This is a genomic window from Pseudomonas sp. B21128, assembly GCF_044218865.1.
Taxonomy (GTDB): Bacteria; Pseudomonadota; Gammaproteobacteria; order Pseudomonadales; family Pseudomonadaceae; genus Aquipseudomonas; species Aquipseudomonas iridis.
This window is the reverse complement of the sequence record NZ_CP162590.1, coordinates 3,222,927-3,280,597: the sequence shown is the minus strand read 5'-3', so window position 1 is coordinate 3,280,597 and position 57,671 is coordinate 3,222,927. Positions and strand designations below refer to the sequence as shown.

The following is a 57,671-nucleotide window of genomic DNA, read 5'->3' as shown; positions in this document are numbered from 1 at the left end:
ATTCGTGCAGGTCGGAACTTACCCGACAAGGAATTTCGCTACCTTAGGACCGTTATAGTTACGGCCGCCGTTTACCGGGGCTTCGATCAAGAGCTTCGCGTTAGCTAACCCCATCAATTAACCTTCCGGCACCGGGCAGGCGTCACACCCTATACGTCCACTTTCGTGTTTGCAGAGTGCTGTGTTTTTAATAAACAGTCGCAGCGGCCTGGTATCTTCGACCGGCATGAGCTTACGGAGCAAGTCCTTCACCCTCACCGGCGCACCTTCTCCCGAAGTTACGGTGCCATTTTGCCTAGTTCCTTCACCCGAGTTCTCTCAAGCGCCTTGGTATTCTCTACCCAACCACCTGTGTCGGTTTGGGGTACGGTTCCTGGTTACCTGAAGCTTAGAAGCTTTTCTTGGAAGCATGGCATCAACCACTTCGTCATCTAAAAGATAACTCGTCATCAGCTCTCGGCCTTAGAATCCCGGATTTACCTAAGATTCCAGCCTACCACCTTAAACTTGGACAACCAACGCCAAGCTGGCCTAGCCTTCTCCGTCCCTCCATCGCAATAACCAGAAGTACAGGAATATTAACCTGTTTTCCATCGACTACGCTTTTCAGCCTCGCCTTAGGGACCGACTAACCCTGCGTCGATTAACGTTGCGCAGGAAACCTTGGTCTTTCGGCGTGGGTGTTTTTCACACCCATTGTCGTTACTCATGTCAGCATTCGCACTTCTGATACCTCCAGCAAGCTTCTCAACTCACCTTCACAGGCTTACAGAACGCTCCTCTACCGCATCATCCTAAGATGATACCCGTAGCTTCGGTGTATGGTTTGAGCCCCGTTACATCTTCCGCGCAGGCCGACTCGACTAGTGAGCTATTACGCTTTCTTTAAAGGGTGGCTGCTTCTAAGCCAACCTCCTAGCTGTCTAAGCCTTCCCACATCGTTTCCCACTTAACCATAACTTTGGGACCTTAGCTGACGGTCTGGGTTGTTTCCCTTTTCACGACGGACGTTAGCACCCGCCGTGTGTCTCCCATGCTCGGCACTTGTAGGTATTCGGAGTTTGCATCGGTTTGGTAAGTCGGGATGACCCCCTAGCCGAAACAGTGCTCTACCCCCTACAGTGATACATGAGGCGCTACCTAAATAGCTTTCGAGGAGAACCAGCTATCTCCGAGCTTGATTAGCCTTTCACTCCGATCCACAGGTCATCCGCTAACTTTTCAACGGTAGTCGGTTCGGTCCTCCAGTTAGTGTTACCCAACCTTCAACCTGCCCATGGATAGATCGCCCGGTTTCGGGTCTATTCCCAGCGACTAGACGCCCTATTAAGACTCGCTTTCGCTACGCCTCCCCTATTCGGTTAAGCTCGCCACTGAAAATAAGTCGCTGACCCATTATACAAAAGGTACGCAGTCACAGAACAAAGTCTGCTCCCACTGCTTGTACGCATACGGTTTCAGGATCTATTTCACTCCCCTCTCCGGGGTTCTTTTCGCCTTTCCCTCACGGTACTAGTTCACTATCGGTCAGTCAGTAGTATTTAGCCTTGGAGGATGGTCCCCCCATATTCAGACAAAGTTTCTCGTGCTCCGTCCTACTCGATTTCATGACTAAGAGATTTTCGCGTACAGGGCTATCACCCACTATGGCCGCACTTTCCAGAGCGTTCCGCTAATCTCAAAGCCACTTAAGGGCTAGTCCCCGTTCGCTCGCCACTACTAAGGGAATCTCGGTTGATTTCTTTTCCTCAGGGTACTTAGATGTTTCAGTTCCCCTGGTTCGCCTCTTGCACCTATGTATTCAGTACAAGATAACCATCTTATGATGGCTGGGTTCCCCCATTCAGACATCTCCGGATCAAAGTCTGTTTGCCGACTCCCCGAAGCTTTTCGCAGGCTACCACGTCTTTCATCGCCTCTGACTGCCAAGGCATCCACCGTATGCGCTTCTTCACTTGACCATATAACCCCAAGCAATCTGGTTATACTGTGAAGACGACATTCGCCGAAAATTCGATAATACTCAATTCAGAGTAACTCACAAATTTTACCTTAGCCTGATCCGTTACCAGTGAAAGTAACGTTCAGTCTATCTTTCTATCACATACCCAAATTTTTAAAGAACGATCTAATCAAAGACTAGAAATCAACATTCACCATCTTTCAATGGAATGCTCATTTCTAAGCTTTCATACGTCAGAAGCAGTAGTGGTGGTGGTGGAGCCAAGCGGGATCGAACCGCTGACCTCCTGCGTGCAAGGCAGGCGCTCTCCCAGCTGAGCTATGGCCCCGTATTTCTACAGGCGTTTCCCACACAAAATTGGTGGGTCTGGGCAGATTCGAACTGCCGACCTCACCCTTATCAGGGGTGCGCTCTAACCAACTGAGCTACAGACCCAATTTCGGGCTGCTTCTTATCGTCTTCTTCAATGAATCAAGCAATTCGTGTGGGAGCTCATGGAGCAGCTGATGTCGTCGATTAAGGAGGTGATCCAGCCGCAGGTTCCCCTACGGCTACCTTGTTACGACTTCACCCCAGTCATGAATCACACCGTGGTAACCGTCCTCCCGAAGGTTAGACTAGCTACTTCTGGTGCAACCCACTCCCATGGTGTGACGGGCGGTGTGTACAAGGCCCGGGAACGTATTCACCGTGACATTCTGATTCACGATTACTAGCGATTCCGACTTCACGCAGTCGAGTTGCAGACTGCGATCCGGACTACGATCGGTTTTATGGGATTAGCTCCACCTCGCGGCTTGGCAACCCTTTGTACCGACCATTGTAGCACGTGTGTAGCCCAGGCCGTAAGGGCCATGATGACTTGACGTCATCCCCACCTTCCTCCGGTTTGTCACCGGCAGTCTCCTTAGAGTGCCCACCATTACGTGCTGGTAACTAAGGACAAGGGTTGCGCTCGTTACGGGACTTAACCCAACATCTCACGACACGAGCTGACGACAGCCATGCAGCACCTGTCTCAATGTTCCCGAAGGCACCAATCCATCTCTGGAAAGTTCATTGGATGTCAAGGCCTGGTAAGGTTCTTCGCGTTGCTTCGAATTAAACCACATGCTCCACCGCTTGTGCGGGCCCCCGTCAATTCATTTGAGTTTTAACCTTGCGGCCGTACTCCCCAGGCGGTCAACTTAATGCGTTAGCTGCGCCACTAAGAGCTCAAGGCTCCCAACGGCTAGTTGACATCGTTTACGGCGTGGACTACCAGGGTATCTAATCCTGTTTGCTCCCCACGCTTTCGCACCTCAGTGTCAGTATCAGTCCAGGTGGTCGCCTTCGCCACTGGTGTTCCTTCCTATATCTACGCATTTCACCGCTACACAGGAAATTCCACCACCCTCTACCATACTCTAGCTTGTCAGTTTTGAATGCAGTTCCCAGGTTGAGCCCGGGGATTTCACATCCAACTTAACAAACCACCTACGCGCGCTTTACGCCCAGTAATTCCGATTAACGCTTGCACCCTCTGTATTACCGCGGCTGCTGGCACAGAGTTAGCCGGTGCTTATTCTGTCGGTAACGTCAAAACACTAACGTATTAGGTTAATGCCCTTCCTCCCAACTTAAAGTGCTTTACAATCCGAAGACCTTCTTCACACACGCGGCATGGCTGGATCAGGCTTTCGCCCATTGTCCAATATTCCCCACTGCTGCCTCCCGTAGGAGTCTGGACCGTGTCTCAGTTCCAGTGTGACTGATCATCCTCTCAGACCAGTTACGGATCGTCGCCTTGGTGAGCCATTACCTCACCAACTAGCTAATCCGACCTAGGCTCATCTGATAGCGCAAGGCCCGAAGGTCCCCTGCTTTCTCCCGTAGGACGTATGCGGTATTAGCGTTCCTTTCGAAACGTTGTCCCCCACTACCAGGCAGATTCCTAGGCATTACTCACCCGTCCGCCGCTGAATTCAGGAGCAAGCTCCTGTCATCCGCTCGACTTGCATGTGTTAGGCCTGCCGCCAGCGTTCAATCTGAGCCATGATCAAACTCTTCAGTTCAAACATCTTTGGGTTTTTAAGAAACCCTAAACTTGGCTCAGCAATCGTTGGTTACATCTTTGATTTCTCGCGGAGTAACTTGTGATGCTGATAATCTTGTTGACTATCAGTCTGACTCCACAAGCACCCACACGAATTGCTTGATTCAGTTGTTAAAGAGCGGTTGGTTAAGATCTTTCGTCTCAACCGAGGCGCGCATTCTACAGCAGCCTCATTTGCTGTCAAGTGATTATTTTCAGAAGTTTTCGAAGAATTCTTCAACAACTTCAACCACTTGCGCTTCCGATCTCTCGTTAGCGGGAGGCGAATTCTACAGCGTTAATCGCTGCTGTCAACACCTCTTTTTCTCCGCTTTCGACCGAGAAGATCGAACCGTTAAAAGAGCCAAACATCACCGCTCTTTCAACTCCTTCCAGGCTTCGATGAACTGAAGCGACCCGCTCTCGAAACCTACTTAACTCATTGAATCTCAAGGAGTTTTCCGTTTCGACTGCGCCGGAAGTGGGGCGAATTATAGACGTCTGGAATCTGCCGTCAACCGCTATTTTCGATTTTATCGAAACTTCCGAAAAACCTGCTTATATATAGACGTCAGAGGCATGAATGCGCAATATATTGCCCACTACCTACAACAATACCCGCTCTTACCTTGGACGATGCCGCGCAATGAATGACCAACCCCGCTCTCTTGCCTCAACGCTGTTCCCGGTTGGCCTGCTATTGATAGCCATGGCATCCATCCAGTCCGGTGCATCGCTGGCCAAAAGCATGTTTCCAGTGGTCGGCGCTCAGGGGACGACAACCCTGCGCCTGATTTTCGCAAGTGTGATCATGCTTTTATTGCTGCGTCCCTGGCGAGCAAAGCTGACGGCCAAGTCGCTGCGTACGGTGATCGTCTACGGTATGGCGTTAGGAGGCATGAATTTCCTCTTCTATATGTCATTGCGCACAGTGCCGCTGGGCATCGCCGTCGCTCTCGAATTTACCGGCCCATTGGCCGTAGCTATATATGCATCCCGACGCGCCATTGATTTTCTGTGGATCGGCCTGGCCATAGCCGGCCTGGTGCTATTGATACCGACGGGGGCGACAACCGCGGGAATCGACCTGGTTGGGGCGGGGTATGCATTGGGTGCCGGGATCTGCTGGGCGCTATACATTCTGTTTGGTCAGAGGGCCGGTGCTGATAACGGCGTCACGACCGCCGCGTTAGGTGTGATGATCGCGGCACTGTTCGTGGCTCCCATCGGTATCGTGCATGCCGGCGCAGCGCTACTCACACCCTCGCTGATCCCGATTGCCATCGGCGTCGCCATCCTGTCCACCGCCCTGCCCTACACCCTGGAAATGGTTGCTCTTACCCGAATGCCCGCGCGAACCTTCGGCACATTGATGAGTATCGAACCTGCATTTGGCGCGCTGTCGGGCCTGCTGTTTTTGCAGGAATACCTTACGTTGTCACAATGGATGGCGATCATGTGCATTATCCTGGCTTCCGTTGGCGCGACCATGACCATGGGCAGCGCCGCCAAGCCTGCCATTGCGGCAGATTGAAACAGGATTTGACGAAGGTCTGGCAATTGGCGTTCATTTAGGCCATGTTTAGGCTCGCAACCCAATGCCAGATATGGATTTTTTCCGACAGGGATTTCGAAACGCTTAGAGCACAAGCGAATACAGGCAGACCGGAGCATCAGACTCGCGGCCGCTATAAGGACGGTAATGAAACGAATTTTGATATTGATCGCCGTACTCGCAGTTGCGGGCTGTGCGGCGACCTCGAAAACCCAGGTGAAGCACGGCAAGAAAGGGCTGCACATCAACTGTTCGGGACTCTCGTCCTCTTGGGACAAGTGCTATACCAGCGCAGCCAACTCCTGTGCCCCGAAAGGCTACAAGGTCATCGCCAAGTCAGGGGATTCCGTAGAGGAGCCCGGCGACTACCCGTTCGGTCTCAATCCCGCTGGCTACACCAGCCGCAGCATGATCGTCATCTGTAAATAGATCACGGCTGCCGGGAGATCTGACGCCCAATTTCGTCGCGGCTGGACTCCAGCACCTTGCGCTGAACGTCCGGCGTGGCCAGCATTCGCGCCACTACCAACGCGCCAACGCACTGCGACAGAATCGACCACGCCAGGCTGTCGCTCCCAAGTATCTGCGCCCAACTGTCCTGAAGCCTGCAGATCCACATCTGGGCCTGCTCACGAACCTGAATATCCGAGCGGGCGATTTCCGCACCTAGCGCCGGCAAAGCACAGCCCGATTCAGGCTGCTCCACGTGAGCCATGCTCAAATAGTGTTTGAGGCAACGCTCCAGCCGCTCACGATCCTGCCCCCCCTGTCCGCCCAGTCGCTCAAGGCTTTGCCCCAGCTCCCGCTCGACGATCGCAGTGAACAACGCATCTTTGGAAGAGAAGTGACTATAGAACGCTGCACCGCTCAACCCTATAGCCTTCATCAAACCATCGACGCCGACCGTGGAAAACCCGGATCGCTTGGCCGACAGCGCACTGCTCTGCAATAGCTTTTCCTGGGTTTCCAGCTTGTGATTGGCGGAGTAACGCATGTTGTTTGCCCTCGAGTTGACCACCTTGACGCTGGCCGAATCCTAGCATAACGTTCGTTCACTTAACGATCGTTTACCAAAGGGGTTCCACCCATGAATAACAAGAAGGTCGTATTGGTTGTCGGTGCGGGTGATGCCACGGGTGGCGCGATTGCCAAGCGCTTTGCCAAGGAAGGATTCGTTGCGTGCGTCACGCGGCGCAGTGCCGATAAGTTGCAGCCGCTGGTGGACGCCATTCAGGCCGAGGGCGGCGAAGCTCACGGCTTTGCTTGCGATGCGCGCAAGGAAGAAGAAGTCATCGCGCTGATCGAAGACATCGAAGCCCGCCTCGGCCCGATTGAAGCTTTTGTCTTCAACATCGGTGCCAACGTGCCGTGCAGCATCCTTGAAGAAACCGCTCGCAAATACTTCAAGATCTGGGAGATGGCCTGTTTCTCAGGTTTCCTCAATGCCCGTGAAGTGGCCAAACGCATGGTCACGCGTAAACGTGGAACCATTCTGTTTACCGGCGCAACTGCCGGACTGCGCGGTTCATCGGGTTTCGCCGCATTCGCCGGCGCCAAGCATGGCATCCGCGCGCTCGCACAAAGCATGGCCCGCGAACTAGGCCCGATGAACATTCATGTTGCGCACATCGTGGTCGATGGTGCCATTGATACCGATTTCATCCGCAACAGCTTCCCCGAGAAATACGCCACCAAGGATCAGGACGGCATCCTCAATCCCGAGCACATCGCCGAAAATTACTGGTATCTGCACAGTCAGCCACGCGATGCATGGACGTTCGAGCTGGATCTGCGCCCCTGGAACGAACGCTGGTAAACCCACCGCCCATAACAATAAATAGAGAGCAGCGAAAATGACCAAAACCGTGGAGTTCTATTTCGACCTCGGCAGCCCTGCCACTTATCTGGCCTACACCCAACTGCCCAGGATCTGCGCAGAAACCCATAGTCAGCTGATCTACATTCCGATGCTGCTGGGCGGTGTCTTCAAAGCTACCGGCAACGCCTCACCGGCAATGATCCCGGCCAAGGGTCGCTACATGTTTCAGGATCTGAACCGCTACGCCAAACGCTATGGTGTAGCTCTCAATTTCAATCCGCACTTTCCGATCAACACGCTGCTGTTGATGCGCGCCGTCACCGGCATACAACTGCGCCAACCGGAACGCTTTCAGGCGTTCGTCGATTGCTTGTTCACGGCGTTGTGGGTGGAGGGCAAAAACCTGAGCGACCCGGCGACTGTGGCTGCCGTGTTAAGCGAACACGGGTTTGCGCCCGATGACGTCCTGGCCCTAACCAACGACGAAACAGTCAAGGCTGCGCTGAAGGACAACACCGAAACCGCCGTTAAGCGAGGCGTCTTCGGTGCTCCAACTCTGTTTATCGGCAATCAGATGTTCTTCGGCCAGGATCGTCTCGACTTCGTCGAGGAAGCATTGCGTCAAGTCTAGATCGAAAGAGACACGCGGGCGCTGAAATCAGCGCCCGCACATGACGATCAGATTGCAACAGTACGCGTATTCAGCCACTCCAGCGCCGCACCGTCGAGCAACGGGCTCAAGCGCTCACGCACCTCAGCGTGGTAGGCGTTGAACCACTGTTTTTCTTCCTGACTCAGCAAGTCTGGCAGCAGACAACGCGTGTCGATCGGGCACAGGGTCAAGGTTTCAAACTTGAGGAAGTCGCCGAACTCGCTGCTGCCTGCCTCACGGTTCATCGCCAGGTTTTCGATGCGCACGCCCCAACGGCCCGGACGATAAGTGCCCGGTTCGATCGAAGTAATCATCCCCGGTTGCATCGCGGTCTGTGGTGCCGGCGCTGCCTGATAGGCAATCACTTGCGGGCCTTCGTGCACATTGAGGAAGTAACCCACACCGTGACCGGTGCCGTGGCCGTAATCCACACTCTCAGCCCAGATCGGCGCCCGCGCGATGGCATCGAGCAATGGAGACAGAATGCCTTTCGGAAACTGTGCCCGCGACAGCGCAATCACGCCTTTCAACACGCGTGTGCAATCGCGCTTCTGTTCTTCAGTCGGCGTACCGACCGGCACCATGCGCGTGATGTCGGTCGTGCCGCCGAGATATTGACCACCGGAGTCGATCAGCAACAGACCGTCCCCCTCGATCACCGCGTGCTCTTCTTCGGTAGCGTGGTAATGCGGCATGGCGCCATTGGCATTGAAGGCAGCGATGGTATTGAAACTCAGCGACACGTAATCCGGACGACTCTCCCGGGCAGCGGTAAGTTTCTCGTCGATGGTCAGCTCGGTAATGCGTTCACGACCCCAGGCCGATTCCAGCCAGGCGAAGAACTCGCAGAGTGCCGCGCCGTCCTGCTCCATCGCTTTACGAATGTGCGCGGCGTCGGCTTCACTTTTTTGCGACTTGGCCAACGTGGTCGGGTTCAATCCTTCGACCAGTGTTACGCCACTGTCGAGGTTATCCAACAGACCGCTGGTGACACGCGCCGGGTCCACCAGAAGGCTCGCGCCGCTCGGCACGGCGCGCAAGGCCTCGGACACTTCGCTGTAGTCGCGCAGTGTCACGCCGTCCTGTTCCAGCACTGCACGCAACGACGCATCCACTTTGCTCAACGCAACGAACAGCGTCGCTTGTTGCTGATTGATCAGGGCGAAAGAGACGAACACCGGGTTGAACGACACATCGCCGCCGCGCAGGTTGAACAGCCATGCGATGTCGTCGAGGGTGGCGATGAAGTGCCAGTCGGCACCGCGCTCCTGCAAGGTTTCACGCAGTTTGGCGAGTTTGTCGCCACGGCTTACGGTCGCTTGCGGTGGCAGATGCTGATAGATCGGCGCGTTTGGCAGAGTTGGCCGGTCGCTCCAGACTTCCTTAAGCAGATCGATATCGGTACGCAGGCTCGCGCCACGCGCTTCGAGCTTGCCGCTCAACGTACGCGCCGAAGCCACGGCCATGACTGCGCCGTCTACTGCAACCACGCCACCTTCCGGGGTCTGTTCAGCCAGCCAGTCCAGCGGACTCGGCTGCCCTGGTTGCAGCTTGACCAGTTCGATGCCGCTGCCATTGAGTTCCTTGGTCGCCTGTTCCCAGTAACGACTGTCGGCCCAGACACCGGCGAAATCGAGGGTGACAATCAGTGTGCCGACCGAACCATGAAAGCCCGACAGCCACTGCCGTCCCTGCCAGTAACCCGGCAAATATTCCGACAGATGCGGGTCGGCAGAAGGCACCAACAACGCATGAATGCCTTCACGGCGCATCAGTTCACGGGTGCGCGCCAGGCGCTGGGGCACCGATCCTTCGGTCAAGGTCTGGGTACTCATCATGTCTCCTGCTAATCACTTATTCGTTATTGTTCGTAGCCATGGATCGGCTGGTTAAAGCCCTGTCGCCCAGAATGCCGGAGCACTGGCGCAGGCGGTCTTGATCAATTCGCAAGCCTTGTCGACATCGTCTGCGGTGGTGAAACGGCCGAGGCTCAGGCGAATGGTACGCCCCGCCAGCCGTGCGTCATGCCCCAGCGCCACCAGCACGTGGGATGGCGCGTTGCTTGCGGAGTTACAGGCTGAGGTTGCGGAAAACGCGATCGAATGGCTCAGCGCCGCGCTGTTGAATTCGCCCTCGCTGAACGTCAGGCTCAAGGTGTGCGCAATGCGCTGACTGGCACTGCCATTGAGACGCACGCCGGGCAGACTCAGCAATTGTTCGAGCAAGCGTTCGCGTAACGCGACGATGGATTTTTTCTCTTCATCAAAAGCGCCTGCGGCCAAAGCAAATGCAGCGCCCATTCCGGCAATCTGATGAGTCGCCAGCGTCCCGGAGCGTAAGCCGCTTTCGTGTCCGCCACCATGAATCTGTGCCTGCACCCGTTGCTGCGCCCGCGGGCCGACGTACAACGCGCCAATGCCTTTGGGGCCATAGAGTTTATGTGCCGAGAACGACATCAGGTCCACTGGCCACTGCGCCAGATCGATCGCCACTTTGCCGGCGCCCTGAGCCGCATCGACATGGAAAAGCGCTTCGCGACCGCGCACGATTTGACCGATGGCCGGGATGTCGTTGACAGTACCGAGCTCGTTGTTGACCAGCATCAGCGAGACCAGACAGGTGTCATCGCGCATCGCTTCGCTGACCGCCTGCGGTGTGATCAATCCATCGGCGTCCGGGACCAGATAGGTCACGGCAACGTCGGCGTCCTGCAACTGGCGGGCGGTATCGAGGATGGCTTTGTGTTCGATCTGGCTGGTAATGATGTGGCCGCCGCCGACACCGCGCGCCTGGGCCACGCCTTTGAGCGCGAGGTTATTGGACTCGGTGGCACCGGAAGTCCAGACGATCTGTTCGGCGTGCGCCCCGACCAGTTCGGCGACTTGCCGGCGGGCCTGCTCGACCGCCTGCCGGGCCTGCTGGCCAAACGCATGGGAGCTGGAGGCCGGGTTGCCGAAGTTGCCGTGAAACCCCAGACATTCGATCATCACCTGGATGACCCGCTCGTCCACCGGGGTCGTGGCGGCGTAATCGAAATACAACGGACGTGTGTTCATAAAAGACTCGCAGAGCGTGTTCCGGGATCAGGAGGCTCGTGTCTGCAAACGGCACAGCGCAGCCTTGTGAGCTGCGCGTCGGTTCGAGAGCGTCATCAATACCTGATCGGATGCCGTTAAAGAAGGACAACTTCATTTAAAAGTGCGTAGGAACGCTCCTGAAGCCGAGCTTAACAGGCATCGGGCCGGCGGTTGAAGCAACGCGTCAGCTAAAGCTTTCAAGAAGTAACGGATACAACGAAATCACCAGCAATGCCGCCATGCCCCAGTTGAATACGCGCAACCAGCGCGGTTCCTTCAGCACATTGCGCAGTAGCGTGCCACACGCTGCCCAGACGCCGACGCTCGGCAAGTTGATGATGGCGAACACCGCGGCGATCACCACGACGTTAGTGAAGTATCCCTGCATCGGCGTGTACGTGCTGATAGCACCAATGGCCATGATCCACGCCTTGGGATTGACCCACTGGAACGCCGCGGCGCCCAGATAGCTGATCGGTTTGGCTTCGCCCTGGACGTTGTCACCGACCGGCCCCGAATGGGCGATCTTCCATGCCAGATACAACAGATACGCCGCGCCGACGTAGCGCAGAACCGTATAGAGAATCGGATAGGACTGAAACACCGCGCCCAGGCCAAATCCCACGGCAACCACAAGGACGAAGAATCCACAGGTGATGCCGAGCATATGCGGGATGGTGCGGTTGAATCCGAAGTTGACGCCCGATGCCAGCAACATGGTGTTGTTCGGCCCCGGCGTAATCGAGGTGACAAGGGCAAACAGGGCAAAGCCCAACAGTAAATCAAGCGAGAGGTTCATGGTGCAGTCCGTCAGGGTCATTCAGGTGTAGACCCTACCCCACGCGGCCCGGCAAACCCACGGACAGTTGGCTAAAACTTCAACCAGTACAGTTTGTTTTCAGCTGGGGCGTCCATGCAGCTGTACGGCACGTTCAGCGCTCATCTCGCCCTGCTTGTCAAACCTGAAGGCCTTCTGTGGCTGGCCAAGTAATCGGGCTTTTTTGGCATGGTATTCGTCAAACGACAAACCGCTGCGGTTCAGTGCCTCCATGGCCAGTTCCCGAGATTCTTCTGCCGAGTAGGGCCGCAGTTCGGGAGAAACATGGCTGGCACATCCGGCGAGTACGGAGACGGCGAACAACAGCGAAACAGTCAGTAAATGATTCATGGGAGCGTCCTGGCGAGCAATGTGGGGTCGATGGAGAAAGGCTACGCCTCGACACGCCTGCGCAGAAATCAACGCTTTCAATAGTGGCTATCAGCAAATCGTCACTAACCCGCCTGTCTCTTGACCGTGAGCGGCTGACAAGGCTGTCGATCTAACTGATCAGGTTGCAGTGCAATGCGTCGTCGTGGCTGCGAGCGATGCTGCTCAGTACCTGAAACGAATTGAAGGTCACTGTTTTCGCCTGATGGGCGCGGATCAACGCCCAGAAATCCTGTTCACCGCTTTCGAAACTGCGGAACGCCGCCTCCCCCGCCTCGCGGGTTTGCCATTGCAGCAAGCTCAATACCCGCCGGCCATCATCGCTGGCCTGCACGCTCGCGCTGATGAAACCTTGATAGCGCTGAGCCAGGCGTTCGGTCTGCATCGACAGCGCCGAGACCAGGCCCGACTGCTGGCGAGGCTCGATCTCGAACTCGATCAATTGGGTGAAGCTGCGGTTTTTCGCTGATGCTTGCATGAAATTCCCCACTTGGTTGTCAGGCGAATCTTGCGACTCGAAGAAGCGCAGGGTAAAACCTCTAGTTAAGTCAAGGTCAAGAGCAATTTCAGCATGATCACCAAGGAAAACCTGCACAAGCCCCTCACCGTCGGCGAAGTCGCGGCGCGCAGCGGTGTTGCGGTCACTGCCCTGCATTTTTACGAGACCAAGGGTTTGATCAAGAGCCAGCGCAACGCCGGCAATCAGCGACGCTATGCGCGCGCCGTGCTGCGCCGAGTGGCGTTGATCAAAGTCGCGCAGCGTTTGGGGATTCCGCTGGCGGAGATTGGCGAAGCACTGAAAGTCCTCCCCGACGATCGCGCACCGACGGCGGCGGACTGGAAGGTTCTATCTCAGCAGTGGCAACGGGAACTGGATGAACGGATCAATCAACTGACGTTACTGCGTGACCGGCTCAATGGCTGCATCGGTTGTGGTTGCCTGTCGATGGAGGCGTGTCCGTTACGCAATCAGGGCGATGTGTTGGGTGAACAGGGGCCGGGGGCGCACTTTTTGGATACGTAATGTGGGCTGCTGCTCGTCGGGCGAAATTCCTGGCCGGGAAGACAGTTCTATATTGATTCTTCCGGGAATCCGGTGAACCAACATTTCGAAAAATAAAAACAGGGAGAACGTCATGAGCGTCAAACCCATCCCCGAGGGGTATCACAGCATTACCCCGTATCTCGGCATCCAAAAGGCCGTCGAGGCCATCGACTTCTACAAGCAAGCGTTCGGCGCCACCGAGGTCATGCGCCTGGCCATGCCCGACGGCAGCATCGGCCACGCGGAGCTGCGTATTGGTGACAGCGCAATCATGCTCGGCTCGCCGTGCGATCAAGGGCCATTGAGCAGTCCGGAGCAAACCGTCTCTGTCGGTTTGCATCTGTATGTGACGGATGTCGACAAGTCATTCCAAAGGGCGCTGGATGCCGGGGCAACCGTGGTGTCTGAGGTCAAGGATCAGTTTTACGGTGATCGCAGTGGAACGTTGAAGGACCCCTATGGGCATCTGTGGTTTCTCGCGACCCACAAGGAAGATCTGACTGAAGAGCAGATCAAGCAGCGTGCGATGGAGATGTTTAGCCAAGGCTGAATACATCAGCGTCCCAACTGACTCTTTCGCGAGCAGGCTCGCTCCCACCTTGGAATGCATTTCAAATGTGGGAGCGAGCCTGCTCGCGAAAACTCTGACAAATCCGGCATTGACGCGGACTGCACACTCCAGCAGCCCGACGCTCCCACAATACGTGGCGATGTCGAACAGAACGCGAAACATTTACTTTCACATTCCTTATCGGGATTTATCTCGCTCATCCGTCCTATAGAGATGCAGGCCGTTCGCGTAGGCAAAAGCCACGAGCGCCTTTCGGGGATACCCGTGCTGTGAAGCCCGCAGCCACGCGCCCTTTCACCGTTCTCTAGACGCCCAATCATGTCAAAAAAATCCCGCTCCAAACTGTGGTTCCTGGTACATAGCTGGCTCGCATTACCGATCTGGTTTTTCGTCCTGATCGTTTGCGTAACCGGGACGCTGGCGGTGGTCAGCCAGGAAATCGTCTGGCTGGCCAATCCACAGATGCACGCCAATCAACCGTCTGACGACGCACCGCTGCTGGGTTATGACGAGATCATGGCCGCCATCAAGAAGGCCGAGCCGGAGTTGCTGGTCAAGCGCATCAATCGTCCGGACGAATCGCATTTCGCCCTGGATGTCAGCGTCAGCAAACCGGATGGTCTTTCGCAAATACTTTACGTAAACCCGTACAACGGGGTGATCCAGGGCAAGGCACCTGATTTCAACTTTCGCGGCTTCACCCGCGCGCTGCACGGCTGGTGGCTGGTGCCGTTCACCAATGGCTACAGTTGGGGCTGGTATCTGGTGTCGTTCCTGGCCTTGCCAATGCTGGCGTCACTGGTTACGGGGCTGGTGGTCTATAAACGCTTCTGGAAAGGCTTTTTCAGTCCGACCTTGCGTTTTCGCCACGGCGCACGGATCTTCTGGGGCGACTTTCATCGTCTGAGCGGCATCTGGTCGATCTGGTTCATCGCGGTCATTTCCATCACGGCTGTCTGGTTCCTGATCGAGGCATTCCTGTCCGACTACCAGATTTCGATCTCCAGCGAGCCGGTCATCGCGTCCATGTCCCGTGAGAGCGTGCCGCTGTCGGCCAACGGTTTGCCACCACCACAAGTGAGCCTGGATCAGGCCGTCGAAATCGCCCGGCAAAAGATTCCCGGGCTGGAAGCCAGCAGTATTTTTCTCCCGGGCAACGCCTACAGCCATCTCGATATCCAGGGGCGTGGCTGGTATCCATTGATGTTCCAGAGCGCCACTCTCAATCCGTACAGCGGTGAGGTCGCGGCCTCGCGGTTGCTGTCCGACCGAACGGCCCTGGAATTCGTCACCGAATCAATGCGACCGCTGCACACCGGTGATTTCGGCGGGCTGTGGATCAAGCTCATCTGGTTCTTCTTCGGCCTCGTGTTGAGCATGATGGTCCTGAGCGGCTTGTTGATCTGGACCAAGCGCACGGCGCTGGCGACCGTCAATGCACTCAAGCGCGAAGACAAAAAAAATCGCGTGAATGCGCAAGCCGTCGTCAGCCGTGAACCGTCGGAGGTCAACTCGTGAGCAAGATCACCACTGCCCCGCAACCGTCGCGACTGAGTCTGTTCTGGCATAAATGGCGCTTTCACATAAACATCTTGTTGCTGCTGATCCCGTTGGGTTTCATGCCCAACTACTTCGCCGAACAAGCACTTTTCCGTGGTGACGCAGGCCTCGGCGAGCGCGAGATAGGTGAAATCCCGGTTGGGCCGTGGAGCCTGCGACTGGCCGAGTTTCGCAATGAGGCGCCACGTTCCGACGGTACAGCCGGTTATCTCAAAGGCTTCACCGCTGCGCTGTGCACCACCTGTGTCGAAGGGGTCAAGGCCACCTACCTGCGCATCGGCAAACCCCGCAGCCTGCGTGCCGCCGGTTCAATCTTCTTCGGCACGCCCTACAACATGGGCACACAAGTGCCAATTCCGGACAAGACCAAACCCGACGCCGAACTGTGGATCACCATGGAAGGCTGGGACGGCAGCATGCATCAGGCCTCGATTCCCCTGAGCCAGGCCTCCCCCGCCACCATCGCCTGGCTGAACAAACAAGGAGCCAAACCATGACCTGCTCGCAACGTCCTTTCCGTCTGCGGTTCAGCGCCGCACTGTTGGTGCTGTGCGCCGGCTTCAGTGCAAGCGCCTTGGCGCACAACCCGATGTGCGAATGCAAAGCCGTCGATGACGAACAGATCAAATGTACCGGTGGCTTCTCCGATGGCAGCGGCGCACCCGGTGTGACCCTGGATGTGATCGGTTACGACGAAACGATTCTGGTGCCGGGCAAGCTCGGCCCCGACTCGACGGTGACCTTCAAGAAACCCGGCGCCGAGTTCTACGTGCTGTTCGACGCGGGCCCTGGCCATGTGGTGGAAATCGATCAAGCGGATATCGAAGCGCCATGAGCACGCCCACCACACAAATCGTGCGCCCGGCCGGTGCCGGCCATGAAACCCTTAACGTGTTGCTGCTGTGCCTGCTGATTCTGGCGCTGGCAGGTTCCGTGGTGGCATGGCGTGGGGTGTCCCATGAACCGGAACCTGTCGCCAGCAATCAACTGGACGCGCGCCGCGACCTCAGCGCCGCCGAGCAAGGCATCTATGCCGACCTGCGCGTGACGCTGGACGAAATCCGCTTGCTGCGCGAAGAGCAGAAAACCCTGCCGACGCCGCAAAATCTCGCGGACGAAGGTTTTGCCCCGTTCGCCCAGGACGCAAGTTCCGTCGCCCGAGGCAGTCATGCATGGCAGATGCCGAGCGACGCCGCTTACTTCGGTCATAGCCAGACACCCTCCATCGCCGGTTCGTTTCTGATGCGTGTCAGCGCTGATGATCAGGCAGCGCCGGATATCTGGCTCAACCGTGACGCCGCACTCACGGCGCCTCGGGAGCTGACTGACGCCGCCCTGGCCGCCGCCGGCTGGAAACAGATCGTCGCGCAATACGATGCCGGGGTTACCCGCGAACATCGCCATTGATTCCTCGCCTTCACCCGAGAGAAGACCGCTTGCCCATGTCTATTTCATCTACACGCCGTCCCTTGTTGCGTCTGTTTCTGTTGAGCATTTGCGCCTGCCTGTTGAGCCCGCTGGTCAGCGCCGATCCGGCCAAACGCCTGCGCATCGGCATCACCCTGCACCCTTATTACAGTTATGTGGCGAACATCGTCGGCGATAACGCCGAGGTGGTCCCGTTGATTCCGGCCGGCTTCAATCCGCACGCCTACGAACCACGGGCCGAGGACATCAAGCGCATCAGCGGCCTCGACGTGATTGTGCTCAATGGCGTCGGCCATGATGACTTCGCCGACCGCATGATCGCCGCCAGCGAAACGCCGGACATCAAGACCATCGAGGCCAACGAAAACGTGCCGCTGCTGGCCGCCACCGGTGTGGCTGCGCGCGGTGCCGGCAAAGTGGTGAACCCGCATACCTTCCTGTCGATCAGCGCCTCCATCGCGCAGGTCAACAACATCGCTCGGGAATTGGGCAAGCTCGACCCGGACAATGCCAAGACCTACACCCAGAACGCCCGCGCCTACGGCAAACGCTTGCGGCAGATGCGCGCCGACGCATTAGCCAAGCTGACCCAGGCGCCGAACGCCGAGTTGCGTGTGGCCACTGTTCACGCGGCTTACGACTATCTGCTGCGTGAGTTCGGGCTGGAAGTGACGGCAGTGGTCGAGCCGGCCCACGGTATCGAGCCGAGCCCGAGCCAGTTGAAGAAGACCATCGACCAACTGCGCGAACTGGATGTGAAGGTGATCTTCTCGGAAATGGACTTTCCGTCGACTTACGTCGAAACCATTCAGCGTGAATCGGGCGTGAAGCTGTACCCGCTGTCACACATTTCCTACGGCGAATACACCGCCGACAAGTACGAAAAAGAAATGACCGGCAACCTCAACACCGTGGTTCGGGCGATTCAGGAGTCTGGCGCATGACATCCAGAGAAACCCTGATCGCTGAAAACGCCGAGCAACTGGTGGGAGCGTGCTTGCGCCCACAGGTCTCAGGGCCGACCTTGGCATTTGCAGAGGTCTGCCTGACATTGGGCCGCACGACGATTCTCGACAACGTTTCCTTCCAGGTGCAGCCCGGCACCGTGCATGCACTGGTCGGTCCCAACGGCGGTGGCAAGAGTTCGCTGATCAAGACGTTGCTGGGGCAGATGCCGCATCAGGGTCAGTTGAGTCTGCAATGGCCCGGCGAGCCCGGCACCATCGGTTATGTGCCACAGGCGCTTGAGTTCGATCGGGGCTTGCCGATGACGGTCGATGATTTCATGGCTGCGATGTGCCAGCGCCGCCCGGCCTTTCTCGGTTTGAGCAAGCACTACGCCGGCGCCATCGGTGAAGCGCTGGAACGGGTCGGTATGCAGGACAAACGCAAACGCCGCATGGGCGCGCTGTCCGGAGGTGAACGTCAGCGGGTGTTGCTCGCCCAGGGCTTGATCCCGGCGCCACAACTGCTGGTGCTGGATGAGCCCATGTCTGCTCTCGATGAGGCAGGGATCCGGGTCTTCGAACGCCTGCTCGGCGACTGGCGCGCGGCGGGCATCACCGTGCTGTGGATCGAACACGACCTGGAAGCGGTCGGCCGCCTGGCTGATCGGGTCACCGGCCTCAACCGTCGCGTGCTGTTCGACGCCACACCACAACAGGCGCTAACACCGGAACGACTGCTGACCCTGTTCTCGACCCATCCACGGAGCGCTGCCTGATGAGTTACGAAGCCTTTCGGTTGATGGTCCAGGGTTGGGCCTCTTCCGGTTATCTGCCGGAGGCGCTGGCCTACGGTTTTGTGGTCAACGCGCTGCTCGCCGGCCTGCTGATCGGCCCGGTGCTGGGTGGGCTCGGCACCCTGGTGGTGGTCAAGCGCTTTGCGTTTTTCTCCGAAGCGGTCGGCCACGCAGCGCTGACCGGTGTGGCCATTGGCATCCTGCTGGGCGAACCCTACACCGGGCCTTATGGCAGCCTGTTCGGCTACTGCCTGCTGTTCGGCATTTTGCTCAACTACCTGCGCAACCGCACCGGTCTGGCGCCGGACACATTGATCGGTGTTTTCCTCTCGGTGTCCCTGGCCCTGGGCGCGAGCCTGCTGCTGATTCTCGCGGGCAAGATCAACGTGCACATTCTGGAAAACGTACTGTTCGGCTCGGTACTGACGGTCAACGGCAATGATCTGGCGGTATTGGCCATCGTCGGTTCGCTGGTCATGGCCCTGGCGCTGCCGCTGTACAACCGCATCATGCTGGCCAGTTTCAATCCGCAACTGGCGGCCGTTCGCGGCGTGGCGGTGAAGACTCTGGATTACCTCTTCGTGATTCTGGTGACCCTGATCACCGTGGCCGCCGTGAAAGTCATTGGCGCGATTCTGGTGGGTGCCCTGCTGGTGATTCCGGCGGCAGCGGCGCGCTTGCTCAGCCAATCGCTCAAGGGCTTTTTCTGGTGTTCGGTGCTGATTGCCACAGTCAGCACGTTGTGCGGGATTCTCGCGCCGATTGTTTTCGATCTGCCGATCCCGTCCGGCGCCGCGATCATTCTGGTCGCCGGTATTGCCTTCGCCCTCGCCGCCATCGCGCGCGGGGTTGTCCCGAGTCTGAAAGGGAATCTTGGATAAATGCTTTTTTCATTGCGCAACCTGACGTTGGCCATGGCCCTGTGCGGCGTGGTCTCCACACCTTTAATGGCCGCCGAAAGCGCCAAGCCCTTGCGAGTGCTGGCCTCTCTTCCGATCACCTACGGCCTGGGCGAGGTGCTGCTCAAAGGCACCGACGTCAGCCTCGAACGCGCGGCACCGGCGAACCTGCCGGGCAGCCGCCAGACCGCGTACTTCACCGGGCGCGGCGCTCCGGCACTGAATAAACTGGCCACCGGCGCCGATGCGGTGATCGGCGTGCGCTCGCTGTGGGCCGATGACCCGCTGTACCCCTTCGCCCGTCGCAGCAACATTCGCATCGTTGAAGTCGATGCCGCCCGCCCGGTCGACGGCGCGTTGCCCGGCATCGCCGTGCAAGCGGATTTGAAAGTCGATGGTTTGAACAGCCAGCCGTGGCTGGCGAGCAACAACATGGGGCGCATGGCAGACGTGATGGCGGCAGATCTGGTGCGTCTGGCACCCAGCGCCAAGCCGAAGATCGAAGCGAATCTGGCGCTGCTGAAACAACGTCTGCTCAAACTCAGCGCCGCCAGTGAGGCGCGTCTGGCCAATGCCGATAACCTGAGTGTGATGAGCTTGAGCGATCACTTCGGCTATCTGATCGGCAGCCTGAACCTTGAGCTGATCGGGCAGGATCCACGTCCTGATGCAGACTGGACGCCCGAGGATCTGAAAAAACTCACGGCGACACTCAAGGAAAATGATGTGGCGGTGGTGTTGCATCACCGTCAGCCATCGGAAACGGTGAAAGCGGCGATTGCCGAGTCGGGTAGCCGATTGCTGGTGCTGAGTATTGATGCCGAAGATCCGGTGGCGGAGCTTGAGGGCAATGTGGATTTACTGCTCAAGGGGCTGAGCGGGGCGTAACTTCAACTGTACCGCGTTATCGTTCATCGCTGGCAAGCCAGCTCCCACAATGATCCGAGGTGTGCACAGCATTTGTGGAGCACATCAAAAACCTGTGGGAGCTGGCTTGCCAGCGATGAGGCCCTGACAGAAACCCCGTATCCCGGACATGAAAAAACCCGCTGACTATTACCAGTCCAGCGGGTTTCTTTTTGCCCGTCTGCTTATTGAGCCGCCGCCAGCCCTTCCATCTTCTGGCGCAGGCTGAGTGGGCGCATGTCGGTCCAGACTTCTTCGATGTAGGCCAGGCATTCCTTTTTCAGGCCGCTCTTGCCCACGGTGCGCCAGCCTTCTGGCACGGCCTTGTAATCCGGCCAGATCGAGTACTGCTCTTCGTGGTTGACCACGACCTGAAAGAGGATGTCCTCACGGTCGAATACTGACGTCATGCTGGTTCTCCATCGTTGTAAGGGTGGGCTGCACGTCGGGTGCAGCCGGGTATGTAGAAAGAACGTTCGGCGCGCTGAAAAATTTACACAGCGGCAGTAGCGGCGGCCAATGCACGACCGAAGATCTCGGCAACGCGGTCGATTTCGACGGCCGTGATCACCAGTGGTGGCAGGAAACGCACGACGGCGCCATGCCGACCGCCCAGTTCCAGAATCAAGCCGCGCTTGAGGCATTCGCGCTGCACCAATGGCGCCAGACGCGCAAACGCCGGCGGATGGCCGAGCGCATCCGGGGTGCCCGTCGGGTCCACCAGCTCAACGCCCATCATCAGGCCACGACCACGGATATCGCCCATCTGCGGGAAGTCACGCTGCAGGATGTGCAGGTGCTCGCTCAGGCGCTCGCCCATGGCGGCTGCGTGTTCGCACACTTTGTGTTCAAGCAGATAACGCATCACTGCAGAACCGGCAGCCATCGCCATCTGATTGCCACGGAACGTGCCAGCGTGTGCGCCCGGCTGCCAGGTGTCGAGCCAGTCGCGGTAGACCACGACCGCCAGCGGCAGGCTGCCACCGATAGCTTTGGACAGCACGACCACGTCCGGGGTGATACCGGCATGTTCGAAGGCGAACATCTTGCCGGTGCGGGCAAATCCGCTCTGAATCTCGTCGACAATCAGCGCCACGCCGGCCTTCTCGGTGATCCGACGCAAGCCGCGCAGCCATTCGATGTCGGCCGGAATCACTCCACCCTCACCCTGCACCGCTTCGACGATCACGGCCGCTGGCAATTGCACGCCGGCCTCGGGATCGTTGAGCAAATTATCCAGATAGCTCAGATTGGCCTTCACCCCGTCAGCGCCGCCGATGCCGAACGGGCAGCGGTAGTCATACGGAAATGGCATGAACTGCACGCCGTTGCTGAGCAACGCACCCAGCGGCTTTTTCGGCCCAAGGTTACCCATCAGGCTCAAAGCGCCCTGGCTCATCCCGTGATAACCACCGGAGAACGACAACACGGTGCTGCGACCGGTGGCCGTGCGTACCAGTTTCAATGCCGCTTCCACGGCGTCAGTACCGGTCGGGCCGCAGAACTGGATTTTCGCTTGCGACGCCAGTTGTGCCGGCAGCAAGCCAAACAGATCCTGGACAAACTGGTCCTTGACCGGGGTGGTCAGGTCCAGCGTGTGCAGCGGCAGCTCATCGGCCAGCACCTGCTGAATTGCTGCGATCACCACCGGATGGTTATGCCCCAATGCCAGCGTGCCGGCACCGGCCAGGCAGTCGATGAACGTTCGCCCTTCAACATCTTCGACATAAAGGCCCTTGGCGCGTTTGAGTGCCAGTGGAATACGTCGCGGATAGCTGCGGGCATTGGACTCCTGCTGTGCCTGACGAGCCAGCAATGGCGATTCGTTGAACTCATACAACGTTTCCGCTGGCGCCGAGGTGACCCGGGCCGATGACTCTCTGATAAGGCTGGTGGCAACTGACATCTGTCGACCCCTCGATTCGCTATGGATAGTGACCAAAACAGCACACCGGACAGGTGCGCGTTCCAGTCACGGGGCGCACTTGCAGGTTTTCCTGTTCTGGAAACGCTTAAGCGAGGCAAGGATTTAGCCCCTGGAGTGACTGTTCATCCGGACATTGCCAGCGGCTTGGCCATAGGCAGGATCTGCAAGCCGTTATGCGCGAGGGAAGGTGCAGATTCGCGGTAACCCAAATGGCGATAGAACGCTTCGCCGGTGCGCGTGCTGTTGAGGTGGGCGGTGCGCACACCGCGAACCCGCAGCCAGCCTTCCAGATCGTTCATCAGCGCCCTCCCGACGCCACGTCGAAATGATTCCGGTTGTACGTGGCAAAGCACAACCTCGCCATCCAGGCGGGCCATGCCGATACCGACCGGTTTGTCCGCCAGCATGGCAATACTGAGATAGAAGTGCGGATTCGCGAGCCAGGCACTAATGAAATCGGCAGACTGCTGCCGGGTCCAGTCACTGACGATCAACGGGTCGTTGCGGTGATCGAGCGCACAACCAAAACGGATCGAGCGTTCGATGATACGGCTGATGATTCCGACTTCGGCCAGAATGGCCGGACGAATGCAGACAGGTGCTTGCATGGCGCTGTTCCCTCAATCCATTGAGTCAAGGCTGGCGCCGACCTTAACGTCAGCGCCGCCGATTAACCAATGCAGAGAAGTTACATTTGATGTGCAGACCTCAGAGCGATTGCAACGGCATCGTCAGCTCAACGCGCAAACCATCCGGGCGGCTGTCGAAATGCAGGGCACAGTCGCAACGCTGGACGATCGCCTGGACAATCGCCAGGCCGAGGCCGCAACCGGTGCTCTGACCGTTGCGCCAGAAGCGCTGGGTCAGGTGCTGCAAATCATCCGGCGCAATGCCCGGGCCATGGTCGCGTACGACAAAACGCACGCGGTTGCCGATGGTTTCCAGACGCAGCTCGACCGCACAATCTTCGGAGGTATGGCGCAGGGCGTTGTCGAGCAGATTTCGCAACGCGGCGATCGACAGCACCGCAGGCATTTGCAACGGTGCAGACGAGAGTTCGGCGGGCAGATGCAGTTTGATCCGCAGACGCTCGCCACCCGTAGCGTCGGCAATCGCCAACCTGGCCACTTGCTCGGCGCTGTACTGCGTGCCGTCGTCGAAGGACAGACTGCCCTCGACCCGTGCCAGCAACAGCAGTTGCTCAAGCGTGCGGTGCAAACGGTCGGCGCCCTCCTCGGCCCGCGCCAGCGATTGATCGCGGGCGCTGCCGTCGGTCATGCGCGCCACTTGCAGGTGCGTCTTGATCGCCGTCAGCGGGCTGCGCAGTTCATGCGCGGCGTCACCGGTCAACCGACGTTCACGTTCGATGGTCTTGCCGATGCGCTGGAACAGCTGATTCTGGGTATCGAGCAGCGGCTTCAGTTCGCTGGGAAACGATTGCAATTGCAGTGGTTCGAGCGAGTCGGCATTACGTCGCATCAAGGCTTCGCGCAGGCGATTGAGCGGGGCCAGGCCTTGCCCGATTCCCAGCCACAACAGGCACAGACAGCCGAGCAACGCCACGCCTACCGGCACCGACGCCGCCAGCAGGATCGACATGTTCAGGGCTTCGCGCTCGATCTGCCGATCCGCCGTGGTAATCCGTACATCGCCCCGGGCGAGGGTGAAGCTGCGCCACGGTGCGCCGTCGATCATCTGATCGTGGAAGCCCATTTTCTCGGCCTCCAGCGCTTGTTCGGGATTGTTATGACTGCGCGCGAGAATTTCCCCGCGCAACGAGCTGACCTGACAGGCCATGCCGCCGGGAATGTTCAGTTGCTCGGCACTGAAATGCGTGCCCTCGCCTTTGCTCGGCAATGTCGGCAATTGCTCCAGCAACCCGGCAACCATGCGCGCCGAAGCCACCAGACGCTGGTCGAGGGAAAACATCATCTGGTTGCGCAGATCGCTGAGCATCCAGGCCGCTGCCAGCGCCCAGATCAGCGCGAACGCGGCGCCAAGGGTCAGGCTCAGGCGCAGGCGCAGGCTCATCACTTGCCTTGATCTCCACCATCGGCCGGCCCCAGGCGGTAGCCCAGACCGCGCACGGTTTCGACGATACCTTTACCGAGTTTGCTGCGCAGGTGATGGATATGGACGTTCAGCGCGTTGCTTTCCAGCTCATCGTTGAAGCCGTAGACGCTGTCCTTCAACTGCTCGGTGGACAGGACCCGACCGCGATTGTGCAGCAGTGCCTGCAACAGCGATTGCTCGCGCCGCGACAGGTCCACCGATTGCCCGGCCAGCCGGGTTTCGCGGCTGCTCGGGTCGTAGGTCAGCGCACCGTGCTCGATCAGGTTGACGCTGCGCCCGGCCACCCGCCGCAGCAAGGTTTGCAGACGCGCAAACAACTCACGCAGATCGAATGGCTTGAGCAAGTAGTCATCAGCACCGGCCTGCAAGCCGTCTACGCGATCGGTGACCGAGTCGCGCGCCGTCAGGATCAGCACCGGGATCTCCAGGCCGTGCTGGCGTAACTGCTGCAACAATTTCAGGCCATCTTCGTCGGGCAAACCGAGATCAAGCACCATCACATCAAACTCGGCAACCTTGAGCATCGCCCTGGCCTTGGACGCCGTATTGACATGCTCGACGGTCAAGCCTTGAGCCGTGAGGCCGGCAACGATGCCGCTGGCGATCAGCTCATCGTCTTCGCAAACCAATACGTGCATGGGAGCTCCCTGAGCAAAAACGCGAGTGAAGCAGGTGAGGATTAAGCGGCAATTATGGCTGTCACCGGGGGTAACGGGAAGCCGAGTCAAGAACAGGTCGTGCCTGCACCGCTGCATCGACTGTTTGCAACAGGTAAACAGCGCGCAACTCACGCCCCTACAAACAGCCTGTGAAATAAATCCCGACATATAGCCGCTACATTTTAATAACTACCCGAGATAGCCTGAGCAGGCACTAAAAACTACGGCTTCTTTAAAAGGACTTTAATAAACATGCCTGCATTGAATAACTTTGTCGCGGTCGACTGGCGCTCTGGCGCAGATCGCATTTACTTTTTTTTCAAGGATACCGACACCTATTCCCGGTTCAATATCGGCGGCGATGTTCCGAGCGGCTTTCCCGCCTCTACCGACGGCAGATGGGACACTTTCACGCCTTACATCCAGAATCTGCGCTTCGGCTTCACCACGACGTCTTTGGGTTTCAACACGCGCAGCGATGAAGATATCGCCTGGCTGTTCTTCTACTACGGCGATACTCCGGCCGTGTGCAAATACGACCAGGATACGGACAAGGTTTCAGGCATCTACGCGTTAGCCGACACACTCTGGAAACCGATACTTCCCTACTTTGACAACATCATTGCCGGCACCTGGACAGAGGTTTCCGGCCATCCTTTCCTGTTCAAATTCATTCTAGATGACGGTCATTACCTGAGCTTCAACTACAAGGCAAAAACACTCACCCGCAATGCCTTTGGTCAGAACCGCCTGGGCGCCCTGGCCCCTTACAAGGACCGGATCGTCACGGCGGCCCAAAACGATCGAACTTTCGCCGACAGCTATTGGTATATTTTCCTCACCCATAACCAGTATCTTGTTTACAACATACAGGCCGACAAGCTCGTGTCCGGCCCGCACACCATCAACGAAAGCAACTGGCCAGGGTTGTTACGCAACTGACCGGGCCGGCAGCGGCATCACAGGGCGCGGTTAATCATCGGTTAATCGCTACCGCCCATTGTGCCCCCACTTGCACAGGGACAAGGCTCCTCTCCATGCGTCATATTTTTCTACTGTTTGCGCTTCTGATCTCAGGCCTGGCCCAGGCGGGAAACAATCCTTTCGAGACAAAAGCGGATTTTCTGCCGGTCGATAAAGCGTTCGTTCTCACCTCCGAGCGCCTGGAATCCGGTGAAACCCAGCTGTTCTGGCAGATCACCGACGGCTATTACCTGTATCAGAAACGCCTGAAGTTCGACGGTTTGAGCGCTACACAACAGCCGACGCTGCCCGAGGGCGAATCCCACAGCGACGAGTTCTTCGGAGAACAGCCGGTTTATCGCCAAGGGCTGGAGGTCAAGATCCCGGCGACGGCGACCGGTCAAATCAAGGTCAGCTATCAGGGCTGCGCCGATGCAGGTCTGTGTTACCCGCCGCAAACCCGGGTAATTGATCTGGGCGGCAAAGCGGTCACGCCGGCCAATGCGCAAGCACCGGATGAAGCCTTGGCCAACAGCCTGCAGCAACGAGCACTGGGCTGGAGCCTGCTGGTATTTTTCGGCCTCGGCCTGCTGCTCGCCTTCACCCCTTGCACATTGCCGATGTTGCCGATTCTGGCGGGGATGATTGTCGGCAGCGGCGCGACGCCACGGCGGGGTTTCGCGCTGGCCGGCAGTTATGTGATCTGCATGGCGCTGGTGTATGCGGCGATGGGTGTGATTGCTGCGCTGCTCGGGGCGAACCTGCAAGCCTGGTTGCAAAACCCGTGGTTGCTGGGTGCGTTTGCCGCAGTGTTTGTGGTGCTGGCATTGCCGATGTTCGGCTTCTTCGAACTGCAATTGCCGGTGGCCTTGCGTGACCGACTGGAACACGCCTCGCGCAGTCGCAGCGGCGGCAGCCTGGTTGGCGCCGGCGTGCTCGGCGCACTGTCCGGTCTGCTGGTCGGCCCGTGCATGACCGCGCCACTCGCCGGTGCGTTGCTGTACATCGCGCAAAGCGGCAACGCCCTCCACGGCGGGCTGATTCTGTTCTCGCTGGGGATCGGCATCGGTGTGCCGTTGATGTTGCTGGTGACCGTAGGTAATCGCTTCCTGCCCAAACCCGGCGACTGGATGAACCTGCTCAAGGGCGTGTTTGGTTTCCTGTTCCTCGCCACGGCGTTGCTGATGTTGCGCCCGGTGCTGGACTCATCGTTATGGCTCGGTCTGTGCGGCGCCTTGTTGTTGATCGCCGCCTACTGCGCGTGGAAGCAGTCCGAAGGCTTCGGCCGTGTCGCTCAGTTGTTCGGCGCCACTGCATTGCTGCTTGGGTTATGGGGCAGTTTGCTGATGATCGGTGCAGCCGGCGGCAGTGACGATCCGTATCAACCGCTGCAGGTTTACAGTGGCGACCGGGTCGCCAGTGCTGCGCCGAATGGTCATGATGCGTTCACCACCATCAAGGAGCCGGCAGCACTGCAACGCGAGCTGAATGCCGCCAAGGCCCAGGGCCAGTGGGTGCTGCTTGATTACTACGCCGACTGGTGCGTCTCCTGCAAAGTCATGGAAAAGCAGGTGTTCGGCAAGGACAAGGTGATGCAGGCGTTGAGCGACGTACGCCTGCTGCGCCTGGATGTGACCGCCGACAATGCCGCCAGCCGCGAATTGCTCGGCCGCTATAAAGTGCCGGGGCCACCGACTTTTGTCTGGATCGGCGCCGACGGCGAAGAGCGCCGCAGCCAGCGCATCACCGGTGAAGTCGATGCCGATACGTTCCTGCAACGCTGGACCATCACCCGAGACGCCAACTAATGCTGACTTTCACCCTCGGCACCTTTGCCATCGCGCTTAACCATTTGCTGCTGATCAGTGCATTGGCACTGGCGACCTTCGTCGGTTGGCGAGTGGCCAAACGTGGTGGCGATAATCCCGAGTCGGCGCTGTTCAGTCTGTTCCTGATTGGCATGCTCGCGGCCCGCATCGCGTTTGTCGCGATGTACTGGAGCCACTACCGCAATGATCTGTGGCAGATCGTCGACCTTCGCGATGGCGGTTTTCTCGCCTGGCCGGGGGTCATCGTGTTGCTGCTCATCGCACTGTATCGCGGCTGGCGTCGCCCGGGGCTGCGTCGGCCGCTGGGGTTTGGCGTGGCCAGCGGTGTGCTGTTCTGGGTGATGGCGACACTGTCGTTGAACATCTACGAACAAGGCACGCGGCTGCCAGACATCTCCTTGCGTAATGCCGCCGGGGAAACCATCCAGCTCAGCGACTATAAAGGTGGGCCGCTGGTGATCAACCTGTGGGCCACCTGGTGTCCGCCATGCCGGCGCGAGATGCCGGTACTGGAAAACGCCCAGCAGCAACGCCCTGACCTGACGTTCCTGTTCGTCAATCAGGCCGAAAGCATGCAAAGCGTTGCGACGTTTCTCGAAACCCAGGGCCTGAGCCTGACCAACGTGTTGTTCGACCGCAGCGGTCGTTTGGGTCAGGCCGTGGGTTCCATGGCATTGCCGACTACCCTGTTCTATAGCCCCGATGGTCGCCTGTTGGCCAGTCACCTGGGCGAGTTGTCGAACGCCAGCCTGGCTCGCGCAATGGAAAACTTCGACACCCCGAATTCAAACCCGAACCCGGCCTCCGCACCGGCCACTTCGTCAAGGAAACTGCCATGCCCCGCCTCCGCCACCTGCTGACGCTGACTCTGGGCACTGCCCTGTTGCAACTGCCGTCGGTTCAGGCCGCTGAAGAATTGCCTGCCGCGATCAAGCAGATCGAAGCCAAAGGCGCGAAAATCGTCGGCCAGTTCGACGCCCCCGACGGTTTGCGCGGTTACGCGGCGCAATACCAGAACCGCGGCATGGCGTTGTACCTGACCCCGGACGGTAAGCACGTTCTGCTGGGCAACCTGTACGATGCCGACGGCAAAGACCTGAGCAGCGAACCGTTGCAGAAACTGGTGTACGCGCCAATGGCCAAGGAAGTCTGGGCCAAGTTCGAGGCGAGCAACTGGATTCAGGACGGCAACAAGGATGCGCCGCGCACGGTGTACCTGTTCAGCGATCCGAACTGCCCGTATTGCAACGTGTTCTGGGAACAGGCCCGCCCGTGGGTCAAGTCCGGCAAAGTGCAGTTGCGCCACATCATGGTCGGGATCATCCGCGAAGACAGCCCGGGGAAATCCGCCGCGTTGCTCGCCGCCAAAGACCCGGCCAAAGCGCTGGAAGATCACGAAAAGGCCGGCAAGGGCAGTTCGCTCAAGGCCTTGAAAGACATCCCGGTAGCCGTGCAGACAAAATTGGCGGCGAACATGCAGTTTATGGACGACCTCGAATTGCAGGCCACCCCGGCGATTTTCTACATGGATGACAAGGGTGAGCTGCAACAGCAACAAGGCGCGCCGACGCCGGACAAGTTGGCAAAGATTCTCGGACCTAAATAAGCAAAATCAAAAGATCGCAGCGTGCCGCACATCCTTATAGGAGCTGCGGCACGCTGCGATCTTTTTCTCATCCGCGCCGCGAATCGCGCTCAGCCAAAAACTTCAGCAACGCGTCATTCACACACTGCGGATTCTCCAGATTGGAGATATGCCCCGCCTCCGGCACCAAAACGCACGGGCAACCGATCAGCTCGGCCATTTCCTGCGCTTCCGTCGGCGGCCGAGGCTTGTCCTGATCACCGCACAGCACCAGGGTGGTCGCCGCGTTCAGTTCGCCCAGACGTGGCAACAAATTATCGCGACCGAAGGTGATGCGGCCCATGGGTACGATGCTTTCGCGCAGACGTTCGGATGAATACCCCGCCAGTTTGGCGCGAAAGTCCTGGTACAGCGCCGATTGTGGATCGAAGCCCGGGCGGAAGAAAATCGGTACGACGATGTCGAGCAACGCGTCCGAGAGTTCGCCGCTTTCCTCAATCTGCTTGAACAGCGAGAAATAGTACTGACGGGTTGGCTCGGGTTCGACGCCGACATAGGTGTCCATCAGCACCAGACCGTTAAGCCGATGCGGTGCCGACAGTGCCAGGCGTACACCCCACATGCCGCCGACCGACAGGCCGACCAAGGTGATCTGGTCGATATCCAGATGATCGAGCAACGCCTGCGCCTGACGCGCGATGTCGTCCAGCGATGTGGTGTTTTCCGGCAATCGCCCAGACTCGCCGTGGCCCCAGAGGTCCAGTGCAATCACCCGATAGTGCGGCGCCAGCGCGGCGATCTGCGGCGCCCACATGGCCTGATCCCACAGATAGCTGCCCGCCAGTAACACGGCCGGGCCTGTGCCTTGATCGATGTAGTGAAGTGCTTGTCCGTCAACCGTGAAAAAAGGCATCGACTCACCCCTCGTTTGCAAAAAGAGAACCGGCAGACTGAGCTGGCACTGCTCGACAGTCAAATGTCTGAAAGCAAAAAGATCGCAGCCTGCGGCAGCTCCTACAGGGAAACGCATATTTCTCTGTAGGAGCTGCCGCAGGCTGCGATCTTTTGCTGTTAAAGACCCTCCAGCTCCGCCATCAGATCATTCAACCGATCCACCTTCTCCTCTGTGATTTCACTGGCCGCCAGCCCATCGATGTACTCGGCCAGTTCCGCAACCGTGCTGCATTCGAACATCGCCCGTAGCGGCACGTCGCGTTGCAGGGCTTTCTGCACGCGCGAGGCGATCTGCGTGGCGAGCAACGAGTGACCGCCGAGTTCGAAGAAGTTGTCGCGCACACCAACCTGCTCGATCTTCAGCACCTCGGCCCAGATATCTGCCAGGGTTTGCTCCAGCTCGTTGCGCGGCGCCAGGTAATCCTGGCTCTGCAACTGACCGATTTCCAGTGCCGGCAAGGCCTTGCGATCAAGCTTGCCGTTGGCGTTGAGCGGCAGTTGCGCGAGCCACAGCCAGTGCAGCGGCACCATGTATTCCGGCAGTTCACTGCGCAGGCGTTGCTTGATGCGCTCCAGGCGTTCGCTCGGGTTTAGCGCAGAATCCGCGGCCACGAGATAGCCGACCAGATGTTTGCCGTTGATGCCTTCCTGCACACCGACCGCCGCATCGCGGACTTCCGGTTGCTCGTGCAGACGCGCTTCGATTTCACCCAGTTCGATCCGGTAACCGCGAATCTTCACCTGATGGTCGACCCGACCGACGTATTCCAGCACGCCATCGCTACGGCGTCGCGCCAGGTCACCGGTGCGATACAAGCGTTCGCCCGGCGCGCCGAACGGGTTTGGCACAAACACCGGCGCGGTGCGCAGCGGATCGCTGACATAGCCGCGACCGACACCCGTGCCTGCCACGCACAACTCGCCCACTGCGCCCACCGGCACCAACTCCAGCGCGCCATCCAGCAGGTACAACACGTTGTTGTCGGTCGGCGTACCGATCGGCAAATAACTGCCGCGAGTCGACGCCATGTCCACGCGGTAGAACGCCACGTCGTCCGAGCATTCCGCCGGACCATAAGCGTTGACCAGACCGATATCCGGGTAACGCAGCAGCCATTGGTGCGCCAGCTCCGGCGGCATTGCTTCACCGGTCGGCAGCATCCAGCGCAGACCGTCGAGGCTCAGACGATCCGAGGCGAGCATGCCCTGAATCAGCGACGGCACACTCTCCAGTACGGTAATGCCCTGGGCCTGCACATGCACCAGCAAACCTTGCGGATCGTGAGTGATGGTATTGGGCACGATGTCGACCCGCGCGCCGAACAGCGGCGCGGCCAGGAACTGCCAGACCGAAATGTCGAAGCTCTGCGAAGCGGTTTGCGCGATGACATCAGCTGCCGTCAGATTCAGGTACGGCACCTTGCTCAACTGGTTATTGAGCATGCCGCGCTGCTCGACCATCACGCCTTTCGGCAGGCCGGTGGAGCCCGAGGTGTAAATCACATAAGCGAGGTTGTCCGGACCACTGTGAATGCCAGGGTTCTGCGCCGATGTCGCCAGCGCTTGCACCTCCTCCCACACCAGCAAGCGTGGACGATTGGCACAGCTGAATTCATCGAGCAACGTCTGCGCCTGTTCACGGCACGCTTCGCTGCACACCAGCACTGGCGTGCGGCTCAGCTCAATGATCCGTTGCAGGCGCTGACTCGGCAGACCCGGGTCCAGCGGCAAGTAACCGGCACCCGCCTTGAAGCTGCCGATGATCATGCCGAGCAGATCGAGGTTACGCTCGGCCAGCAACGCCACCGGTTGATCCATTTGCACCCCGGCCGCGACCAAGGCATGGCCGAGACGGTTGGCATTCTGGTTCAGCGCCTGATAACTCAATTGAACATCCAGGCAACTGGCGGCAATACGCTCCGGGTGCGCCGCGACCTGCGCTTCGAACAGCGAAACGTAGCTCTGCTCCAACGGATAATCGTGGGCGCTCTGGTTGCATCCGTGGAGCAGAAAGTCCTGCTCCTCACTGCCCAGCAACGGCAGATCGGCCATGTCACCATGGAAACCGTCGACCAGCGCCAGCAGCAGGCGTTTGAACTCGCCGAGCATGCGTTCGACCGTCGACTCGTCGAAGTAACGCTGGTCATACGACAGGTGCAGACCGAGATCATCACCCGGGTAGCACACCGCCGTCAACGGGAAGTTGGTGTGGGTCCGGCCCGAGTCCGAGGTCGCGTTCAGGCTCTGCGCGCGGTCCAGTACCGAGACTTCTACCGGCGCGTTTTCGAACACGAACAGGCTGTCGAACAGCGGCTGGCCTTTCGGCAATTCGCTCTGTTCCTGAATGCTCACCAGCGGCAGGTATTCGTACTCGCGCAGTTGCATGTTGCTGTCGAGCAGACCGCTCAGCCATTGCCGCACGCTGGTGCGCTGATCGTCCGCCGGCATCTGCACCCGCAGCGCGATACTGTTGATGAAAAGGCCGACGGTGCGTTGCATTTCCGGCATCTCAACCGGACGCCCGGCAACGGTCACACCGAACAGCACGTCGCGATCACCGCTCATTCGCCGCAGCACCAACGCCCATGCCGCTTGGGCGAAGGTATTTATGGTCAGTTGATGGGCTTGGGCCAGCTCACGCAGACGTGCACCGTCCGCAACATCGAGGCGGGTGTAGCGGTCACCGACGACCATGCCGCCGCTTTCGCCGGCATGTTCACGCAGGAACGGTCGGTCACTCGGGATCGGCGTGGTGCGTTCAAACCCTTGCAGATTGTGCTGCCACCACTGGCGCGCCTCCGCCAGGCTCTGACGTTGCAGCCAGCCGATGTAATCGCGATAACGCGGCGGCACGCTCAGTTGCGCTTCGCGACCTTCGCCAAGCGCGGTGTAGATCTCGAAGAAATCGTTCATCAGCAGCGAACGGCACCAGGCATCGATGAGGATGTGGTGGTTGCTCATCATGAACCAGTAGCGCGCCGCGCCGACCTTGATCAGACGCAAGTGGAACGGTGCCTGGCTGAGCAGATCGAACCCGGCCTCGCGCTCGCTTTTGAGCAGCGCTTGCAGCTTGGGTTCCTGCTCGGCGTCGCTGATGCCGCTCCAATCCAGATACTCGATTGGCGTGCGACCCGGCGTGTGAATCACTTGCAGCATATCTTCGCCAACGTTCCAGCAGAACGAGGCACGCAACGCTTCGTGACGAGCGACCACGGCTTGCCACGCTTGAGCGAAACGCTCGGGGACGAGTTCGCTGTTGATGCGATAGCGATCCTGCATGTAGTACAGACCGGTGCCAGGTTCGAGCAGCGTGTGCAGCAGCATGCCTTCCTGCATCGGCGTCAGCGGATAGACGTCTTCGATGAGCGCGGCCGGCACGGGCAACGCATCGAGTTGCGTCTGGGTCAGTTTCGCCAGCGGGAAGTCCGACGGCGTCAGGCCTCCGGCCTCGTCTTGCAGGCAATGCTCGATCAGGCTTTGCAATTCACCCAGGTAGGCGTCGGCCAGATCATTGATGGTCTGCGCCTCGTAACGCTCGGCGCTGAAGGTCCAGCGCAGCAGCAACTCGCCGCCATAGACCTGACTGTCGACGCTCAACTCGTTCGGCAACGGCGCCTGCGGATCGTGGGCCGCGCCGACCGGCTCGTCCAACGGGCGGAACAGCGCTTCGCTGCCGAAACTCTGATCGAACTGGCCGAGGTAGTTGAAGGTGATCGGCGCATTCGGCAGCGCGGCCATGCTGCGTTGGCTGAGGTCATCAGCCAGATAACGCAGCACGCCATAACCCAGGCCTTTGTGCGGCACGGCGCGCAACTGCTCTTTGATCGCCTTGATCGAAGCACCCTGCCCGGCGGCCTCCTCGATGTTGTGCGGGGTCAGGCGCAATGGATAGGCGCTGGTGAACCAGCCGACGGTACGGGTCAGGTCGATCTCGTCGAACAGGGTTTCGCGGCCGTGGCCTTCGAGTTGAATCAGCGCCGACGGTTGGCCGCTCCAGCGGCACAGCACACGGGCCAACGCGGTCAGCAGCAGATCGTTGACCTGCGTGCGATAAGCACTTGGCGCCTGTTGCAGTAATTGTCGGGTGCGCTCGGCATCGAGGCGCACGCTGACGGTTTGCGCGTGGCGATTCTGCTGGCCGCCCTGTGAGTTTTCACACGGCAGATCGGCGCTCGGACCGGCCAGTTGAGTCTGCCACCAGTTGAGTTCTTCGCGCAGTGACTCGCTACCGGCGTAAGCCTGCAGGCGTGCCGTCCAGTCCTTGAAGGCACTGGTTTTCGCGGGCAGTTTCACCGACTGCCCGGCGTCGAGCTGGCGATACACGGTTTGCAGATCGTCAAGCAAGACACGCCAAGAGACACCGTCGACCACCAAGTGATGAATCGCAATGAACAGGCGTTGCTGACCGTGCGGGCCATCGACCAACAGGGCACGCAGCAGCGGACCGTTTTCCAGATCAAGACTGCGTTGAGCATCGGCGAACAGCGCCTCGCACGTGTCCATCGACGCGACGCGTACGGGTGACAAAACAACGGCATCCGCGACCGGTTGATGTGCCGCTTGCCACTGACCGCCCACCTCGGTGAAGCGCAGACGCAGGGCGTCGTGCTGCTCGATCACCGCCAGTAGCGCTTGCTCCAGAAGCTGCGGCGCCAACGCCACAGTCGGTTCCAGCAACAACGCCTGGTTCCAGTGCTGACGCTCAGGAATATCAGTGTCGAAGAACCAGTGTTGAATCGGCGTCAGACGCGACTCACCCGCCACCAGACCTTGCTCGGCTGTCACCAACACGGTGCGGCTGGCCACCGCGGCAAGCGTTTGCACGGTCTGATGCTGGAACAGATCACGCGGACTGAAATGAATGCCCTGCTGACGCGCGCGGCTGACCACTTGAATCGACAGAATGGAATCGCCACCCAGCTCGAAGAAGTTGTCGTTGAGGCCAACCTGTTCGACATTGAGCACTTCGCACCAGATCTGCGCCAGGGTTTGTTCGAGCTCATTGCTCGGCGCCACGTAGTCCTGACGATTAAGCTCGGGGTCCGGCGCCGGCAGCGCGCGGCGATCCAGTTTGCCGTTGGCGGTCAGCGGCATGTTCGCCAACAAAATCAGGTGGGTCGGCACCATGTAATCCGGCAGTTGCGCCTTGAGGTGCGCCTTCAGTGCTTCGCGCAGTTGAGCTTGTTCAGCCTCGCTGTGCTCGGCAATCTCGGTGACAAGGTAGCCAACCAGTTGCTTGCCACTTGGCGCATCCAGTGCCAGCACCACCGCTTCGCGAATCGAATCGTGATCAAGCAAACGCGCTTCGATTTCGCCAAGCTCGATACGGAACCCACGGATTTTTACCTGATGGTCGATCCGCCCCAGGTACTCGACCAGACCGTCGGCACGCTGGCGCACCAGGTCGCCAGTGCGATACATGCGTCCGCCATCGGCGGCAAACGGGTCAGCGACAAACCGTTCGGCCGTGATACCCGGACGGTCGTGATAAGCCTGCGCCAGACCGGCGCCGCCGACAAACAATTCACCGGTCGCGCCTTGCGGCACCAGCGCCAGATCGGCATCGAGAATGTACGCCACGCGAGCGCCGATCACGCTGCCGATCGGCACACTGCCGGCGCCCTCTTCGAGCACGTCCGGGGCCAGACTGGCCAGCGGCATGACCACGGTTTCGGTCGGGCCATAGGCGTTGAAAAACAGGCTCGGCTTGAACGCCGCACGAATCCGTTGCAGGTGTTCGCCGGTCAGCGCTTCGCCACCGGTGATGATCATCCGCACCGGCAGAATGTCGTTTTGCGTGGCGAGGAACTGCGCCAACTGGCTGCCGTAGCTCGGGGTGAAACCCAGTACGTTGATGCGATGGGTGCGGATCAGCCCGCAGATTTCTTCGGCATCCCACTGACCTTGCGCCCGCAACACCACCTGCGCGCCGCTGAGCAGCGGCACCAGCAAGCGCTCGGTCGCAGCGTCGAAGTTGATCGAATAGAAGTGCAACTCGCAGTCGTCAGGACGCATGCCGAAACGCTCGATGACGGCTTGGCAATGCATCGCTATTTCGCCGTGGGACACCACCACGCCTTTCGGTTTACCGGTCGAACCCGAGGTGTAAATCAGGTAGGCCTGATGCTGCGGCAGGCTGATAAATGGCAGCTCGGTGGCCGGATACTCGGCCAGTGCGGCGCTGTCCTCTTCCAGGCACCAACTCGCCACGCTCGACGGTAGCTCGCCGAGCGCGGTGAACATCGCGCGATCACTGAGCAGCAGACCGATGCGGCTGTCTTCAATCATGTAATGCAGACGATCGAGCGGGTATTCCGGGTCGAGCGGCACATAGGCGCCGCCGGCCTTGAGGATCGCCAGCAGGCCGATGACCATCTCCAGCGAACGTTCAAGCGCCAGACCAACGCGCACTTGCGGGCCAACGCCGCGCTCACGCAGGGCCCAGGCCAGACGATTGGCGCGGGCGTCGAGTTCGGCGTAGCTCAAGGTCTGGCCGGCAAAGGTCAGGGCTGGCGCATTTTGGCGCAGCAGCGCTTGCTCGGCAAACAGGTGGTGAATGCACTGATCGAGACGATGCTCGCCCGGCTCGACGCCGAGGCTGTCGAGCAGTCGCTGTTGCTCCGGCGCGTCCAGCAGCGGCAATTCGCTGAGGCGTTGTTGCGGGTCGGCGATCAGCGCTTGCAGGAGGTTGCGCCAATGTCCGGCCATGCGCGCGATGGTCGGTTCATCGAACAGATCGGTGCTGTACGTCAGGCAGCAGCCCAGGCGATGGTCGAGGTCGGTGACCTCCAGGTTGAGATCGAACTTGGTCGCCCGCGCATCATTGGCCAGGTACTCGACGGTCAGGCCGGCGAGCATACGGCTCTGTTGAAATTCCCAGCGCTGCACGTTGCACATCACCTGGAACAGCGGGTTGTAAGCGGCGCTGCGCGGTGGCTGCAAGGCTTCAACCAGATGATCGAACGGCAGATCCTGATGGGACTGCCCATCGATCACGGTGTGGCGCACCTGCTCAAACAATTCGCCGACCGACATCTGCCCGTCGAGCTGGCAACGCAGCACCTGAGTGTTGAGGAACGCACCGATCAGCCCTTCGCTTTCCGGACGGATACGGTTGGCCACCGGCGCGCCGATGCGCAGATCGGTCTGGCCGCTATAGCGGTAAAGCAGCGTGGCGAGTGCGGCGGTCATGGTCATGAACAGAGTCAAACCGTTTTGCGCATTGAACGCCCGGACCCGCGCAGCGAGGTCATCACTGAGGTCGAAACGGAACAGTTCACCCTGATGGCTCTGCACCGGTGGACGCGGGCGGTCACCCGGCAATTCCAGCAGCGGATGTTCGCGGCCCAGTTGCGCGGTCCAGTAGTCGAGTTGACGCTGACGCTCGCCGGACTCCAGCCAGTGGCGCTGCCAGACGCTGTAGTCGAGGTACTGCACCGGCAACGGCTCCAGCGGCGAATCGCGATCATCGACGAACGCTTCGTACAACGCGCTGAGTTCGCGGGCAAAAATGTCCATTGCCCAGCCTTCGGTGACGATGTGGTGCAGGGTCAGGACGAAGTAATGCTCATGCTCGGCAGTCTTGACCAGACAGGCGCGCAGCAGCGGACCGGTTTCCAGGTCGAACGGCAGATGCGCCTCTGCGTCGGCCAGTTGCTGGACTTTTTGCTCACGCAGGTCAGCCGCAAGGTTCGAAAAATCTTTCCAGCCCATCCGCACGCCAGTCTCGGCATGCACCCGCTGACGGGCCACGCCGTCGACACTCGGGAACGTCGTGCGCAGGGTTTCGTGACGCAGGATCAGCGCTTGCAACGCCGCCTCGAAATGTTCGACATGCAACACGCCACGCAGGCGCGCCATGCCGCCGACGTTGTACGCTGGGCTGTCCGGCTCCATCTGCCAGAGGAACCACATACGCTGCTGGGAGTAGGACAACGGCACTGCCTGGCTGCGGTCGACTTTTTCAATCGGCGGCTGTTGGTTGGTGCGACCGCTGACCTGGATCTGGCGAATCTGTTCGGCGAAATCACCGAGTTCACTGTGTTCGAACAAGGCGCGCAACGGCAATTCGACGTCGCAGGTCTGACGGCAGCGGGAGATGATTTGCGTGGCCAGCAGCGAATGACCGCCCAGGGCAAAGAAATCGTCGCGCAGGCCGATTTGCGCCAGGCCCAGTACTTCACGCCAGATCGCAGCGATCTGTTGCTCCAGTTCAGTGACCGGTTCGACATGCTCACGCACTTGCCATTGCGGCTCGGGCAAGGCGCGGCGGTCGAGTTTACCGCTCGGGCTCAGCGGCATGGCGTCGAGGCGCATCAGTTGCGCCGGGACCATGTATTCCGGAAGTTCTGCGACCAGTGCGGTTTTCAGTCGAGCGCTTTGCGCGTCCTCGTCTGCGCTGGCATCGGTCGCCGTGTAGTAGCCGATCAGTTGCGCCCCGGCAGCGGTTTCACGCACCAGCACCACGGCTTGGGCGACATCGTCCTGGGCGAGAAGACGTGCCTGGATTTCTTCCGGTTCGACGCGAAAGCCACGCAGTTTGACCTGTTGATCGAGACGGCCGAGGTATTCGATCACGCCATCGTCAGTCCAGCGTGCACGGTCACCGGTGCGGTACAAGCGAGCACCCTGCTCGCCCAATGGATCGACCACAAACCGTTCGGCGGTCAGCGCCGGGCGACCGAGATAACCACGCGCCAGCCCGATACCGCTGATGCACAGCTCACCGGGTACGCCCAAAGGGACAGGATTGAGGTCGGCGTCGAGCACGCGACACACCACGTTGCCCAGCGGTCGGCCAATGGGCGAGCGCTCGCCATCAGCGGCGGTGCAACGCCAGTGGGTAACGTTGATCGCGGTTTCAGTGGGGCCATAACGGTTGTGCAGTTGCACTGCCGGCAATTGCGCCAGCACACGGTTGCGCAACTCGGCTGGCAACGCTTCGCCTCCGGAGAACACCCGGCGCAGGCGGGTGCATTCGGCGCTGAGCGGCTCGTCGATGAACAGCGAAAGCAGCGGCGGCACGAAGTGCAGCGTGGTCACGCCATATTGCTGCACAAGCTGGGCGATGCGATGCGGATCACGGTGCTCACCCGGTGCAGTCAGCAGCAGGCGCGCACCCGTGATCAGCGGCCAGAAGCATTCCCACACCGACACGTCAAAACTGATCGGCGCTTTTTGCATCAGCACGTCGGTTTCGTTGAGGCGATAAGTGTTCTGCATCCATTGCAGACGTTCAGCCAGTGCGGCGTGAGTGTTGCCGACGCCTTTCGGTTGACCGGTGGAGCCGGAGGTGTAAATCACGTAGGCGAGGTTGTCGCCGTGCAGGTGCAGACCCGGAGCCTGGCTTGGCCAGTTTTCCAGATGCAGGGCATCCATGGCGATGACGCTGACGCCTTCGCGGGGCGGCAAGCGATCGAGCAATTCGGTCTGTGTCAGCAGCAAATCGACGCCGCTGTCGCTGAGCATGTAGGCCAAACGCTCGGCCGGGTAATCCGGATCGAGCGGGACATAAGCGCCGCCCGCCTTGATGATCGCCAGCAGGCCGATCAGCAGCTGCGGCGAACGCTCGGCCGCGATGGCCACGCAGACATCCGGGCCGACACCTTTGTCGCGCAGGTAATGCGCCAGTCGATTGGATTGAGCATGTAGCTCGGCGAAATCGAGATTGCCGCCCTCCCACACCAGCGCGGTGCGTTGCGGGGTCAGGCGCAGTTGTTCGTTGAGCAACTCTGGCAGCCATTGCTCAGCCACGGCGCACGGGGCGCTGCTCCAGTCTGATTGCTGTTCGCTTTCGCCGGCAGTCAACAGTTGCAGATCGCCGATGGCGTGGTGCGGACGTTCGCAGACATCGCGCAGAAGATTGCTGAAATGCTCAGCCAGACGCTCGATGGTCGCGGCGTCGAACAGCTCATCGGCATAGTCGAAGGACAAGGTCAGGCGACCGTTGCGGTCTTCTTCACTGTGCAATTGCAGATCGAACTTGGCTTCGCGGCTGTGCCACGGCAACTCTTCGGCGAGCAGACCGGGCAGGCGTTTGAGCGCGCTGAGGTCACGTTGCTGATGGTTGAACATGACCTGGAACAAACCTTGTTCGCGGGCCTGCGGGAAGGCTTCGAGCAGTTGTTCGAACGGCAGGTCCTGATGGGCTTGTGCGCCGAGTGCAGCCTCGCGGGTTTGCGCCAGCAAGTCAGTGAACGACTGGCGTGATTCAACGTCGGCGCGCAGCACCTGAGTGTTGATGAAGAAGCCGATCAGGCCTTGGGTTTCCAGCCGTGGACGGTTGGCATTGGGCACGCCAATGCGAATATCGCGCTGACCGCTGTAGCGATGCAGCAAGCTCTGGAATGCCGCGAGCAACAGCATGAACGGTGTGGCATCGTGCGCTTGGGCAGTCTGCCGAATGGCTTCGCTCAGGTTGACGCTCAGACGTACGCTGTGCCGCGCGGCACTGCGAAGGCGCTGCGCCGAACGCGAGTGATCGGTGGCCAGTTCCAGCGTCGGATGCTCATCGCCCAACTGCGCTTTCCAGTAGGCCAGTTGCCGCTCGCCCTCGCCGTGCGCCAGCCATTGGCGCTGCCAACTGCCGTAGTCGGCGTATTGGGTTGGCAATGGCGCGAGCTCGGTGCGCTGGCCTTGGGAAGCGGCGGCGTACAGGCGCGAGAACTCATCGATCAACACGTTCAGCGACCAGCCGTCGGCGATGATGTGGTGCATCGTCACCAGCAGTTGATGGTCTTCATCGTCAAGGCGAATCAGCGTCACCCTGAGTAGCGGGCCTTTTTCCAGATCGAACTGGCTACGCGCTTCGTCCTCGCGGATTTGCTCAGCGCGCGCTTCACGCTCCTGGGTTGGCAAGTCGCTGATGTCGATCAGTTGCAGGTTGAATTCAGCCGCAGCATCGACTTGTTGCAGCGCCACGCCGTCGCGTTCGAAGAAGCGCGTGCGCAGGGATTCGTGGCGTTCGATCAGTTGCTGAAAGCTTGCGCGCAGGGCGTCTTCATCGAGTTCGCCGCGCAGCCGCAGCGCCCCCGGAATGTTGTAGGCGCTGCTTTGCGGATCCAGTTGCCAGGTGATCCACAAGCGATTTTGCGCCAGCGATTGTGGCATTGGCTCCGTGCGCGACAGGGAAGTGATTTCGCCTTGAGCGCTGCCGCCATCCTGTTGTTGCCGGGCCACGGCAGCGGCAAACGCGGACAACGTCGGTGCTTCGAAAAGCACACGCAGGCTCAGCGCCAGACCGAGCTCTTCGCGCACTCGGGCGATCACTTGCGTGGCAGCAATCGAGTTGCCGCCGAGCAGGAAAAAGTGATCGTCGGCATTGACCTGTTTGACGTTCAATTGCGCAGCCCAGATCTTGCCGATCAGGGCTTCGAGCTCGGAAGCTTGCAGCGTCGATTCGGCACCTTGCGCTTCATCTGACGGGAACACCGCATAGCTGTCGAGACTGCCATCGGCCAGACGACTGCGGCAGGCCGAACGCTGCAATTTGCCGCTGGAGGTTTTCGGCAATGCGCCCGGATTGAGCAACACCACCACGCTCGGTGCTTGCTGATAGGCCTCGGCCACCGCTTGGCGGATAGCTTTGATCAGCGTTTCTGGCGGCAGGATCTTCTGCACACTGCGGCTGATCTCCGCCGCGATCCCGATGCCTTCTTCGCCGTCCTGAGTCACCGCGAACGCCGCGACCCGACCCTTGCGCACCACTTCCACTTCGCACTCAACGGTCTTCTCGATGTCCTGCGGATAGAGGTTATGGCCGCGCACGATCAATAGGTCTTTCAGGCGACCGGTGATGAACAGTTCGCCGTCACGCATGAAACCCAGGTCACCGGTGCGCAGCCAGGTGCGACCGGCGTGCTGGACGAAAGTCCTGGCGCTGGCCTCGGGGTTGCGCCAGTAACCGTGCGCGATGCTCGGGCCGGCCGCCCAGACTTCGCCGACGGCATTGTCGGCGAGTTCTTCAAGACGGGTTGGCTCGACGATCAGCACCGCGTGCTCTGGCTGGCTGATGCCGCAACTCATGATCGCGCTGCCGTCGCCCGGCTCTGCACGGTTTTGCGCCAAGGCCTGATCGTCCACGCGCAGCGCAGGAATACCCTTGCCCCGCGGCGTGCCGGCGACGAACAGCGTGGCCTCGGCCAGACCGTACGAGGCCATGAAACTGTCGGCACTGAAACCACATGCCGCGAATTTTTCGGCGAAGCGTTCGTTGGTGTCGAGACGGATCGGCTCGGAGCCGGAATAGGCCACGCGCCAGCGACTGAGGTCCAAACGCTCCAGCGCCGATTCACTGACCCGCTCGCTGCACAAGCGATAGGCGAAATCCGGTCCGCCGCTGATGGTGCCACCGTATTGGCTGATCGCTTCGAGCCAGCGCAGTGGCCGGCCAAGGAAGTACGCCGGCGACATGAGGATGCACGGCACGCCACTGAAAATCGGCTGCAACAGACCGCCGATCAAACCCATGTCGTGGTACAGCGGCAGCCAGCTGACGATGACGTCATCGGGGTTCACGTCGATGCCGAATCCGTGGCGAATTAGCAACTCGTTGGCGACCAGATTGCCGTGGCTGACTTGCACGCCTTTGGGCAGCGCGGTGGAGCCTGAGGTGTATTGCAGGAACGCGATGTGATCGGCCGGCAGTGTCGGCTCCACCCAGCGCTCGGCCAAGGCGTTGTCGAGGGTATCGACGCACAACAGCGGCGGCGCGCCTTCGATCTGTTGCAAGGCATCGCGCAAATCGGCGCTGGTCAGCAGCAGGCGCGGTTCGGCGTCGGCAATGATCGACAGCAGGCGCTCTTGATGATGACGGCGGGCCGATTCCGGTGGATAGGCCGGCACCGCGATCACCCCGGCATACAGGCAACCAAAGAACGCCGCAACGTAATCCGGGCCGCTAGGAAACAGCAGCACCGCACGATCAGCAAATTCGGCCTCGGCCTGCAACGCAGCGGCAATGGTGCGCGCGCGTTGGTCCAGTTCGCGATAGCTGAGTACCACAGCCTGCTCTTCGTTTTCGGCAAGAAAACGCAAGGCCAGCCGATCCGGCGTCAGGGCCGCGCGGCGCTGGAGGGCTTGGACCAGGGTGCTGGGGAGTTCGAACGCGTCGGTCATGAGGTTTCCTGCCTGAATTCGGCTTGCTAGTGGAATCGGGTTGCTGCGACACGCCCTTCCAGGGCATGCAGGGCGCGGTCTACGCCGACCGCGCAAGGCATGGGAATGCTGTCTGGCCGGGAGTCTTTATCCGGAACCATTCACCAATGAGAACGGATGGCGTCTTGAAATAATTAGTCGGCAGGCTGGATCGCTAATGGGGCTGGGGTGCGGCGGCGTGTCGCAGTTCTCAGATCGCACTGATTCAATGGATTGTTTCTCTTTCTCATTTGACAATCATTATCATTCAACATAATTTGTCGCTCGATGTGTAGGGCAGCCCGCCCCCAGGCGCCCCACTAACCTATTGGCAGTAAGGTGATTTCCATGACGGAACAAGTATCCACAAGCAGGTGCGATTCACCGCTACTTCAGGCATTCGTCGACAATCGACTGATTCTGGTCAAGATTGCAGCACGCATTACCGGCTGCCGGTCACGCGCCGAGGACGTGGTGCAAGATGCGTTTTTCCGACTGCAGTCGGCACCGCCGATCACCTCGTCGATCAAGGCGCAATTGAGTTATCTGTTCCAGATCGTGCGCAACCTTGCGATCGATCACTACCGCAAACAGGCGCTGGAGCAGAAATACTCCGGCCCTGAAGAGGAAGGGTTGAACGTGGTCATTCAGGGTGCTTCGCCGGAAATCTCGCACATCAACTTCTCGACCTTGGAAAACATCGCCGATGCGCTGACCGAACTGCCGAGTCGCACGCGCTATGCATTCGAGATGTATCGCCTGCACGGTGTGCCGCAGAAGGACATCGCCAAGGAGCTTGGCGTGTCGCCGACCCTGGTCAATTTCATGATCCGTGATGCGCTGGTGCACTGCCGCAAGGTGTCGGGCAATCGCCGTGATTCGTTGGCTGTGGGCCGTCGTTAAGCACCCGATTCGGCGTCAAGCCTTTCGCGAGCAAGCTCGCTCCCACACAGGATTTGTGAACGCCACAGATCCCGTGTGGGAGCGAGCTTGCTTGCGAAAGCAGTCTCAAGATCACCCCTGATCTTGAGACTGATCACCTCACGCCAACGTGCACCGATCAAAAAACCGTTCACGCCCCAACATCATCAGCGCTGCACGTTTGTGCGGGAAGTCGAATTCTTTTTCACAGTGAAAGCATTGGTTTTGCATGTAGCCGATCATCTTCGCGTTGTCGGCACGCGGCTCGGCGACGACCCGTTGAGTCCGTGGTTCGTCGAGAAACAGGTAATGCACCAGCGCCGACAACCAACTCGCCACTTTGTGCGGGCCACGATGCGCCTCCTCCCCCACCAGCATGTGAATGCCACGGTCGTAATTGTCGGCATCGTAGAACGGCGCGATGCGATCTTCCTTGGCCCAATAGGCTTCGAAATAGGCAAATGGCTGATCATCGAAACAGCCGATCAGGGTCAGCGTGTGCGGGTCGGCGTCGAGTCTGCTCAGGTATTCGCGGTGCTTTTCGAGACTGCCTTGCTCTTCCCAGAAACTGGCGACTCGCGGGTTGTTTTGCCAGCGATTGAAGCGCGGCAGGTCTGCTTCGATCTCGACCGTGCGCAGAGAAATCCAGGCACCGAGGCGCGCATCAAAACGCCGATAGACTTCACCGCGCGGTTTCACCGGCCGCAGCGGGTGGCGCTTGCCCTGGCTGATCATCATCTGCTGCGGATAACAGCCAGTCAGCGATGTGCCGAGCCACGGTTGTGGCAGTTGCCAGAACAGCGTGCGCTCGCAGCGGTATTCGCCGGCCACTTCAGTGCTCGCCAACAGTCCACTGAGCAAGGCTTCGGTTGGCGGCTGGTCGAGTTGCCAGGTCAGTTGCTGGCACGCCGGATCCCGAGCAAACAACCAATAACAGGCTGCCCACAGGGCTTGCCCGGGCGGCAAGGCGAAGCGCTCGTCGATCTGGATCGGCCCTTTGGCCTCGCGATCAAAGCGCAGGCGAATCAGCGGTTGCCCGTCCAGGCTCAGGCTCAAACGGCTTTCGGTTGCATCGGCTACCAACTGGCTGCCCGAAGGCAGGGCCAAGGCAGTCAGGTCATTCAGATTGGACATGGGTCGGGCTCACGATAATCGTCGACAGTTCAACGAAGTGACGTGGCTCGAGGGTAAAAAATTAAGCTCATTTGCAAAAAATACTTAATCTTCGTTCTTTGAGGATATTTCCTTCAAGCGGATACGGGTCACGTCGTAATCATTTCCGCCGACAGAATTAACATGACTTACCAGTCGCAGTTGCACATTGCTGGAGTTGGCAATGAAGGTGTTACCCACGGTTATCCATGTTCGCGACAGAAGGCGCATCGGCTCCACAATGATCGAATCATTACTTTCCAGCGAGAGTGTGGGTGCCGGATTGGCCGGACTGTTTCTCCGAAGTTCCAGAGTAAACTCATAACGACGGCCCGGCACCAGATACTCATATTCCTTGATCAGATGAATGCCGTTGTTTGGGCTCGTATACCCCCAATTCCATAGATAGTCCCCAGTTGCATCACTCTTCACAATGAGATCCAACGGATTCGCTGCGGCAGGTCCTTTCTTCCACCTGTTCCACCCCGTCTGGCCGAAATCCGTATAGTCATTAAGTAACTGATACGGCCCCTGCCGAATATTATGAGTCGTACGCGGAAGTTCCTGGGCAGTTTCAATATCGGATTGACCGTCGTACGCGAGATAGCATTTGATCGTCAGGGCGGAATAATCATCCAGGAAGAACAGCCATCCGCGTGGAATAGTCAGCTGAATCCCCTCGATAAGGTGGCACTCCTCAATCACTGCAGCCTCTAAAAGCCAAAGCAGTGTCTCGGATGGGTAATCACGCTGACCCACAGCACAAACCCACACCTTCTGACCCACGGCAAAAAAAGGTGGGGGGGCTAATGTGACTTCGGCATCATGAGAAAAACTTCGCAGATCCAGCCATTCATCTCCATCGATAAAAGTTACATCTGGAAGAGCCGGTTCAGGGAGATCGGACAGATCCAGATATTGCACCTGGAGTTCAAGCCTCTGTGATTCCCATGAGGCATTGCCTCGAAAAACTTCATACCAGACAAATAGGGTTGTACCGATGCAGTTACCGATCGTGCTGGCAGCAATAACAAATTCTACGCACCCACTTTCATCACCTTGCTTTTTCTCAAAAGTTGGATTTGCCAAACCTCCCGGCCCCTCGCAGTAAAGAATAATGGCATCAGCAGCGTCCATTTCATATTTAACGACTGCTGTTGCTCCGCCAAGAACGTGCATTGGATACAGCGTATTGTTAGTGAGCGCTTCTTTTATTACGGGGACTGGTAAATCCAATTCCATGGCATGTGTCATTACTCAGACTCCTGCAAGACCGGTTCGTACATCGAGTATTAGTACGATCACGATTCAAACAGGAATACTCAGGCTCCACCACTGTCAGATCTGACAGGTTAAATAACTATTGCCGGGTGGTAGTCTGGCGTGTTCAAACTCCAACAGCATCTCGGTCAGTGATCGTGCACTGGCACCACGGCAATCCGGTATGGATCGAAGATCTTCAGCATCTCGCCGTTGTCGCGCAGGCCTTGTAGCAACTTGCTGAACGCTTCGCTGGTAATCGGCGCGGTCGGACGCAGGATGGCGTAGTGGTGGTAGACCTGATCGATGCGCTGGGACACCAGCAATTCATCGCGAACCTTCTCGTTGCGCAGCAGGTAATCACTCAGGTACGAGCGGGTCACCAGCGCAATATCCGCGCGCCCGCGCAGCACCATCAACAGATTGCTGTCGTGGGAATAGGTCAGCGAAGCCTTGAAGTTCTGCGCGAGAAATTTCGGGTCGGCATTGAAGTTCGCGAACTCGTAGTGATAGCCACTGAACAGCGCCAGACGCTTGCCGCTGAGGTCGGAAAAATAGTGCTGCTGTCGGCCGTCTTCGCGCTGGGCGACAAAAATCTCGGCGTCCTCAAGCCCCATATCGACGTCGTTGTGAGGGATTTCCTTCCAGCCCCACTCAGGGTTCTCGAAGATCGCCATGTCGATCCGGCCCTGCTTGAAATCACCGAAACGGCGCGGAATCGACGTCGGCACGAGGACGAACCGATAGTCGCTTTGCAGCCGGTTCAATGCCTCGACCATCTGCGGCAACAGACCGGTGTCGGCACCGTTTTCGGGGCGAACGGTATAAGGCGGAAAGTGCGCTGCACCGACCCGAACCAATTGCGCTGCCTGAGCGGGCAATACCCATGATGCAGCCAGCGCTGCGAGCAATAACCTCGCGGCGGTCCGACTTGGCAAAGACTTCAAAACACCCCACTCCCCGAAAAAATACCGATCAATGCATTCAAGCTAGGCGGTTTCGCCCAGTTAGCCAGTTTCCCGGCCCGATAGAAAGCGCTTCAACGCTCTTCAAGCACCAGAATCAGGGCCTCATCAGCCAACTGATCAAGGCTCAGACTGCCGCCGGCACGGAACCAGGTGGTGGTCCAGGACAGGGCACCGGTGAGGAAACGCCGTGTGACAAATACGTCGCCGCGAATAAAACCGGCTTCCTTGGCCTCCCCGAGCACCTGCAGCCAAAGGTCTTCATAAACATCGCGCAAGGCGAGGACTTTCGCCTGGCCATCCTCAGACAACGAGCGCCATTCGTAGACCAGCACCGCCATGGCTTCACCGCTGCCGCCCATGATCGACTGCAATTCACAGCGAATCAGCGCCAACACGCGCTCGCGCACATTGGTCGCATCGGCAAGCGCCGCGCGCATCAAAGCGGTGTTGTAACGAATGGTTTCCTCCATCACCGCGCGCAGGATTTCGTCCTTACTTTTGAAGTGATGAAAAATGCTCCCCGACTGAATGCCGACCGCACCGGCCAGATCCCGCACTGTGGTGCGCTCGTAGCCTTTGTTGCGGAACAGGTGAGCCGCCACTTGCAGCAGTTTGCCGCGGGCGCTGTCCGGGTCGGTCAACTGGCCTTGGTCGACCAATTCGCGCATGACCCTCAGGGCTTTTTGCTCGTCCACCCGTTCTCTCCTACAGTCGATCAGTCTGTTGCCCCCTGAAACCGCAGGGTTGCGCGCAATTTAAGCCGCGGACGGCAACCAAGCAAGCGCTCGGGCAGAAGATATTTCAACTGTTTACAAACCAAGCGCTTGCTTGGTAGCCTCCAGACACTTCTGTCGCAGGTCCCTGAGTCGGAGATAAAAATGCCAACCACCGTTCGCATCGGATGCGCCAGTGCTTTCTGGGGTGACACCTCTACCGCCGCCGCTCAACTGGTGGACGGTGGACGCCTGGATTATCTGGTGTTCGATTACCTGGCCGAGATCACGATGTCGATCATGGCCGGCGCGCGCATGAAGGATCCGCAAGGCGGGTTCGCCAGCGACTTCATCGAAGTCCTCACCCCGCTGCTGCCGCAACTGGCCGAGCAGAATATTCGCGTCATCAGTAACGCCGGCGGCGTCAACCCCCAGGCCTGCGCCGCCGCGTTGCAAGCCGCCTGCGATACAGCCGGCATCAAGCTGAAAATCGCCGTGCTGTTGGGCGATGACCTGCAACCGCAATTCAAGCAACTCGCCTCTCAGGGCATTAGCGAGATGTTCACCGGTACGCCATTGCCTGCGATGTGCGTCTCGACCAACGCCTACCTCGGCGCGCCGGGCATTGTCGAAGCGTTGCGCCTGGGCGCCGATATCGTCATTACCGGGCGCGTGGTCGACAGCGCCGTCGTCAGTGCCGCGTTGGTGCATGAATTCGACTGGTCGTGGCACGACTACGACAAACTCGCCCAGGCCGCACTGGCCGGGCACATCATCGAATGCGGCGCGCAGTGTACCGGCGGTAACTTCACCGACTGGCGCGAAGTACCGGACTACGAGCACATCGGCTTTCCAATCGTTGAAGTCAGCGCCGACAGCCAGTTCATCGTCTGCAAGCCCGAGGGCTCCGGCGGGCTGATCACGCCACTGACCGTCGGCGAACAGATGCTTTACGAAATCGGCGATCCGCAGGCCTATTTGCTGCCCGATGTCATCTGCGATTTCACTCAGGTCAAACTTCAGCCGCGAGGCAAGAACGCGGTGCAGGTACAGGGTGCCAAAGGCCTGCCGCCCAGCGACAAATACAAGGTCAGTGCCACGTATCCGGACGGCTTTCGCTGTACCGCCAGTTGCCTGATCGCCGGCATCGATGCGGTGGACAAGGCCCGTCGCGTCAGCCAGGCGATCATCGACAAGACCTCGGAAATGTTCAGCCAGCGCGGCTGGGCACCTTACAGCGAAACCCACATTGAATTGCTCGGCAGCGAAGCCACCTATGGCCCTCACGGGCAGCGCCACGACACCCGCGAAGTGGTAATCAAACTTGCCGTGCGCCATCCGGACAAGCAGGCGCTGATCCTGTTCTCCCGGGAGATCGCCCAGGCTGCAACCGGCATGGCCCCGGGCCTGACCGGCATCGTTGGCGGGCGGCCGACGGTCTATCCGGTTATCCGCCTGTTCTCGTTCCTGATCGACAAAAGCGCCTGCAACCTGCACATCAACATGACCGGTGAGAAGCACCCGTGTGCCCTACCCGCGCAGACCGCACTCGACAGCCAGGACTTGCCAATCGCCGAGCAACCACCCAAACCCCAAGGTCGCGCTGACGCCAGCGTACCGTTGGTGAAACTGGCCGTGGCGCGCTCCGGTGACAAGGGCAATCACAGCAATATCGGCGTCATGCCGCGCAAGCCCGAATACCTGCCGTGGATCGCCGAAGCGTTAACGCCAGCGGTCATTGTCGACTGGATGAGCCACGTCCTGGACCCGATTTACGGCCGGGTCGAACGCTGGTATCTGCCCGGCACCCACAGCCTGAACTTCCTATTGGAAAACGCCCTCGGCGGTGGTGGTGTGGCCAGTCTACGCATCGACCCGCAAGGTAAAGCCTTCGCCCAGCAACTATTGGAAATCCAGATCCCGGTGCCACAAAGCATCGCCGAACAGTTCGACTAGAGGAGGGTTTGCATGGCTTACGCGTCGATTTTCAATGCTGATTTGTTCCGCGGCCAGACCATCATCGTCACCGGCGGCGGCAGCGGCATCGGGCGCTGCACCGCCCATGAACTGGCAGCGCTCGGCGCCCATGTGCTGCTGGTCGGGCGCAAACCTGAAAAGCTGCAAAAAGTCGCCGCCGAAATTGCCGAGGACGGTGGCTGCGCGGATTGGCAGGCTTGCGATATTCGCGATGAGGAAGCGGTCAGACAACTGGTCAGCGAATTGATCGCTGAACACGGGCCGATCCATGGATTGGTCAACAATGCCGGCGGCCAATACCCAGCGCCGTTGGCTTCGATCAATCAGAAAGGTTTCGAAACCGTACTGCGCACTAATCTGGTCGGCGGTTTTCTGATGGCGCGGGAAGTGTTCAACCAGTCGATGAGCAAACACGGCGGCAACATCGTCAACATGCTCGCCGACATGTGGGGGGGCATGCCCGGCATGGGCCATTCGGGCGCGGCGCGTGCGGGCATGGACAATTTCACCAAGACCGCCGCGTTCGAGTGGGGCTACGCCGGGGTGCGGGTCAACGCGGTGGCGCCGGGGTGGATCGCGTCCAGCGGCATGGACACTTATGAAGGCGCGTTCAAAGCGGTGATCCCGACCCTGCGCGAACATGTGCCGCTCAAGCGCATTGGCACCGAATCGGAAGTCAGCGCGGCGATCGTGTTTTTGCTCAGCCCGGCGGCGGCATTCATCAGTGGCAGTACCTTGAGAATCGATGGTGCGGCCAGCCTTGGCAGTCGGGCCTGGCCGCTACACAAGGCGTCTCATAGTGAGTCGTTCAATGGTTTTCACCGGGCCTACCTTCCCGATGTGCTCAAGGACAAGGAGTAAGCCATGGCGCAGATCCAGTCCCGACTCGACCCGCACAGCGAAGCGTTCGCCCGCAACCGTGCGGCGATGCTTACCGCCATCGAGCAAGTGCAACAACTCGAACAGAACCTGCTGAACAAGGCCGGCGAAGCCAAGGCGAAATTCGACAAACGCGGGCAATTGCTGCCCCGCGAACGCCTCAATCTGCTGCTCGACCCCGGCGCACCTTTTCTCGAACTGGCCAGCCTCGCCGGTTACAAACTGCATGACGACAAGGACGGCAGCGCGGCCGGTGGCGGCTTGATCGCCGGCATTGGCTACGTGTCAGGCATCCGCGCGATGGTCGTCGCCAACAACAGCGCAATCAAGGGCGGCACGATTTCGCCCAGCGGCCTGAAAAAATCCCTGCGCCTGCAACAGATCGCCCAGGAGAACAAACTGCCGGTCATCACCCTCGCCGAAAGCGGCGGTGCCAACCTCAACTATGCCGCGGAGATTTTCGTCGAAGGTGCGCGCAGCTTTGCCAATCAGGCACGGATGTCAGCGATGGGTTTGCCGCAGATCACCGTGGTGCATGGCTCGGCTACGGCGGGCGGCGCCTATCAACCGGGTTTGTCGGATTACGTGGTGGTGGTGCGCGGCAAGGCCAAGCTGTTTCTGGCCGGCCCCCCGCTGCTCAAAGCTGCGACCGGCGAAGTGGCGACCGATGAAGAACTGGGCGGCGCCGAGATGCACGCGCAGGTCGCCGGCACAGCCGAATATCTGGCCGAGAGCGATGCCGATGGCGTGCGACAAGTGCGCGAGATTCTGCGGATGCTGCCATGGAACGAGCAACTGCCGTGGCTACCGGAGCCGCAATACAAAGAGCCGCTTTACCCTATCGAAGAACTGCTCGGCTTGATTCCGGACGATCCGAAAAAACCTTACGACGTGCGCGAAATCATTGCGCGGATCGCTGACGAATCGAACTTCCTCGAGTTCAAGGGCGAGTTCGACCAGCAAACCATTTGCGGCCAACTGAAAATCCAGGGTCGGGCCTGCGGCTTCATCGGCAACAACGGCCCGATCACGCCAAAGGGTGCGAGCAAAGCTGCGCAGTTCATTCAACTGTGCGATCAGAGCCAGACGCCGCTGTTGTTCTTCCATAACACCACGGGGTTCATGGTCGGCACCGAGTCCGAGCAGCAAGGGGTGATCAAACACGGTTCGAAACTGATTCAGGCGGTGGCCAACGCGCGGGTGCCTAAACTGACGATGGTCGTCGGCGGCTCCTACGGTGCCGGCAACTATGCGATGTGTGGGCGCGGCCTCGATCCACGGTTCATTTTCGCCTGGCCCAACAGCCGCACGGCGGTGATGGGCGGCGCGCAGGCTGGCAAAGTGTTGCGCATCGTCACCGAAGCCAAACAGCACAAGGATGGTCTGGTACCAGACCCGAAAATGCTCGACATGCTCGAACAGGTCACCGCACAGAAACTCGACAGCCAGTCCACCGCGCTGTATGGCAGCGCCAACCTGTGGGACGACGGCTTGATCGACCCGCGCGACACTCGCACCGTGCTCGGGTACTTGCTGGATATTTGCCACGAAGCCGACATTCGCGCACTGCAACCCAACAGCTTCGGCGTCAGCCGGTTCTGACGGCCACGGATCTTACGGAGAACAATAAAAATGATCTTCACCCCGGAACACGAAGCACTGCGCCGCACCGTCCGCCAGTTTGTCGAACACGAGATCAACCCGCACGTCGACGAATGGGAAAAGGCCGGACGCTTTCCGATCCACGAGATCTTCCGCAAGGCCGGCGACCTCGGCCTGCTGGGGATTTCCAAGCCGGAAAAATTCGGCGGCATGGGCCTTGATTACAGCTACTCGATTGTCGCAGCTGAAGAGTTCGGCACCATTCACTGCGGCGGCATCCCGATGTCGATTGGTGTACAGACCGACATGTGCACGCCGGCGCTGGCGCGGTTCGGCTCGGATGAACTGCGCGAAGAGTTCCTTCGCCCGGCGATCACCGGCGAGCAGGTTGGCTGCATCGGTGTTTCCGAAGTCGGTGCCGGTTCGGACGTTGCCGGGTTGAAAACCACGGCGCGCAAGGACGGTGACGATTACGTGATCAACGGCAGCAAAATGTGGATCACCAACTCGCCGAGCGCTGACTTCATCTGCCTGCTGGCCAACACTTCGGACGACAAGCCGCACATCAACAAGTCGCTGATCATGGTGCCGATGACCACGCCGGGGATCAGCCTCAGCTCGCATCTGGACAAGCTCGGCATGCGCAGCTCGGAAACCGCCCAGGTGTTTTTCGACGATGTCCGCGTGCCGCAACGCCACCGCATCGGCCATGAAGGCGCCGGCTTCATGATGCAGATGTTGCAGTTCCAGGAAGAACGCCTGTTCGGCGCGGCGAACATGATCAAGGGCCTGGAATACTGCGTCGACAGCACCATCGAGTATTGCAAGGAACGCAAAACCTTCGGCAATGCGCTGATCGACAATCAGGTCATCCATTTCCGCCTCGCCGAATTGCAGACCGAAATCGAATGCCTGCGCGCGCTGGTCTATCAGGCTACCGAGCAATACGTTCGCGGCCAGGACGTTACCCGACTGGCATCGATGGCCAAGCTCAAGGCCGGCCGGCTCGGCCGTGAAGTCAGCGACAGTTGCCTGCAATACTGGGGCGGCATGGGCTTCATGTGGGACAACCCGGTGGCCCGCGCCTATCGCGATGTGCGGCTGGTATCGATTGGCGGCGGCGCCGACGAAATCATGCTGGGGATCATCTGCAAACTGATGGGCATCCTGCCGGGGAAAAAGAAATGAGTGGCCTGCCCGAATGCCAGACGCTGCTTTTGGAACTGCATGGCGGTGTGCTGCACATCACCCTCAATCGCCCGGACAGCCGCAATGCGATGAGCCTGCAAATGGTCAGCGAATTGCGCGCGGTGTTGACGGCCGTTCGCGATGACCGTGCTGTTCGCGCGTTGGTGCTCAGCGGTAGCGGCGGACATTTCTGTGCCGGCGGCGACATCAAGGACATGGCCAATGCCCGCGCCGAGGGTGCCGAGGCTTACCGAGATTTGAACCGGGCGTTCGGCGCGCTGCTGGAGGAAGCCCAGCACGCGCCGCAAGTGTTGATCTGCGTGCTGCAAGGCGCGGTGATGGGCGGCGGATTTGGACTGGCCTGTGTCAGCGACGTGGCGATGGCTGATCACAAGGCCCAATTCGGTCTGCCGGAAACCAGCCTCGGCCTGCTGCCGGCGCAGATCGCGCCGTTTGTGGTGCAACGCATTGGATTGACTGAGACACGCAGACTGGCGTTGACCGCCGCGCGCTTCGATGGTCATCAGGCGCGGCGTTTGGGGGTCGTGCATTTTGTCGAGCAGGATGCGCAAGCACTGGCCGAGCGGCTGGATGAGGTGTTGCAGCATGTCTTGTGTTGCGCGCCGGAGGCGAATGCGGCGACTAAAAAGCTGTTGTTGGCCAGTGCCGGGCAACCATCGAGTGAGTTGCTCGATGAAGCGGCGCAGTGGTTCAGCGAAGCGGTGAGCGGCGCCGAAGGCATCGAGGGCACCATGGCGTTCATGCAAAAACGCAAACCGGGCTGGGCCACCTGACCCTGTGGGAGCGGGCTTGCCCGCGAAGAGGCCAGATCATCCAGCATAAAACCAAGGGGAAAAAGCCCATGCCCGCCATCCACAAAATCCTGATCGCCAACCGCGGTGAAATCGCCTGCCGTATCCAGCGCACCGCACAGGCCCTGGGCTACCGCACCGTCGCCGTCTTCAGCGACGCCGACGCCGATGCGCTGCACGTAAAAATCGCCGATCAAGCCGTTCGCGTCGGGCCGGCACCCGTGCTGCAGTCCTACCTGAACATTCCGGCCATCCTCGACGCCGCTCGCCGCAGCGGCGCCGATGCAATCCACCCTGGCTATGGTTTTCTCTCGGAAAACGCCGAGTTCGCCCGCGCCTGCGAACAGGCCGGCCTGATCTTCATCGGCCCGAGCGCCGAGGCGATCGAATTGATGGGCAGCAAACGCCTGTCGAAACTCGCCATGCTCGACGCCGGCGTGCCGTGCATTGCCGGCTATCAAGGTGCAGCGCAGGACGACGCCACCTTGCTGAGCGAAGCCGAACGCATCGGCTACCCGCTGATGATCAAGGCCAGTGCCGGTGGTGGCGGTCGCGGTATGCGGCTGGTGCACAACGCTGCGCATTTGCCGGCGCAACTGCGCACGGCACGTTCTGAAGCCCTGAATGCATTTGGCAGCGCCGAATTGATTCTCGAACAAGCGCTGATCGACCCGCGGCACGTCGAAGTGCAACTGTTTGGCGATCACCACGGCAACCTGATCTATCTCGGCGAACGCGACTGTTCGATCCAGCGTCGCCACCAAAAAGTCATCGAAGAAGCGCCCTGCCCGGTGATGACCGCCGAGTTGCGCCAAGCCATGGGCGAAGCCGCACTGAAGGCCGGCCGCGCAGTGAATTATGTCGGCGCCGGCACCGTGGAGTTTTTGCTCGACGCCCGCGGGCAGTTCTACTTCCTCGAGATGAACACCCGCCTGCAGGTCGAGCACCCGGTGACCGAGTTGATCACCGGACTCGATCTGGTCGCCTGGCAATTGTCGGTGGCCGAGGGGCGGCCTCTGCCGTTGACGCAAGCGCAAGTCCAGCTCAATGGCCATGCCATGGAAGTGCGGCTTTATGCTGAAGATCCCGCGCAAGATTTTCTGCCGCAAACCGGGCGCATCCAGGGATGGGAACCCGCGTTGCAGCACGGCGCGCGAATTGACCATGGTTTGCATGAAGGTCAAACGGTCAGCCCGTTCTATGACCCGATGCTCGGCAAACTGATCGCTCACGGCGCCACCCGTGAAGAGGCCCGGCGCAAACTGCTGCGCGCGGTGCAGGACACGGTGTTGCTGGGCGTGCAAAGCAATCAGCGCTTGCTCGAAAGTCTGTTGCAACATCCACAATTCATCAGCGGTGAATTCAGCACCGGATTCATTCCCCAGCATTTCAGCGATCACCAAAGTCTGCACATACACACGCCGAGCGCCGAAGAACTGGCCATCGCTGCCGTGCTGTTTTATCTGGCATCGGCGCAACGACACCGCGCGCCATTGAGCGGCTGGCGCAACAACGCCAGCGCACCGCTGCATTATCGGCTGGGTCTTGACGAGCAGAACTGGACCGCGCAACTGCTCAGATGCGCGGGGGATGTGATTGAGGTGCAAGTCGCTGAACGCGCCCTCGAACTGAAACTCATCGATCACAGCACAGGCTCGGTAACACTCGAAATCGATGGCTTGCGCCAACGCCACGCCTATCGCCTCGATGCCGGGCAACTCTGGCTGTTCACCCATCCCGGCAGTCTGCACCTGGAGGATCGAACTCACGCGGTGATCGGCAGTCAGACCAGCGTCAGTTCCGGCACCTTGAAGGCGCCGATGGACGGTGCCATTGTCGACGTACTCGTCAGCGAAGGCAGTGCGGTCAGCAAGGGTCAATTGCTGGTGGTGCTGGAGGCAATGAAAATGGAGCATCCGCTCACGGCCGGCATCGACGGCGTGCTCAAGCGGGTGCAGGTCAAGGTCGGCGATCAGGTAAAAAATCGTCAGGTTCTGTTGCAGGTCGAGTAGTCGCCCGAGCGCATCCGCGGGGTTTGACTACGCTCTGAATTATCAGAACGCGGAAATCAGGAACCCTGCGATGCCACACTGGCTGGTCATTGATTTGGAAGCTACCACCGACGAGGGCGGCTGGCCGGTCACGGAAATGGAAATCATCGAGATCGGCGCCACGCTGGTCGATCGGGCCGGGCGCGAGCAAGATCACTTTCAACGCTTCGTCAAACCGACACGACGCCCCTTGTTGACGCCCTTCTGTCGCCAGCTCACGCACATTACCCAGGCCAATATCGACGCGGCACAGCCCTTGGATGAAGTGTGGCCGGCGTTCGAACGCTGGCTTGCTCAGCATCAGTCGCGCCTGGAAGGCTGGGCCAGTTGGGGCGATTACGACCGCAAGCAGTTGTTGCAGGAATGGCAACGCCTGCAAATCGACAGTGGATTGGGCAAAGTGCCGCACATGAACCTCAAGCAACGCTTTGCCAAAGCCCGGCGTCTGGAGCGCCCGCTGGGGCTCAACGGTGCGCTTGCACTCGCTGGCATGCAGTTCAGCGGCCAACAACATCGGGCATTGGAAG

43 protein-coding genes, 2 tRNA genes and 2 rRNA genes (2 of these 47 cut by a window edge) are annotated in these 57,671 nt (G+C 59.5%); 26 read left to right on the top strand and 21 right to left on the bottom strand.

What is annotated here, in order from left to right; genetic code table 11:
• The 4 genes from AB4P91_RS14640 to AB4P91_RS14625 all read right to left on the bottom strand — a co-directional run.
• Positions 1–1,961, bottom strand: a 23S ribosomal RNA gene (locus tag AB4P91_RS14640) (it extends 933 nt beyond the left edge of the window).
• A 254-nt stretch (positions 1,962–2,215) separates the two neighbouring features.
• A tRNA-Ala gene (locus tag AB4P91_RS14635) sits at positions 2,216–2,291 on the bottom strand.
• A gap of 30 nt (positions 2,292–2,321) precedes the next feature.
• Positions 2,322–2,398: transfer RNA gene (locus AB4P91_RS14630), tRNA-Ile, on the bottom strand.
• An 82-nt stretch (positions 2,399–2,480) separates the two neighbouring features.
• A 16S ribosomal RNA gene (locus AB4P91_RS14625) occupies positions 2,481–4,017 on the bottom strand.
• Together the 16S and 23S rRNA genes with 2 tRNA genes alongside form the textbook arrangement of a ribosomal RNA operon.
• A 666-nt stretch (positions 4,018–4,683) precedes the next feature.
• Here AB4P91_RS14625 and rhtA point away from each other — a divergent pair.
• Both rhtA and AB4P91_RS14615 read left to right on the top strand, forming a co-directional pair.
• Positions 4,684–5,571 carry a threonine/homoserine exporter RhtA gene (gene rhtA / locus AB4P91_RS14620; RefSeq protein ID WP_150593219.1) on the top strand — a complete coding sequence of 296 codons (888 nt, stop codon included), beginning with the start codon at positions 4,684–4,686 and terminating at the stop codon, positions 5,569–5,571.
• Positions 5,572–5,739: 168 nt separating this feature from the next.
• Complete coding sequence (locus AB4P91_RS14615) at positions 5,740–6,021, top strand: hypothetical protein (protein WP_042560187.1); 282 nt, start codon at positions 5,740–5,742, stop codon at positions 6,019–6,021.
• Between the two features lies 1 nt (position 6,022).
• Here the strand turns inward: AB4P91_RS14615 and AB4P91_RS14610 are convergent, their stop codons facing one another.
• Complete coding sequence (locus AB4P91_RS14610; protein WP_150593218.1) at positions 6,023–6,586, bottom strand: TetR/AcrR family transcriptional regulator; 564 nt, start codon at positions 6,584–6,586, stop codon at positions 6,023–6,025.
• A 93-nt stretch (positions 6,587–6,679) separates the two neighbouring features.
• Between AB4P91_RS14610 and AB4P91_RS14605 the strand changes: the two genes are divergently transcribed.
• Complete coding sequence (locus AB4P91_RS14605; RefSeq protein WP_150593217.1) at positions 6,680–7,408, top strand: SDR family oxidoreductase; 729 nt, start codon at positions 6,680–6,682, stop codon at positions 7,406–7,408.
• A 37-nt stretch (positions 7,409–7,445) separates the two neighbouring features.
• A complete protein-coding gene (locus AB4P91_RS14600) occupies positions 7,446–8,042 on the top strand; it encodes a 2-hydroxychromene-2-carboxylate isomerase (protein ID WP_395603061.1) in 597 nt (198 codons plus the stop codon).
• Between the two features lie 47 nt (positions 8,043–8,089).
• On the opposite strand, the gene AB4P91_RS14595 is transcribed toward AB4P91_RS14600, so the two are convergent.
• The 5 genes from AB4P91_RS14595 to AB4P91_RS14575 form a co-directional block, all read right to left on the bottom strand.
• On the bottom strand, positions 8,090–9,898 hold the full coding sequence (locus AB4P91_RS14595; protein ID WP_395603060.1) for an aminopeptidase P family protein: 1,809 nt from the start codon (positions 9,896–9,898) through the stop codon (positions 8,090–8,092).
• 54 nt (positions 9,899–9,952) lie between these two features.
• On the bottom strand, positions 9,953–11,119 hold the full coding sequence (locus tag AB4P91_RS14590) for an aminotransferase class V-fold PLP-dependent enzyme (RefSeq protein WP_395603059.1): 1,167 nt from the start codon (positions 11,117–11,119) through the stop codon (positions 9,953–9,955).
• Between the two features lie 205 nt (positions 11,120–11,324).
• On the bottom strand, positions 11,325–11,939 hold the full coding sequence (locus AB4P91_RS14585) for a LysE family translocator (RefSeq protein ID WP_042560193.1): 615 nt from the start codon (positions 11,937–11,939) through the stop codon (positions 11,325–11,327).
• A 99-nt stretch (positions 11,940–12,038) separates the two neighbouring features.
• A complete protein-coding gene (locus AB4P91_RS14580; RefSeq protein WP_395603058.1) occupies positions 12,039–12,308 on the bottom strand; it encodes a hypothetical protein in 270 nt (89 codons plus the stop codon).
• 151 nt (positions 12,309–12,459) lie between these two features.
• Positions 12,460–12,825 (bottom strand): antibiotic biosynthesis monooxygenase, encoded by a 366-nt coding sequence (locus AB4P91_RS14575; protein WP_150593212.1) that lies wholly within the window; start codon positions 12,823–12,825, stop codon positions 12,460–12,462.
• 93 nt (positions 12,826–12,918) lie between these two features.
• Between AB4P91_RS14575 and soxR the strand changes: the two genes are divergently transcribed.
• From soxR to AB4P91_RS14525, 10 genes are all read left to right on the top strand, one after another.
• Positions 12,919–13,371, top strand: coding sequence for a redox-sensitive transcriptional activator SoxR (gene soxR / locus AB4P91_RS14570; protein ID WP_150593211.1), 453 nt, complete (start codon positions 12,919–12,921; stop codon positions 13,369–13,371).
• A gap of 112 nt (positions 13,372–13,483) precedes the next feature.
• On the top strand, positions 13,484–13,942 hold the full coding sequence (locus tag AB4P91_RS14565) for a VOC family protein (RefSeq protein WP_395603057.1): 459 nt from the start codon (positions 13,484–13,486) through the stop codon (positions 13,940–13,942).
• A gap of 339 nt (positions 13,943–14,281) precedes the next feature.
• Entirely contained in the window at positions 14,282–15,481 is a 1,200-nt protein-coding gene (locus tag AB4P91_RS14560) for a PepSY-associated TM helix domain-containing protein (RefSeq protein ID WP_395603056.1), read from the top strand.
• Positions 15,478–16,020: a thiamine pyrophosphate-binding protein gene (locus AB4P91_RS14555; RefSeq protein ID WP_150596166.1), complete on the top strand. Its 543-nt coding sequence runs from the start codon at positions 15,478–15,480 to the stop codon at positions 16,018–16,020. The genes AB4P91_RS14560 and AB4P91_RS14555 overlap by 4 nt, the downstream gene beginning before the upstream one ends.
• On the top strand, positions 16,017–16,358 hold the full coding sequence (locus AB4P91_RS14550) for a hypothetical protein (RefSeq protein ID WP_150593206.1): 342 nt from the start codon (positions 16,017–16,019) through the stop codon (positions 16,356–16,358). The genes AB4P91_RS14555 and AB4P91_RS14550 overlap by 4 nt, the downstream gene beginning before the upstream one ends.
• Positions 16,355–16,930: a DUF6162 family protein gene (locus AB4P91_RS14545; protein WP_150593205.1), complete on the top strand. Its 576-nt coding sequence runs from the start codon at positions 16,355–16,357 to the stop codon at positions 16,928–16,930. Before AB4P91_RS14550 ends, AB4P91_RS14545 begins: the two co-directional genes overlap by 4 nt.
• A 35-nt stretch (positions 16,931–16,965) precedes the next feature.
• Positions 16,966–17,895, top strand: a complete 930-nt coding sequence (locus AB4P91_RS14540) for a metal ABC transporter substrate-binding protein (protein WP_395603055.1) — start codon at positions 16,966–16,968, stop codon at positions 17,893–17,895.
• On the top strand, positions 17,892–18,674 hold the full coding sequence (locus AB4P91_RS14535; RefSeq protein ID WP_150593203.1) for a metal ABC transporter ATP-binding protein: 783 nt from the start codon (positions 17,892–17,894) through the stop codon (positions 18,672–18,674). Before AB4P91_RS14540 ends, AB4P91_RS14535 begins: the two co-directional genes overlap by 4 nt.
• Positions 18,674–19,573 (top strand): metal ABC transporter permease, encoded by a 900-nt coding sequence (locus tag AB4P91_RS14530; RefSeq protein ID WP_007917717.1) that lies wholly within the window; start codon positions 18,674–18,676, stop codon positions 19,571–19,573. Before AB4P91_RS14535 ends, AB4P91_RS14530 begins: the two co-directional genes overlap by 1 nt.
• The gene (locus tag AB4P91_RS14525) at positions 19,574–20,479 is read left to right on the top strand and encodes a metal ABC transporter solute-binding protein, Zn/Mn family (protein WP_150596169.1); all 906 of its coding nucleotides are present in this window, start codon (positions 19,574–19,576) and stop codon (positions 20,477–20,479) included. It begins immediately after the preceding gene.
• A 203-nt stretch (positions 20,480–20,682) separates the two neighbouring features.
• Here the strand turns inward: AB4P91_RS14525 and AB4P91_RS14520 are convergent, their stop codons facing one another.
• The 5 genes from AB4P91_RS14520 to AB4P91_RS14500 all read right to left on the bottom strand — a co-directional run bounded on the left by AB4P91_RS14520 (position 20,683) and on the right by AB4P91_RS14500 (position 25,135).
• Positions 20,683–20,907, bottom strand: a complete 225-nt coding sequence (locus tag AB4P91_RS14520; protein ID WP_042560205.1) for an MbtH family protein — start codon at positions 20,905–20,907, stop codon at positions 20,683–20,685.
• Between the two features lie 83 nt (positions 20,908–20,990).
• The gene (locus tag AB4P91_RS14515) at positions 20,991–22,403 is read right to left on the bottom strand and encodes an aspartate aminotransferase family protein (protein ID WP_150593201.1); all 1,413 of its coding nucleotides are present in this window, start codon (positions 22,401–22,403) and stop codon (positions 20,991–20,993) included.
• Positions 22,404–22,546: 143 nt separating this feature from the next.
• Positions 22,547–23,032 carry a GNAT family N-acetyltransferase gene (locus AB4P91_RS14510; protein ID WP_395603054.1) on the bottom strand — a complete coding sequence of 162 codons (486 nt, stop codon included), beginning with the start codon at positions 23,030–23,032 and terminating at the stop codon, positions 22,547–22,549.
• A 100-nt stretch (positions 23,033–23,132) separates the two neighbouring features.
• Positions 23,133–24,455 carry an ATP-binding protein gene (locus tag AB4P91_RS14505; RefSeq protein WP_150593199.1) on the bottom strand — a complete coding sequence of 441 codons (1,323 nt, stop codon included), beginning with the start codon at positions 24,453–24,455 and terminating at the stop codon, positions 23,133–23,135.
• On the bottom strand, positions 24,455–25,135 hold the full coding sequence (locus AB4P91_RS14500; RefSeq protein WP_042560210.1) for a response regulator: 681 nt from the start codon (positions 25,133–25,135) through the stop codon (positions 24,455–24,457). The genes AB4P91_RS14505 and AB4P91_RS14500 overlap by 1 nt, the downstream gene beginning before the upstream one ends.
• 273 nt (positions 25,136–25,408) lie before the next feature.
• Here AB4P91_RS14500 and AB4P91_RS14495 point away from each other — a divergent pair, with 273 nt between their 5' ends.
• The 4 genes from AB4P91_RS14495 to dsbG all read left to right on the top strand — a co-directional run bounded on the left by AB4P91_RS14495 (position 25,409) and on the right by dsbG (position 29,554).
• Entirely contained in the window at positions 25,409–26,098 is a 690-nt protein-coding gene (locus tag AB4P91_RS14495) for a hypothetical protein (RefSeq protein WP_395603053.1), read from the top strand.
• A gap of 95 nt (positions 26,099–26,193) precedes the next feature.
• A complete protein-coding gene (dsbD, locus tag AB4P91_RS14490; protein WP_395603052.1) occupies positions 26,194–27,927 on the top strand; it encodes a protein-disulfide reductase DsbD in 1,734 nt (577 codons plus the stop codon).
• Entirely contained in the window at positions 27,927–28,808 is an 882-nt protein-coding gene (locus AB4P91_RS14485; RefSeq protein WP_395603051.1) for a prolipoprotein diacylglyceryl transferase family protein, read from the top strand. The genes dsbD and AB4P91_RS14485 overlap by 1 nt, the downstream gene beginning before the upstream one ends.
• Positions 28,784–29,554 (top strand): thiol:disulfide interchange protein DsbG, encoded by a 771-nt coding sequence (dsbG, locus tag AB4P91_RS14480; protein WP_395603050.1) that lies wholly within the window; start codon positions 28,784–28,786, stop codon positions 29,552–29,554. The genes AB4P91_RS14485 and dsbG overlap by 25 nt, the downstream gene beginning before the upstream one ends.
• A gap of 67 nt (positions 29,555–29,621) precedes the next feature.
• On the opposite strand, the gene AB4P91_RS14475 is transcribed toward dsbG, so the two are convergent.
• Both AB4P91_RS14475 and AB4P91_RS14470 read right to left on the bottom strand, forming a co-directional pair.
• Positions 29,622–30,446 carry an alpha/beta fold hydrolase gene (locus AB4P91_RS14475; protein WP_395603049.1) on the bottom strand — a complete coding sequence of 275 codons (825 nt, stop codon included), beginning with the start codon at positions 30,444–30,446 and terminating at the stop codon, positions 29,622–29,624.
• A 158-nt stretch (positions 30,447–30,604) separates the two neighbouring features.
• On the bottom strand, positions 30,605–43,603 hold the full coding sequence (locus AB4P91_RS14470; RefSeq protein ID WP_395603048.1) for a non-ribosomal peptide synthetase: 12,999 nt from the start codon (positions 43,601–43,603) through the stop codon (positions 30,605–30,607).
• Between the two features lie 366 nt (positions 43,604–43,969).
• Here AB4P91_RS14470 and AB4P91_RS14465 point away from each other — a divergent pair, with 366 nt between their 5' ends.
• A complete protein-coding gene (locus AB4P91_RS14465) occupies positions 43,970–44,524 on the top strand; it encodes an RNA polymerase factor sigma-70 (RefSeq protein ID WP_395603047.1) in 555 nt (184 codons plus the stop codon).
• Between the two features lie 138 nt (positions 44,525–44,662).
• Here AB4P91_RS14465 and AB4P91_RS14460 read toward each other — a convergent pair whose 3' ends face one another.
• From AB4P91_RS14460 to AB4P91_RS14445, 4 genes are all read right to left on the bottom strand, one after another.
• Entirely contained in the window at positions 44,663–45,676 is a 1,014-nt protein-coding gene (locus AB4P91_RS14460) for a GNAT family N-acetyltransferase (RefSeq protein WP_150596176.1), read from the bottom strand.
• Between the two features lie 84 nt (positions 45,677–45,760).
• Complete coding sequence (locus AB4P91_RS14455) at positions 45,761–46,948, bottom strand: hypothetical protein (protein WP_150593191.1); 1,188 nt, start codon at positions 46,946–46,948, stop codon at positions 45,761–45,763.
• A 155-nt stretch (positions 46,949–47,103) separates the two neighbouring features.
• Positions 47,104–47,901: an ABC transporter substrate-binding protein gene (locus AB4P91_RS14450; protein ID WP_150593190.1), complete on the bottom strand. Its 798-nt coding sequence runs from the start codon at positions 47,899–47,901 to the stop codon at positions 47,104–47,106.
• A 92-nt stretch (positions 47,902–47,993) separates the two neighbouring features.
• The gene (locus AB4P91_RS14445) at positions 47,994–48,617 is read right to left on the bottom strand and encodes a TetR/AcrR family transcriptional regulator (protein WP_042560220.1); all 624 of its coding nucleotides are present in this window, start codon (positions 48,615–48,617) and stop codon (positions 47,994–47,996) included.
• A gap of 183 nt (positions 48,618–48,800) precedes the next feature.
• On the opposite strand from AB4P91_RS14445, the gene AB4P91_RS14440 reads away from it, so the two are divergent.
• The 7 genes from AB4P91_RS14440 to AB4P91_RS14410 all read left to right on the top strand — a co-directional run.
• Positions 48,801–50,591, top strand: coding sequence for an acyclic terpene utilization AtuA family protein (locus tag AB4P91_RS14440; RefSeq protein WP_395603046.1), 1,791 nt, complete (start codon positions 48,801–48,803; stop codon positions 50,589–50,591).
• Positions 50,592–50,603: 12 nt separating this feature from the next.
• Positions 50,604–51,473 (top strand): SDR family oxidoreductase, encoded by an 870-nt coding sequence (locus AB4P91_RS14435; protein ID WP_150686748.1) that lies wholly within the window; start codon positions 50,604–50,606, stop codon positions 51,471–51,473.
• 3 nt (positions 51,474–51,476) lie between these two features.
• Positions 51,477–53,093 carry a geranyl-CoA carboxylase subunit beta gene (gene atuC, locus AB4P91_RS14430; RefSeq protein WP_395603045.1) on the top strand — a complete coding sequence of 539 codons (1,617 nt, stop codon included), beginning with the start codon at positions 51,477–51,479 and terminating at the stop codon, positions 53,091–53,093.
• Between the two features lie 30 nt (positions 53,094–53,123).
• Complete coding sequence (gene atuD / locus AB4P91_RS14425) at positions 53,124–54,281, top strand: citronellyl-CoA dehydrogenase (RefSeq protein ID WP_150593186.1); 1,158 nt, start codon at positions 53,124–53,126, stop codon at positions 54,279–54,281.
• Complete coding sequence (locus AB4P91_RS14420) at positions 54,278–55,075, top strand: enoyl-CoA hydratase/isomerase family protein (RefSeq protein WP_150593185.1); 798 nt, start codon at positions 54,278–54,280, stop codon at positions 55,073–55,075. Before atuD ends, AB4P91_RS14420 begins: the two co-directional genes overlap by 4 nt.
• Before the next feature lie 68 nt (positions 55,076–55,143).
• The gene (locus AB4P91_RS14415) at positions 55,144–57,105 is read left to right on the top strand and encodes an acetyl/propionyl/methylcrotonyl-CoA carboxylase subunit alpha (RefSeq protein WP_150593184.1); all 1,962 of its coding nucleotides are present in this window, start codon (positions 55,144–55,146) and stop codon (positions 57,103–57,105) included.
• A gap of 70 nt (positions 57,106–57,175) precedes the next feature.
• Positions 57,176–57,671: the 5' portion of an exonuclease domain-containing protein gene (locus AB4P91_RS14410; RefSeq protein ID WP_395603044.1), read on the top strand. 47 nt of this gene lie beyond the right edge of the window; only the first 496 of its 543 coding nucleotides appear in the window; its start codon is at positions 57,176–57,178; its stop codon lies beyond the right edge, outside the window.

Coding starts and splice junctions, on each gene's coding strand:
- AB4P91_RS14540 (WP_395603055.1), top strand. CDS start 16,966: ATGTCTATTTCATCTACACGCCGTCCCTTGTTGCGTCTGTTTCTGTTG.
- AB4P91_RS14575 (WP_150593212.1), bottom strand. CDS start 12,825: ATGCAAGCATCAGCGAAAAACCGCAGCTTCACCCAATTGATCGAGTTC.
- AB4P91_RS14475 (WP_395603049.1), bottom strand. CDS start 30,446: ATGCCTTTTTTCACGGTTGACGGACAAGCACTTCACTACATCGATCAA.
- AB4P91_RS14565 (WP_395603057.1), top strand. CDS start 13,484: ATGAGCGTCAAACCCATCCCCGAGGGGTATCACAGCATTACCCCGTAT.
- AB4P91_RS14415 (WP_150593184.1), top strand. CDS start 55,144: ATGCCCGCCATCCACAAAATCCTGATCGCCAACCGCGGTGAAATCGCC.
- AB4P91_RS14440 (WP_395603046.1), top strand. CDS start 48,801: ATGCCAACCACCGTTCGCATCGGATGCGCCAGTGCTTTCTGGGGTGAC.
- AB4P91_RS14615 (WP_042560187.1), top strand. CDS start 5,740: ATGAAACGAATTTTGATATTGATCGCCGTACTCGCAGTTGCGGGCTGT.
- AB4P91_RS14590 (WP_395603059.1), bottom strand. CDS start 11,119: ATGAACACACGTCCGTTGTATTTCGATTACGCCGCCACGACCCCGGTG.
- AB4P91_RS14515 (WP_150593201.1), bottom strand. CDS start 22,403: ATGTCAGTTGCCACCAGCCTTATCAGAGAGTCATCGGCCCGGGTCACC.
- AB4P91_RS14420 (WP_150593185.1), top strand. CDS start 54,278: ATGAGTGGCCTGCCCGAATGCCAGACGCTGCTTTTGGAACTGCATGGC.
- AB4P91_RS14495 (WP_395603053.1), top strand. CDS start 25,409: ATGCCTGCATTGAATAACTTTGTCGCGGTCGACTGGCGCTCTGGCGCA.
- AB4P91_RS14600 (WP_395603061.1), top strand. CDS start 7,446: ATGACCAAAACCGTGGAGTTCTATTTCGACCTCGGCAGCCCTGCCACT.
- AB4P91_RS14520 (WP_042560205.1), bottom strand. CDS start 20,907: ATGACGTCAGTATTCGACCGTGAGGACATCCTCTTTCAGGTCGTGGTC.
- AB4P91_RS14500 (WP_042560210.1), bottom strand. CDS start 25,135: ATGCACGTATTGGTTTGCGAAGACGATGAGCTGATCGCCAGCGGCATC.
- AB4P91_RS14585 (WP_042560193.1), bottom strand. CDS start 11,939: ATGAACCTCTCGCTTGATTTACTGTTGGGCTTTGCCCTGTTTGCCCTT.
- AB4P91_RS14550 (WP_150593206.1), top strand. CDS start 16,017: ATGACCTGCTCGCAACGTCCTTTCCGTCTGCGGTTCAGCGCCGCACTG.
- AB4P91_RS14580 (WP_395603058.1), bottom strand. CDS start 12,308: ATGAATCATTTACTGACTGTTTCGCTGTTGTTCGCCGTCTCCGTACTC.
- atuC (WP_395603045.1), top strand. CDS start 51,477: ATGGCGCAGATCCAGTCCCGACTCGACCCGCACAGCGAAGCGTTCGCC.
- AB4P91_RS14465 (WP_395603047.1), top strand. CDS start 43,970: ATGACGGAACAAGTATCCACAAGCAGGTGCGATTCACCGCTACTTCAG.
- AB4P91_RS14435 (WP_150686748.1), top strand. CDS start 50,604: ATGGCTTACGCGTCGATTTTCAATGCTGATTTGTTCCGCGGCCAGACC.
- AB4P91_RS14485 (WP_395603051.1), top strand. CDS start 27,927: ATGCTGACTTTCACCCTCGGCACCTTTGCCATCGCGCTTAACCATTTG.
- AB4P91_RS14525 (WP_150596169.1), top strand. CDS start 19,574: ATGCTTTTTTCATTGCGCAACCTGACGTTGGCCATGGCCCTGTGCGGC.
- dsbG (WP_395603050.1), top strand. CDS start 28,784: ATGCCCCGCCTCCGCCACCTGCTGACGCTGACTCTGGGCACTGCCCTG.
- AB4P91_RS14470 (WP_395603048.1), bottom strand. CDS start 43,603: ATGACCGACGCGTTCGAACTCCCCAGCACCCTGGTCCAAGCCCTCCAG.
- dsbD (WP_395603052.1), top strand. CDS start 26,194: ATGCGTCATATTTTTCTACTGTTTGCGCTTCTGATCTCAGGCCTGGCC.
- atuD (WP_150593186.1), top strand. CDS start 53,124: ATGATCTTCACCCCGGAACACGAAGCACTGCGCCGCACCGTCCGCCAG.
- AB4P91_RS14535 (WP_150593203.1), top strand. CDS start 17,892: ATGACATCCAGAGAAACCCTGATCGCTGAAAACGCCGAGCAACTGGTG.
- AB4P91_RS14560 (WP_395603056.1), top strand. CDS start 14,282: ATGTCAAAAAAATCCCGCTCCAAACTGTGGTTCCTGGTACATAGCTGG.
- AB4P91_RS14510 (WP_395603054.1), bottom strand. CDS start 23,032: ATGCAAGCACCTGTCTGCATTCGTCCGGCCATTCTGGCCGAAGTCGGA.
- AB4P91_RS14605 (WP_150593217.1), top strand. CDS start 6,680: ATGAATAACAAGAAGGTCGTATTGGTTGTCGGTGCGGGTGATGCCACG.
- AB4P91_RS14460 (WP_150596176.1), bottom strand. CDS start 45,676: ATGTCCAATCTGAATGACCTGACTGCCTTGGCCCTGCCTTCGGGCAGC.
- AB4P91_RS14455 (WP_150593191.1), bottom strand. CDS start 46,948: ATGACACATGCCATGGAATTGGATTTACCAGTCCCCGTAATAAAAGAA.
- rhtA (WP_150593219.1), top strand. CDS start 4,684: ATGAATGACCAACCCCGCTCTCTTGCCTCAACGCTGTTCCCGGTTGGC.
- AB4P91_RS14505 (WP_150593199.1), bottom strand. CDS start 24,455: ATGAGCCTGCGCCTGCGCCTGAGCCTGACCCTTGGCGCCGCGTTCGCG.
- AB4P91_RS14530 (WP_007917717.1), top strand. CDS start 18,674: ATGAGTTACGAAGCCTTTCGGTTGATGGTCCAGGGTTGGGCCTCTTCC.
- AB4P91_RS14545 (WP_150593205.1), top strand. CDS start 16,355: ATGAGCACGCCCACCACACAAATCGTGCGCCCGGCCGGTGCCGGCCAT.
- AB4P91_RS14610 (WP_150593218.1), bottom strand. CDS start 6,586: ATGCGTTACTCCGCCAATCACAAGCTGGAAACCCAGGAAAAGCTATTG.
- AB4P91_RS14595 (WP_395603060.1), bottom strand. CDS start 9,898: ATGAGTACCCAGACCTTGACCGAAGGATCGGTGCCCCAGCGCCTGGCG.
- soxR (WP_150593211.1), top strand. CDS start 12,919: ATGATCACCAAGGAAAACCTGCACAAGCCCCTCACCGTCGGCGAAGTC.